At 74.2% G+C, this 42,886-nt stretch carries 41 protein-coding genes and 3 pseudogenes; 14 read left to right on the forward strand and 30 right to left on the reverse strand.

Going from position 1 to position 42,886, the window contains the following annotated elements; translation table 11 throughout:
* The first annotated feature begins 12 nt into the window (after positions 1 to 12).
* Complete coding sequence (locus ABZ478_RS31900) at positions 13 to 363, forward strand: VOC family protein (RefSeq protein WP_359554810.1); 351 nt, start codon at positions 13 to 15, stop codon at positions 361 to 363.
* A 73-nt stretch (positions 364 to 436) separates the two neighbouring features.
* Entirely contained in the window at positions 437 to 835 is a 399-nt protein-coding gene (locus ABZ478_RS31905; RefSeq protein ID WP_359554813.1) for a MarR family transcriptional regulator, read from the forward strand.
* 61 nt (positions 836 to 896) lie between these two features.
* Here ABZ478_RS31905 and ABZ478_RS31910 read toward each other — a convergent pair whose 3' ends face one another.
* From ABZ478_RS31910 to ABZ478_RS31920, 3 genes are all read right to left on the reverse strand, one after another.
* Entirely contained in the window at positions 897 to 1,298 is a 402-nt protein-coding gene (locus ABZ478_RS31910; protein WP_359554816.1) for an SseB family protein, read from the reverse strand.
* 160 nt (positions 1,299 to 1,458) lie between these two features.
* Positions 1,459 to 1,776, reverse strand: coding sequence for a DUF2795 domain-containing protein (locus ABZ478_RS31915; RefSeq protein WP_359554819.1), 318 nt, complete (start codon positions 1,774 to 1,776; stop codon positions 1,459 to 1,461).
* A gap of 108 nt (positions 1,777 to 1,884) precedes the next feature.
* A complete protein-coding gene (locus tag ABZ478_RS31920) occupies positions 1,885 to 2,031 on the reverse strand; it encodes a hypothetical protein (RefSeq protein WP_359554822.1) in 147 nt (48 codons plus the stop codon).
* A gap of 179 nt (positions 2,032 to 2,210) precedes the next feature.
* Here ABZ478_RS31920 and ABZ478_RS31925 point away from each other — a divergent pair, with 179 nt between their 5' ends.
* A complete protein-coding gene (locus ABZ478_RS31925) occupies positions 2,211 to 2,405 on the forward strand; it encodes a DUF2795 domain-containing protein (RefSeq protein WP_359554825.1) in 195 nt (64 codons plus the stop codon).
* Between the two features lie 109 nt (positions 2,406 to 2,514).
* Here ABZ478_RS31925 and ABZ478_RS31930 read toward each other — a convergent pair whose 3' ends face one another.
* Complete coding sequence (locus ABZ478_RS31930; RefSeq protein ID WP_359554828.1) at positions 2,515 to 3,132, reverse strand: AAA family ATPase; 618 nt, start codon at positions 3,130 to 3,132, stop codon at positions 2,515 to 2,517.
* Positions 3,133 to 3,344: 212 nt separating this feature from the next.
* Between ABZ478_RS31930 and ABZ478_RS31935 the strand changes: the two genes are divergently transcribed.
* Positions 3,345 to 3,782, forward strand: coding sequence for a cold shock domain-containing protein (locus ABZ478_RS31935; RefSeq protein ID WP_359554831.1), 438 nt, complete (start codon positions 3,345 to 3,347; stop codon positions 3,780 to 3,782).
* Positions 3,783 to 3,886: 104 nt separating this feature from the next.
* Here the strand turns inward: ABZ478_RS31935 and ABZ478_RS31940 are convergent, their stop codons facing one another.
* From ABZ478_RS31940 to ABZ478_RS31960, 5 genes are all read right to left on the reverse strand, one after another.
* Entirely contained in the window at positions 3,887 to 4,762 is an 876-nt protein-coding gene (locus ABZ478_RS31940) for a universal stress protein (protein ID WP_359554834.1), read from the reverse strand.
* A 96-nt stretch (positions 4,763 to 4,858) separates the two neighbouring features.
* Positions 4,859 to 5,812 (reverse strand): DUF1918 domain-containing protein, encoded by a 954-nt coding sequence (locus tag ABZ478_RS31945; protein WP_359554837.1) that lies wholly within the window; start codon positions 5,810 to 5,812, stop codon positions 4,859 to 4,861.
* Positions 5,813 to 5,828: 16 nt separating this feature from the next.
* Positions 5,829 to 6,116 carry a DUF1876 domain-containing protein gene (locus tag ABZ478_RS31950; protein WP_359554840.1) on the reverse strand — a complete coding sequence of 96 codons (288 nt, stop codon included), beginning with the start codon at positions 6,114 to 6,116 and terminating at the stop codon, positions 5,829 to 5,831.
* A 26-nt stretch (positions 6,117 to 6,142) separates the two neighbouring features.
* On the reverse strand, positions 6,143 to 7,534 hold the full coding sequence (locus ABZ478_RS31955; RefSeq protein ID WP_359554843.1) for a nicotinate phosphoribosyltransferase: 1,392 nt from the start codon (positions 7,532 to 7,534) through the stop codon (positions 6,143 to 6,145).
* 159 nt (positions 7,535 to 7,693) lie between these two features.
* A complete protein-coding gene (locus ABZ478_RS31960) occupies positions 7,694 to 8,512 on the reverse strand; it encodes a universal stress protein (protein ID WP_359554846.1) in 819 nt (272 codons plus the stop codon).
* A 322-nt stretch (positions 8,513 to 8,834) separates the two neighbouring features.
* Between ABZ478_RS31960 and ABZ478_RS31965 the strand changes: the two genes are divergently transcribed.
* Positions 8,835 to 9,716, forward strand: a complete 882-nt coding sequence (locus ABZ478_RS31965) for a universal stress protein (RefSeq protein ID WP_359554849.1) — start codon at positions 8,835 to 8,837, stop codon at positions 9,714 to 9,716.
* Between the two features lie 65 nt (positions 9,717 to 9,781).
* Here ABZ478_RS31965 and ABZ478_RS31970 read toward each other — a convergent pair whose 3' ends face one another.
* Positions 9,782 to 10,066: an SHOCT domain-containing protein gene (locus ABZ478_RS31970; RefSeq protein WP_359554921.1), complete on the reverse strand. Its 285-nt coding sequence runs from the start codon at positions 10,064 to 10,066 to the stop codon at positions 9,782 to 9,784.
* A 309-nt stretch (positions 10,067 to 10,375) separates the two neighbouring features.
* Here ABZ478_RS31970 and ABZ478_RS31975 point away from each other — a divergent pair.
* Positions 10,376 to 10,561: pseudogene (locus ABZ478_RS31975) on the forward strand (putative PEP-binding protein); the annotation flags it as partial.
* 118 nt (positions 10,562 to 10,679) lie between these two features.
* On the opposite strand, the gene ABZ478_RS31980 reads toward ABZ478_RS31975, so the two are convergent.
* The 3 genes from ABZ478_RS31980 to ABZ478_RS31990 all read right to left on the reverse strand — a co-directional run bounded on the left by ABZ478_RS31980 (position 10,680) and on the right by ABZ478_RS31990 (position 13,419).
* Positions 10,680 to 11,552, reverse strand: coding sequence for a universal stress protein (locus ABZ478_RS31980; RefSeq protein ID WP_359554851.1), 873 nt, complete (start codon positions 11,550 to 11,552; stop codon positions 10,680 to 10,682).
* A gap of 22 nt (positions 11,553 to 11,574) precedes the next feature.
* Positions 11,575 to 12,438, reverse strand: a complete 864-nt coding sequence (locus tag ABZ478_RS31985; RefSeq protein ID WP_359554854.1) for a universal stress protein — start codon at positions 12,436 to 12,438, stop codon at positions 11,575 to 11,577.
* Between the two features lie 108 nt (positions 12,439 to 12,546).
* Positions 12,547 to 13,419, reverse strand: coding sequence for a CBS domain-containing protein (locus ABZ478_RS31990; RefSeq protein WP_359554856.1), 873 nt, complete (start codon positions 13,417 to 13,419; stop codon positions 12,547 to 12,549).
* Between the two features lie 84 nt (positions 13,420 to 13,503).
* On the opposite strand from ABZ478_RS31990, the gene ABZ478_RS31995 reads away from it, so the two are divergent.
* Entirely contained in the window at positions 13,504 to 13,935 is a 432-nt protein-coding gene (locus ABZ478_RS31995) for a V-type ATP synthase subunit D (RefSeq protein ID WP_359554859.1), read from the forward strand.
* A gap of 67 nt (positions 13,936 to 14,002) precedes the next feature.
* Here the strand turns inward: ABZ478_RS31995 and ABZ478_RS32000 are convergent, their stop codons facing one another.
* Together ABZ478_RS32000 and ABZ478_RS32005 are read right to left on the reverse strand one after the other, a co-directional pair.
* Positions 14,003 to 14,182 (reverse strand): Hsp20/alpha crystallin family protein, encoded by a 180-nt coding sequence (locus ABZ478_RS32000; protein ID WP_359554862.1) that lies wholly within the window; start codon positions 14,180 to 14,182, stop codon positions 14,003 to 14,005.
* Between the two features lie 29 nt (positions 14,183 to 14,211).
* Positions 14,212 to 14,382, reverse strand: coding sequence for a hypothetical protein (locus ABZ478_RS32005; protein ID WP_359554864.1), 171 nt, complete (start codon positions 14,380 to 14,382; stop codon positions 14,212 to 14,214).
* A gap of 276 nt (positions 14,383 to 14,658) precedes the next feature.
* Here ABZ478_RS32005 and ABZ478_RS32010 point away from each other — a divergent pair, with 276 nt between their 5' ends.
* From ABZ478_RS32010 to ABZ478_RS32020, 3 genes are all read left to right on the forward strand, one after another.
* On the forward strand, positions 14,659 to 15,540 hold the full coding sequence (locus ABZ478_RS32010) for a universal stress protein (protein WP_359554867.1): 882 nt from the start codon (positions 14,659 to 14,661) through the stop codon (positions 15,538 to 15,540).
* Between the two features lie 123 nt (positions 15,541 to 15,663).
* Positions 15,664 to 15,876 (forward strand): hypothetical protein, encoded by a 213-nt coding sequence (locus ABZ478_RS32015; RefSeq protein WP_359554870.1) that lies wholly within the window; start codon positions 15,664 to 15,666, stop codon positions 15,874 to 15,876.
* Positions 15,877 to 15,973: 97 nt separating this feature from the next.
* A complete protein-coding gene (locus ABZ478_RS32020) occupies positions 15,974 to 17,710 on the forward strand; it encodes a GAF domain-containing sensor histidine kinase (protein ID WP_359554872.1) in 1,737 nt (578 codons plus the stop codon).
* 13 nt (positions 17,711 to 17,723) lie between these two features.
* On the opposite strand, the gene ABZ478_RS32025 is transcribed toward ABZ478_RS32020, so the two are convergent.
* The 7 genes and pseudogenes from ABZ478_RS32025 to ABZ478_RS32055 all read right to left on the reverse strand — a co-directional run bounded on the left by ABZ478_RS32025 (position 17,724) and on the right by ABZ478_RS32055 (position 28,899).
* The gene (locus ABZ478_RS32025) at positions 17,724 to 20,108 is read right to left on the reverse strand and encodes a phosphoketolase family protein (RefSeq protein WP_359554874.1); all 2,385 of its coding nucleotides are present in this window, start codon (positions 20,106 to 20,108) and stop codon (positions 17,724 to 17,726) included.
* Positions 20,109 to 20,162: 54 nt separating this feature from the next.
* Positions 20,163 to 20,942 (reverse strand): respiratory nitrate reductase subunit gamma, encoded by a 780-nt coding sequence (gene narI, locus ABZ478_RS32030; protein WP_359554876.1) that lies wholly within the window; start codon positions 20,940 to 20,942, stop codon positions 20,163 to 20,165.
* Complete coding sequence (gene narJ / locus ABZ478_RS32035; protein ID WP_359554878.1) at positions 20,939 to 21,598, reverse strand: nitrate reductase molybdenum cofactor assembly chaperone; 660 nt, start codon at positions 21,596 to 21,598, stop codon at positions 20,939 to 20,941. Before narJ ends, narI begins: the two co-directional genes overlap by 4 nt.
* Positions 21,595 to 23,324 (reverse strand): annotated as a pseudogene (gene narH, locus ABZ478_RS32040) (nitrate reductase subunit beta). The gene narJ and the pseudogene narH overlap by 4 nt, the downstream one beginning before the upstream one ends.
* Position 23,325: 1 nt before the next feature.
* Entirely contained in the window at positions 23,326 to 27,006 is a 3,681-nt protein-coding gene (locus ABZ478_RS32045; protein ID WP_359554923.1) for a nitrate reductase subunit alpha, read from the reverse strand.
* 211 nt (positions 27,007 to 27,217) lie between these two features.
* Positions 27,218 to 27,478 (reverse strand): hypothetical protein, encoded by a 261-nt coding sequence (locus ABZ478_RS32050; RefSeq protein ID WP_359554881.1) that lies wholly within the window; start codon positions 27,476 to 27,478, stop codon positions 27,218 to 27,220.
* Positions 27,479 to 27,651: 173 nt separating this feature from the next.
* Positions 27,652 to 28,899 carry a NarK/NasA family nitrate transporter gene (locus tag ABZ478_RS32055; protein WP_359554882.1) on the reverse strand — a complete coding sequence of 416 codons (1,248 nt, stop codon included), beginning with the start codon at positions 28,897 to 28,899 and terminating at the stop codon, positions 27,652 to 27,654.
* 302 nt (positions 28,900 to 29,201) lie between these two features.
* Between ABZ478_RS32055 and ABZ478_RS32060 the strand changes: the two genes are divergently transcribed.
* Positions 29,202 to 29,624: a pyridoxamine 5'-phosphate oxidase family protein gene (locus ABZ478_RS32060; RefSeq protein ID WP_359554885.1), complete on the forward strand. Its 423-nt coding sequence runs from the start codon at positions 29,202 to 29,204 to the stop codon at positions 29,622 to 29,624.
* A 45-nt stretch (positions 29,625 to 29,669) separates the two neighbouring features.
* Here ABZ478_RS32060 and ABZ478_RS32065 read toward each other — a convergent pair whose 3' ends face one another.
* The 5 genes and pseudogenes from ABZ478_RS32065 to ABZ478_RS32085 form a co-directional block, all read right to left on the reverse strand.
* Positions 29,670 to 30,875 (reverse strand): globin domain-containing protein, encoded by a 1,206-nt coding sequence (locus ABZ478_RS32065; protein WP_359554888.1) that lies wholly within the window; start codon positions 30,873 to 30,875, stop codon positions 29,670 to 29,672.
* 628 nt (positions 30,876 to 31,503) lie between these two features.
* Complete coding sequence (locus tag ABZ478_RS32070) at positions 31,504 to 32,511, reverse strand: nitroreductase (RefSeq protein ID WP_359554890.1); 1,008 nt, start codon at positions 32,509 to 32,511, stop codon at positions 31,504 to 31,506.
* Positions 32,512 to 32,602: 91 nt separating this feature from the next.
* Positions 32,603 to 33,616: pseudogene (locus tag ABZ478_RS32075) on the reverse strand (2-hydroxyacid dehydrogenase).
* A gap of 144 nt (positions 33,617 to 33,760) precedes the next feature.
* Positions 33,761 to 34,258, reverse strand: coding sequence for a flavodoxin domain-containing protein (locus tag ABZ478_RS32080; protein ID WP_359554893.1), 498 nt, complete (start codon positions 34,256 to 34,258; stop codon positions 33,761 to 33,763).
* Between the two features lie 71 nt (positions 34,259 to 34,329).
* Positions 34,330 to 37,023: a GNAT family N-acetyltransferase gene (locus ABZ478_RS32085; protein ID WP_359554896.1), complete on the reverse strand. Its 2,694-nt coding sequence runs from the start codon at positions 37,021 to 37,023 to the stop codon at positions 34,330 to 34,332.
* Positions 37,024 to 37,306: 283 nt separating this feature from the next.
* Between ABZ478_RS32085 and ppk2 the strand changes: the two genes are divergently transcribed.
* Positions 37,307 to 38,110, forward strand: a complete 804-nt coding sequence (gene ppk2 / locus ABZ478_RS32090) for a polyphosphate kinase 2 (protein ID WP_359554899.1) — start codon at positions 37,307 to 37,309, stop codon at positions 38,108 to 38,110.
* A 95-nt stretch (positions 38,111 to 38,205) separates the two neighbouring features.
* Here the strand turns inward: ppk2 and ABZ478_RS32095 are convergent, their stop codons facing one another.
* From ABZ478_RS32095 to ABZ478_RS32105, 3 genes are all read right to left on the reverse strand, one after another.
* Entirely contained in the window at positions 38,206 to 39,087 is an 882-nt protein-coding gene (locus ABZ478_RS32095; protein ID WP_359554901.1) for a universal stress protein, read from the reverse strand.
* A gap of 276 nt (positions 39,088 to 39,363) precedes the next feature.
* Positions 39,364 to 40,047, reverse strand: a complete 684-nt coding sequence (locus ABZ478_RS32100; protein ID WP_359554904.1) for a response regulator transcription factor — start codon at positions 40,045 to 40,047, stop codon at positions 39,364 to 39,366.
* Positions 40,048 to 40,275: 228 nt separating this feature from the next.
* Complete coding sequence (locus ABZ478_RS32105; protein ID WP_359554906.1) at positions 40,276 to 40,716, reverse strand: pyridoxamine 5'-phosphate oxidase family protein; 441 nt, start codon at positions 40,714 to 40,716, stop codon at positions 40,276 to 40,278.
* Positions 40,717 to 40,991: 275 nt separating this feature from the next.
* Between ABZ478_RS32105 and ABZ478_RS32110 the strand changes: the two genes are divergently transcribed.
* Together ABZ478_RS32110 and ABZ478_RS32115 are read left to right on the forward strand one after the other, a co-directional pair.
* Positions 40,992 to 41,591: a hypothetical protein gene (locus ABZ478_RS32110; protein WP_359554909.1), complete on the forward strand. Its 600-nt coding sequence runs from the start codon at positions 40,992 to 40,994 to the stop codon at positions 41,589 to 41,591.
* Positions 41,592 to 41,727: 136 nt separating this feature from the next.
* Positions 41,728 to 42,795, forward strand: coding sequence for a glucose-1-phosphate thymidylyltransferase (locus ABZ478_RS32115; RefSeq protein ID WP_359554911.1), 1,068 nt, complete (start codon positions 41,728 to 41,730; stop codon positions 42,793 to 42,795).
* Positions 42,796 to 42,886 lie beyond the last annotated feature (91 nt).

Below are 42,886 nucleotides of genomic sequence, written 5' to 3' on the forward strand. Positions count from 1 at the left end.
GGAGTGAGTTCCATGACCGCCGGCCTGCAGACGATCATCTACCCCGTCAAGGACCTGGAGAAGGCCAAGCCGCTGTTCGCGGCGCTGCTGGGGGTCGAGCCGTACGCGGACGAGCCGTACTACGTCGGCTTCAAGGCCGCCGGGCAGGACGTCGGTCTCGATCCGAACGGGCACGCCAAGGGCATGACCGGACCGGTCCCCTACTGGCACGTCACCGATCTGCGGGAACGGCTGGCCGCGCTGGTGGGGGCCGGCGCCGAGCTGCTGCAGGACGCGCAGGACGTCGGCGGCGGCCGGCTGATCGCGTTCGTCCGGGACGCCGACGGCAACCTGGTGGGCCTGCTCCAGGACCCGGCCGCCTGAACCGCCGCCGGCCCCCGGCACCCGCACTAGTTGCACACTCAACGATTGGCCGGAACGGTGCTACGGTGCGGGTATGGCAGTCAAGACGGCCGATGCCCGGCTCGAGGAACGGTGGCGGGACATCCTCACCGTGCACGCGCGCACGATGTGCGAGATCGACCGCGCCCTGCATCCGCACGGGCTCGGCGCCAGCGACTTCGAGGTGCTGGACATCCTCGCCGCCGAGTCGCCCGCGGAGGGCGACCAGTGCCGGGTGCAGAACCTGGTCGGACGGGTTCATCTCAGTCAGAGCGCGCTGTCCCGGCTGATCGGCCGGCTGGAGAAGGACGGCCTGGTCGAGCGCTCGGTGTGCGCGGAGGACCGGCGCGGGGTGTGGGTCGCGCTGACCCGCAGGGGCCGCGATCTGCACGCCGAGGTACTTCCGCTGCAGCGGGCCGTGCTGGAGCGGATGCTGGCCGAACGGGCCCGATGACCTCACCCGGACCGCGGGGCACCGTCGCGTGCCCCGCGGCTCCGGCGTACGCACCGGCCGCTCAGCGGGCCAGCAGGGTGCGCACCCCCTGCGAGGTGAGCGTCAGCCCGTGGGCGGAGCTGCCGTCGATGGCGAGGGAGAGGTCCTCCTCGGGCCACTGGGAGGCCAGGGCGCCGAGCGGTATCAGGCGGTAGCGGGAGATGAACGGCAGCAGCTCGGCCATCATCCCCTCCGAGGTGAAGACCGGGACGACCGGATCGCCACCGCTCTGTTCGAGGACGGGCAGTGCGACGGTCGAGGCGTCGGCACCCTCCCCGTCCACCGCCTCGTCCGGCACCGGGACGAGCACCTCGCTGTGCGCGAGGGTGTCCAGGGCGATCTGGTCCTCGGCGTTCACGGCCAGCGCGTCGAGCGCCTGCTGGGCCGGCGTGGGCAGTTGGTCGTCGTGCGCGGGTGTCTCCATGGCAGATCCCCAGGTAGCGGCGGTACGGGCACACGGCCGGGACGGGCCCGGGCGTGCTCCCGCCTCGCGTACCCGGTTCGGATTCGAGCCATGCGTGCGGATTCCGGGGAGGTGCCGCGGCCGGCCGGTGAGGGCCGGCCGGCGGGGCGGGCCGCGCGGCTCAGCGGCCGAACTCCTCCTGGATCGGCGTCCTCGGCTCCTCGCGCAGATGCCGGGCCAGTCCGGGCCTGCCGCCTTCGCGCGCCCGTGCGATCCGCTGCGCGGCCTCGGGGTCGAGGTCCGCGGCGGGGTCCACCCGGACCGACCCGGCGACCTCCTCGCGGTCGGCGTACTGCTCGGGCGGCATGCCGCGCAGGGCCCTGACCACCTCTTCCGGCGCGCTCGCGGCACGGGCCGCCGTCACCAGCCGGTCCTTCCCGGCGGGGAAGTCGACGCCCCTGATCGCGGCCAGCACGTCGGGAACTCCGGTGCGTTCCATGGGGTCTCCTCCTTCAGGTCTCCTCCGCTCGTTCCGAGTTCCGCCGGCCGGTCCGTTCCGCTCGTCGGTGCCGGTGAGTTCCGGCTCGTCGGTGCGTTCCGATCGTCGTCACTCGTCGCCGTCGGAGCCGTCGCGGTCGTTGTCGTCGTCGTCCCGCTCGCCCTCGGCCTGTGAGGGAGTGGTGCGCGGCGGTCCGGCCGCCGTCGTGTCGTCGTCGCGTTCGCCCTCGGCCTGCGAGGGGGTCTGCTCGGCCATCCCGGTGCCTCCACACCTCTCGTGTGCCTGTGCGGACATCCCGAGTACCCGCCCGCATCGGATCCCATGACGGGAGGAACCAGGATGAATCCGGCACCACGGGTCGGGGTACCTGGGCGGTCCGGCACGATGCGCGCGCCGGACGACCGCAGAACCCTTCCCACCGCTCTGGAGGAACCATGGCGGGTGTCAGCCCCACCGATCTGCAGAAGGCCCTGTCCGGAGCGGAGTACCCGTGCGACTCCGCCCGCCTCCGGAAGGTCGCCGAGGACAACCACGCGCCGAAGGAGGTCACCGAGCGCATCGCGCATCTCGGGAAGAAGGAGTTCCAGAATCCCGCCGAGGTGAGCAAGGCCGTCTTCCGCGGCGAGTAGCCGATCGAGTGCGCGCGGCGCCCGGACCCTCCGCTCCGGCCGCCGCGTGGTGCGCCGTCCCGGACGGCCCGCGGCCGGGGCGCGGTACGCCTCGGCCCGCCGATCGGGGTCACTCCCCGTCGCGCGATGCCGCCCGGAGCCTCTCGAAGGCGGTGGGGCGCGGCCGGTCCCCCATGAAGTCGCTGATGCGCAGGGCGCATTCACGCGGGGACAGGACGCTGCTGTCCACCTCGACGTCGTGCGGCCCGTGCGCGTGGACGTGCTCGTACTGCAGGGCGGCCAGCCCCGGCTGCCGGTCGCCCCGGGCGCGCTCCCGGCGCTCCAGCTCGGGCAGGGGGCAGCGGACCGCGACCAGGACGGTGTCTTCGGGCACCAAGAGGCCCAGCAGGTCGAGCAACCGCCAGCGGCGGCTGAGCGGATGGTCCACGACGAGGTTGTTGCCGCCCGCCGCCATCCCCGCGACGGCGCGGTGGAAGCCCTTGACGGTGCGGTCGATCTCGGCCGGGAGGTCCGCGCCGGCGACCGGTCGGCCGCCGCGCATGGCGTGGAAGGTGTCGACGGGCATGTGGAACCAGGTGCCGTCGAGCACCTCCAGAAGCGCCCGGGCGATGCTCGACTTGCCCGAGCTGGACGTGCCGTTGAGCAGGACGACCGTACCCCCGGCCGGTGTGCCGGGGATGCGCGCGTGGTCCGGGTCGGCCGGGTGCGGAGCCGCTTCGGTCGCCATGGGTCGTCCTTCCGTCGGCGAGGGCCCTGAGCCGGGCGAGGCGCCGTGATCATCGCACCCCGGCGTGTACGGCGACGCGCGCGGCGGCTCGTGCGACGGCCCGCACGGGCGGGCGGGGCCGGGTGCGGCTCGCCCCGGCGGCGCGCGGTGGCCTAGTCTTCTGCGCTGGTGACGGCCCGGGCAAGGGGGCCGGTTCTTTGGGGGTTGGTGGCATGGTCGCTGGTCGGGTGGTGCGGTTCGACGGTTCCCGGGGGTACGGGTTCATCGCTCCGGAGGACGGCACCGAGGACGTCTTCCTGCACGTGAACGATCTGCTCATTCCCGAGCAGCAGTTGCGTCCGGGGCTCGTGGTGGAGTTCGAGGTCGAGGAGGGCGACCGGGGCCCGAAGGCCTCGGCGGTGAAGCTGGCCCCTGCGTCCGTCGGCGGGCCGGCGCTGGTCAGGGGCGGGGGCGGGGTTCCCTTCCCGGGCGCAGCCAGGCAGCCGGACGGCGACGACTCGCTGTGCGACGTCCTCACCCCGGACGAGTACCTCCACGAGGTCACCGAGATCCTGCTGGCCACCGCGCCGTCCCTGACCGGGGAGCAGATCCTTCAGGTCCGGCTCGGGCTGCTGCGGTTCGGCAGGAACCACGGGTGGACCGAGGACTGAGACGCCACGGTGGCGCCAGGGATGTTCCCCCTGGTCAGGCCTTGCCCTTGCTGACCATCCACGTGACCTTCGCGGCCTGAGAACGCCAGATGCCGCGGTGGGCCTCAGACGCGGTGCGGGACGACGGCGACCGGACACCGCGCGTGGTGCAGCAGGGCGTGGGCGACCCTGCCGAGCTGCAGACCGAGATGGCCCTGGTGCCGCACGGCGCCGACGACGATCAGATCGGCCCCGGCCGACGCCTCCAGCAGCACCCGGTGGGCGGGGCCCTCGGCCGGCCGGCGTTCGATCTCCAGCCCGGGGTGCTCCCGTTCGGTCTCGCGCAACGCCTCGTCGAGGCCGGCCAGGGCCCGGTCCTCGCGGGACCGGGCGGCGGCGTCGGCGATCAGCATGTGGTCCACGGGTTGCTGGGCCGGAGTGCGCCAGGCCCGTACGGCCGTCAGGCCACAGCCGCGCACCTCCGCCTCGCGGGCGGCGAACCGCAGGGCACCCGCGCTGCCGGCCGACTCGCCCACTCCGGCCACGATCCGGCCCCGGGACCCCGCGATGTTCCGCTCGGTTCCCCGGACCACGACGACCGGGCACACGGCGCGCGCCGCCACCGCGAGGCTCACCGACCCCAGCAGCAGACCGGCGATCTCGCCCCGCCCGCGCACTCCGGTGACCAGGGCGGAGGCCGTGGGCGCCGCCGCCAGCAGCACGGCCACCGGATCGGCGGGCAGCACCTCGCCGGACACCTTCACCTCCGGCTCGCGTGCCCGGACACGTTCGGCGCAGGAGGCGACGATGTGCTGCGCCATGACCTCCTCGGCGGGACGGCCGGTGCCGAAGGACGGCCGGGCACCCTCGTAGCGCTCCCACAGCGACGCGTGGACCAGGCGCAGCGGCAGCCCGCGCCGCCGCGCCTCGGCCGCCGCCCAGTCGACCGCGAGCAGACTGCAGTCCGAGCCGTCCACGCCCACGACCAGCGGGAGTTCCATCGCCGCCACCGCCTTCTCCGTCCGGTTGCCCCCCCCTTGCCGTGGTCCCCCGTCCTCTCCCCTGCCGTACCGTCGCCCGGTCGCCGCGCCGCCCGGTCAGGGGCCGGGGGTGATGCGGCGGCCGGTGAGCCGCGTGGGCCGGATCGACACCCACAGCTCGCGTTCACCGCCCGCCCACGGCTCGCCGTACGCGCCCCCGGCGAGACGCCGTGCGGCGTCCGGGTTCGTGACGGCGCGCGCGGGGCCCACCGCGAGCACGCTCCAGCCCTGGCTGAGCGCCTCGTCCAGGTGGTCCACCTCGAAGGCGACGTCCGTGCCCACGGCCGCCGCGGGCACCGAGCCCGGGGTGGTCCGGAAGGCGATCGCGTCGTCGACGATCTCGTAGTTGACCGGGACGACCGCGGGCCGGCCGTCGGGCGCCGTCACCGCGACGCGGCCGACGCCGTGGGTGGCCAGCAGGGCGCGGCACTCCTGTGGGCCGAGGTCCCGCAGGTGCGGATGGAGCAGCGCGTGGCCCTGGCCGGGTGGCAGATCGGCGCCTCGGCCGCGCAGTACGGCGACGGTGGTGCCGAGCGCGTCGGCCAGCCTGACGAGGGTGGCGAGCGTCGGGTCGGCGGGATGTTCCTCCAGGTAGGCCAGGTAGTCGGGGGACATGCGGGCGCGGCCCGCCGTCTCCTCCCGGCTGAGCCCCCGGCGCCGGCGTTCGACCGCCACGCGCCGGCCGATGTCGCCGGCCGCTGGGGCGGCGAACTCCGGGGCGCCGAATGCCGGGGCGGCACCGGACACGGCACCGGACGCCTGCGAGGCCTCGTGGCCGGACGGTGGTGTGCCGTGCCCGATGTGGTCGGACGGTGGTGTGCCGTGCCCGATGTGGTGGATGTGCGCGTCGGGTCCGGGGAACACCAGCGACACCTGTTCCGTGTCCGACCAGCGCACGTCGTAGGGCGGTGTGCCGTCCTCGTGGTGGAGTCCGACGATCTCGCCGTCGCGCCGGGCGATGCCGGTCGCCGGGCTTTCCACGACGAGCTGGTCGCCGAGGTGAGCTCGCATGGTCGCCGCCCTCTCCTCAGAGTGATGCCGTCTTCAGGGTTCCGGGGCCGGACCCGGGTGCCCCGATGCCCTGGATGTCCCGTTCGGCGGTGGTCAGCAGCTGCTTGGCGAGGTCGACCATGGCCCGGCCCGCCGCCAGTTCGTCACCGATCTCCGGTACGTTCGCGTCCGCCGGGTGGCAGTGCGCCGCCCCTTCGCCGGTGAGCGCCGCGGTGCCGGTGTCCAGCACCACGTGCGCCTTCGTCGTCCCCTCGTCGTCCTCGAAGAGGTGGAGGCGGACCTTCCACTCAGCCGTGTGCGACATCGTTTCTCTCCTCACCTGGATGCCGGTCAATGGGCCGCGGGCCGGAGCGCTCCGCGGGCGGCGGGCCCCGCGCCGGGCGGCCGGGGGCCGGCCGCGGACATCCGCTCCTCGATGCGCCGCCGGACATCGGCGGCGAGCGCGGCGAGCCGGCCGGACACCGTCGCGCGGGGCGCGACCGGGGCGCGGACGTGGCGGGCGGCGGGCGGCAGCCCGTCCAGATCCGCGGCGAAGCGCGCCCGGCCGTCGTCGAGCGTGGGCCGCCCGCCGGTGCGCCGCCCGCCGGCCATCACGGTCTCCAGCAGCGGTGTGCCGTCGCCCGGCGGCCGCTCGTCGGCGAGGGCGATCACATCGGCGTATCCGGGGCGGCGGAACACCTGCTTGGGGCCGGGCGCCGTCACCTTCGCCGACGACAGCTTCATCACCGGCCGGCCGTCGTACTCCACCATCTTGTAGGCGGAGTCCAGATACGGTGCGTCGGCCGAGACGCCGACGCGGGTGCCCACGGCGAAGACGTCGATCGGGGCCCGGGAGCGCACCAGGTCGTCCACGGCGTACTCGTCGAGCCCGCCGCTGGCGATGATCCGTACGTCCGGCAGCCCCGCGTCGTCCAGCAGGGCCCGGGCGCGTACCGCCAGGGCCCCGAGGTCGCCGCTGTCGAGCCGTACGGCCGAACCGGTCCCGCGGTCCAGGTCGCGCAGGACGCGGGCGGCGACGCGCACGCCGGCCTCGGTGTCGTAGGTGTCCACCAGCAGGGTCAGCGGCCCCGGGTGGGTCCGGGCGAAGGCGCGGAACGCCTCCTCCTCGCCGGGGAACGCCTCCACGTAGGAGTGGGCCATGGTGCCCACGGCGGGTGTGCCGGTGGCCGTGGCGGCGGCCACGTTGCTGGTCCCGGCGAAACCGACCAGCGCGCCGAGCCGGGCGGCCTGGAACCCGGCCTGCGGGCCGTGGGTGCGCCGCAGGGAGAAGTCCACGACCGGGTGTCCGTCCGCCGCGAGCGCGCAGCGCGCGGCCTTCGAGGCGATGAGCGTCTGATGGCTGATCCGGTTCAGCACGTACGTCTCGACGAGCTGTGCCTCGGGCAGGGGCGCGGTCACCTCCAGCAGGGGCTCGCCCGCGAGCACGATCCGCCCCTCCGGCACGGCCCGCACCCGGCCGGTGAACTCCAGTCCCAGCAGGGGCCGCAGATCGTCCGCCGGCCGGTGCAGCGCGGCGGCGAAGTCCTCGACGTCCTCGGGGCCGACGTGCAGGCCGGCGAGGTACTCCAGGGCCGACTCGAGACCCGCGGCGACCAGGAAGCCGCGCTCGGGGGGCAGGTCGCGGACGAACAGGCTGAACGTCGCGGGGCCCGCCATGCCCTCCCGCAGGTAGGACAGGGCCATGGTGACCTCGTACAGGTCGGTGGTCGTCGCCTCCGACATCGGCGTCGCCTCCTCGGCTCCCCCTGTCGTCCCACGATCGGACGGCGGCGGGCCTCGCTCACAGGGCCGAACGGCCCTGCCGTGCCGACGTCCGGCCCCCGGCGGCCGGACGTCGGGGCAACTCCCGGCCGACGGATCCGGTCAGGTCACCGGCCCCGGTCAGGTCCGGGGCACGACCGCGACCGGGCACGGCGCGTGGTGGAGCATCGCGTGGCCGGTCAGGCCCAGTTGGAGACCGGGGTGCCCGTGCCGCCGCGGAGCACCGACGATCAGCAGGTCCGCGCCGGACGCGGCGTCGAGCAGTTCCCGGCGGGCCGGCCCCTCGATCACCCTGCGGGTCACCGGGACGTCGCCGTAACGGTCCGTCAGTCCGCGCAGTGCGTCGTCGAGCACCTGGGGCGGCGGGCGCCGGTGGGCCTCCAGGGCCCATGAGGGAGCCTGCGCCGTGGCGTGCGCGTCGAGCGGCGCGGTCCAGGCGTGCACCGCCACCAGCCCGCACCGCCGCACCTGCGCCTCACGGAAGGCGAACGCCACCGCCGTGGCGCTGCCCTCCCCGTTCTCGACGCCGACGACGACGCTGCCGAACCTGGCCTCCCGGTTTTCGGCGGCTTCGCGCACCACGACGACCGGGCACTCCGCCCGGGCCGCCACGGCCAGGCCGACGGACCCCAGGAGCATCGCGTCGAGGTCCCCGAGTCCCCTGGAGCCGAGGACCAGAGCGAAGGCGTCGTGTCCCTTGCCGACCAGCGCGGTCGCCGGGTCGGCGTGCAGCACCTCGCTGGTCAGCGGCACCGTGGGGGCGTCCCGCCGGACACGCTCCGTGGCGGCGCCGATCAGACCGGCGGCGTCCCGGTCCCCCGCCGTCACGTGCACCAGGTGCAGCGGCACGCCGTGCCGGGCCGCCTCGCCGGCGGCCCAGTCCACCGCCGCCAGGCTCGCCTCGGAGCCGTCGAGGCCGACCACCAGGGGAATCGTCACCGCCGTCGTCTCCTCTCGGGCCGGGCCCGTCCGAGCCGGCGGACCCGGCCACCCGGGTCTCCAGCTTCGTACCTGACGGGTGCGGCCGCCACGCGGCCGCACGAGGGGGCCGAAGCCGGTCCCCCGGCGGGGGTCTCACGGCCCTGGTCGTCACGGGCGGGACGCGGTGTCCTGGAGTTGAGCCGAGGGCCACGAGGAGACACGGTGAAGCGGAGCGAAACCGCGCACCGTGCAATCAGGGCCCGCGAGAAGCGGGCGGCCCCCGGCTCCACGCGCCGGGGGCAGTGCCGGGGGGGGACACCGAGCTACCCGGAGGTGTGTCATGACGAACCCGGTCGTCGTCGGAGTGGACGGATCGCCGTCGAGCCTGGACGCGGTCGAGGCCGCGGCCCGGGAGGCGGGGCTGCGAGGCGCGGAGCTGCGTCTCGTGCACGCCTTCGGCTGGCCGTCGATGCATCTGCCGCCCGGCGGGCCCCCGTGGAATCCCGCGGCGGCGGGCCTGCGCGAGATGGTGGACGGCACCCTGGTGAAGGCCGAGGAGCGGGCCCGTGAGGCCGTACCGGAGCTGGCGGTCACCCGCGAAGTGGCCGTCGGTGAGCCGCTGATGGTGCTGGAGATCGAGTCGCACACCGCCTCGCTCGTCGTGGTCGGCAGCCGCGGGCTGGGCGGGTTCGGCGGTCTGCTGCTCGGCTCCACCGGCGTGCACCTGGCCGCGCACGGCCGCTGCCCGGTGCTGGTGGTCCGCGGCAGGCCCGATCCGGACGGTCCCGTGCTGCTCGCGTCCGACGGCTCACCGGCGGGCGAGGCCGCCGCCGGACTCGCCTTCGCGGAGGCGTCGCTGCGCGGCGCGGACCTGCTGGCGCTGCGGGTGTGGAACTCCTGGAGCGAGGGCGCCGACGAGCCCGCCGTCCATCCGCTGGACGTGGTGGTGGACGCCGAGCGGCTCCAGGCCACGGAGGAGCGGGCGCTGGAGGAGACTCTGCGCCCGTGGCGGGAGCGTCATCCGGAGGTCGCGGTGGAGCGGCGCGTGGTGCGGTCCCGGGTGCGTCCGGCGCTGATCGAGGCCAGCGGCGAGGCGCGGCTGCTCGTCGCCGGTGCCCGCGGCCGCGGCGGCTTCACGGGCCTGCTCCTGGGCTCGGTGAGCCAGGCCCTGCTGCACCACGCGCACTGTCCGGTCGCCGTGGTGCGGGGCACGGTGTCCTGACCCCCGGCCGGCGCGCCGGACCCTGGAGGTTCCAGCAGCCGCGCGAGGGCCGGCGCCGGCGCGGGTCAGCGCCTGGCGGCCCTGGGGGCGTCGCCGGTGTCCTCGCGCAGGACGGCGAGCCGGCGGCGGTACTCCTCCTCGTCGATCTCGCCGCGGGCGAAGCGCTCGGCGAGGAGATGCTCGGCCGCGGGGCCCACGGACCGGGTTCCGGTCGGGGCACCGCCCCCGCCCGGCCGGGCCAGGGCACGGTACAGCAGCACGCCGAGGGCGATGATCAGGGCCCAGAAGAGCAGCATGCCGACGGACATGGCGAACCAGCCCCACCCGGCATTGTGGTCGTACCAGAACATCACGGCGACTCACTTCCTGGAGGGCACCGGCACAGGTGCTCCGGTGCGTGGGGTCCGACCTGTCTGTGTCCACCGTCCCGCGCGCCCGGCAGTACGTCATGAGCCGATGAGGCCCGTCCGCAGGGCCGTTGGACCCTCATCGGGCCGCGTGCCCGTCCCGGCCGCGCGCCTGGGGCCGGTCGGCCGCGGTCCGCGGGCCGGAGGGCACCTCCCCGGCCGCCGCGCCGCGACGGACGATGGACAGGTATCGGGACCCGGACCACCGAGCCGAGAAGAGTCGTCAAGAGCCGCTTCGTGTACGACTTCCGGGGCCGGCTGGTCCGGATCGCCGTCGAGGAGGGCCGTGCCACCCGGCCGGGGCTGCGGACCGGTGTGCGCGGCGAGCACGGCGGCGACCCGGAGCCGATCCGCTTCTTCCACTCCGTGGGCCTGGACTACGCCTCCTGCTCGCCGTTCCGGGTCCCGGTGGCCCGGCTGGAGGCGGGGCGGGCGGCCGGGCGGCGCTGGACGGCGTCGACACCGGCGACACAAGGTGAGCACGCCGCCCTGGTGGCACCGGACGGGCCGGCCCGTCCGGTGCCGTCTGGTTGCGTCCGGTACGCCGCGGTTCGGTTCAGGAGGCCTCGGGTACGACGGCCACCGGGCAGGCCGCGTGGTGCAGGACGCCGTGGACGACCCGGCCGAGGTGGAGCCCGAACGGGCCGTGGCGGTGCCGGGCGCCGACGACCAGCAGACCGGCCTCGTGCGAGGCGGCGACCAGGACGTCCCGGGCGTGCCCCTCGACGGCCCTGCGGGTCACCTCCAGGCCGGCCGGGACGTCCGCCAGGGCCTCCTCGACCGCCTCGGCGGCCCGCTGCTCCTCGAACCGGGCGGGCTCACCGGCGAACAGCGAGTGCGCGGTGGTCGCGTGCGCGGGGTGCCGCCACGCCCGTACGGCCTCCAGGGGCACCCGGCGCAGTACCGCCTCCTCGGCCGCGAAACGGGCGGCGGCCGAGACCGTCGGCTTCTCACCGACGCCGAGGACGACGGGGCCGCGCGGCGCCGCACCGGCCCGGTTGTCGTGGCTGCCGCGCAGCACGATCACCGGGCAGTGCGCCCGCCCGGCGACCGTGAGGCTCACGGAGCCGAGGAGCGCCTCGGTCACACCGCCGCGGCCGCGGCAGCCCAGCACCACCGCGAGGGCGCCGCGGCTCTCCCGCACCAGTGCCTCCTCCGGCTCCTCGCCCACTACGTCGGTACCGACCGGCACTCCGGGACGGCGGCGCTCGGCACGGAGCCGCGCGGTGCCGACCACGTCCTGCGCCATCACCTCCTCCTTCGGTCTGTCCAGCTCCTGGGCGAGCAGGGCGCCCTCGTACCGGTCCCAGAGCGAGGCGTACACCAGCCGCAGCTGCGCGCCGCGCAGGGCCGCCTCGTCGGCCGCCCAGTCGACGGCCCGCAGGCTCGGCCCGGATCCGTCGACGCCGACGACGATCGGCAGGTCCATGGGGCTCTCCTTCGGTCGAGGGTCAGGTGTGCGGGACGACGGCCACGGGGGCCTCGACGTGGTGCAGCACGGCGTGGGTGACGTGGCCGATACGAGCGCCGAGGGGGCCGGTGCGGACCCGGCGGCCGACGACGACCAGGGCGGCGTCGCGGGCGGCCCCGACGAGGACCCGCGCGGCGCTGCCGCACCGGCTCGCCTCGATCACCTGGACGTCCGGGAACTTCTGCCGCCAGGGACGCAGCAGCTCGGTCAGGACGGTGGCCTGCCCGCGCGCGTGCGAGGCGTGCGTGCCGGCGTCGCCCTGGAGGGGGTGCACGGAGCCGTGCGGCTCGTAATAGCCGTGCACGACCCGCAGGGCGGTGTCCCGGCACGCGGCGGCGTCGAAGGCGAACTCGAGCAGCGTGTCGTCCGGCGCGCCGGTGTCGAGACCGAGGACGACCGGCCGGAAGGGCCCGCCGGCCGACGGTACGCCCGCCGGGTCCGGCCGGTGCTCGTCGGCGGCCTGCTCACCGGCCCGGACCAGCACCACCGGACGCTCGGCGCGGGCGATGACGGCCAGGCTGACCGAGCCGAGCAGGAACCCGCCGACGGTGCCGAGCCCGTGGGAGCCCAGCACCATCAGCTCGGCGGTGTCGGCCGCCTCGGTCAGGGCTTCGGCCGGGTTGCCGGTGAGCTGGTCGGTGACCACCTCGGCACCGGGGTGGCGCAGCCGGATGCCCTCGGCCGCCTCGCGCGGGATGCCGCCGGTGCCTTCGGCGGGGCCGGGCCCCCGGACGTTGACGATCTTCAGCGGCAGCCGGCGCAGCAGGGCTTCGCGGGCCGCCCATTCGACGGCGGCCCGGCTCTCGGGCGAGCCGTCGAGACCCGCGGTGATGGTTCGGGTCATGGTCTCCACCTCCGGGGACGGGGGGCGGTTCGGGCGGTGAGTGTGGGCCCCGCGGCGGGACCGGCGGGCTCCGCGTCCGGGGCCCGGCACCCGTGAGCGGGCGCTGTGTCAGTCCGCGCGGAGGAGGTTCTTCACCTCGACCACGTCGGTGATCCGTTCGACCTCGGCCAGCAGCCGGGCCCCGGTCGCCGGTGACACCTGCCCCGCCAGTTCGACGATGCCGTCGTGGACGGTCACGTCCACGGCTCCGCGGTCGTGCGGGGAGCAGACGGCCCGGACCCTGGTCTCCACCTCGGCCTGGATTCCGGCGTCGTCCCTGATCAGGATCTGCAGCAGGGCGTCCCGGCCGACCGCGCCGACCAGCCGGCCCTCATGGTCGGCGACCGGCAGCCGCTTCAGCCGGGACAGCGCGGCGAGCCAGGCGGCCTCGGCGACGGTGGTACCCGGCAGCACCGTGATCGCGGGGCTGGTCATCAGGTCGGCCGCCGTCTCGCCGCGGGCCTTGCCGTGCAGGCGCCGTTCCCGGAGCCTGCCGATGGGGCCGGGGCGGTGGCCGGAGGCCTCGAACGCGACCTTGGCCAGCAGGTCCGACTCCGAGACGACGCCCAGCACACGGTCCTCCCCGTCCACGACCGGGAGGGCGCCGACCTGTTCGCGCGCGAGCAGCCGGGCGATCTCCCGGTAGGGCAGGTCGTCCCGCAGGGACGCGGAGGGCACGTCCATCACGTCCCGCACCAGCGCCGGACCGGCGCCGTGCGGCGGCACGGGCGGCCGCGTGGGCGGGGCGGCCCGGGAAGCCGGCCGGGTGGTCTCACCCGGCGGGGGCTCCTCGCCGCCGGCGTGCCAGGCCGCGGCGGCGGCCACGGCGCCCAGGTACCGGACGAGCATGTCCTGCCGGGCGCTCTCACCGGGGCTCCAGGAACGGCCGGGCTGGGTGCGCCGGGCCTCCGCCCCCGTGGAGAAGTTCTCGTGCCTGTTCACGGTGGCCTCCGCGCTCCGTCGGGTTGCCTGTTGTCCCAGTGTCACCGCGCACCTGTGCTCGCCGCCTAGAGCCGAACGGCCCTGGTGGAGCGGCGTGACGGCCCTATCCGGGCCGAGGCGGCGCCGGCGGACCGGGCACGGGTCGGCGTCCGGTGGGACGCGCTGATGGGCGTACGGCACCCGGCGGCCCTGTCCTGGACGGACCCGGTGCGCGCCCCGGAGGAGCCGGCGCCACCGAACACGGCGCTGGCGCACGCCGAGACGGCGTACCGGGCCGCGGTGCGGGCGGCCGCCGAGCACACCGTCCACGGGGCCGCCGAACTGCTCGCCGCGGAGGCCGCCCGGACCCGGCAGCGGGTCCGCGCCCTGCGCCGGCACTGGATCCCCCGGCTCCGGCGGGAGCTGGCGGCGGTGGAGCCGGCGCTGGAGGAGGCGGCGGTGGAGCCGGCGCTGGAGGAGGCGGAGCACGAGGAGGCGGTACGGCGCCGCTGGGCCGCGGCGCGCGCCGTCCGGTGACCGCCCCGGGAGCGGGCGGGCGCCCGCGGGCCCGCGCGGGGCCCGCCGGCCGGGGACGGATCGCCGGTCAGCGCTTGTGCTGGATCTCGACGTGCCTGGCCTCCGTCTTCTCGGCGCCCAGGCCCACGCTGACGGTGAGCACGCCGTCGGTGTAGTCGGCCTTGATGTCGTCCTCGTCGGCGCCGCGCGGCAGCGTCACGCTGCGGCTCATGGCGCCGTACCGGAACTCGCTGTGGTTCTTGTCCACGTCCCGTTCGGTGCGCTCGGCCTGGACCGTCAGGACGCCTTCGCCGACGACGACGTCGATTCGGCGCGCATGACGTAGCGGCCGCTCTCCGTGTAGTCCTCGATGCGCACGGCGGGCATCGTGAAATTGCTGGGGATGGTCTCGAACCAGTCGGGCATGTCCGGGAACGGGAATTTCTGCCTGCGTGTCAGTGTGGCCATCGCCGTGACCTCCTCGGCGGTCGTCGGGTCTGCCGGCACCTCTAGTGCAGCGCGCGCGGGCCCGTCGCGCGTAGGCCGAACGGCCCTTCTTGCGGGTCCCCGGGTGCTTTCCGCCGGCTGCGCCGGAAGCCGGGGCCCCTGGCACTGGCAGTCCGGCCGTACCGGGACTTCCATGGAAGGAGCGGTGGTTCTCCCCGTGCCACCGCGGCGAGGAGGCGAGGACGATGAACGTGCTGCCCCGGCCCCCGGTCCCGGCCACCACGGAGGGAGGCGGCCATGGCGGGCGCCGCTGACCGCAGGCCGGTCGTGGTGGGCGTCGATCCGGACCCGGGCCGGCGGATGGCGCTGGCGTGGGCGGCCGACGAGGCGGTCCGGCGACGGGTCCCGCTGCGCCCGGTCCACGTGGAGGGCGTGCCGACCAGGGGTACCCGGGAGCCGGATGTCCCGTCGTCCTGGGAGCAGTGGAACGACACGCTGCACCGGGCCGGCAAGCAGGTGCTCGACGACGCCGTGGACTTCGTCACCGCGCGCTGCCCGGACGCCGTCGTCGATCCGCTGCTCGCGGAGGGCGACCCGGTGTGGGTGCTGCGCGAACAGAGCCGCGACGCCACGTCGGTGGTCCTGGGCTCGCGGCATCTGAACCGGACTCGGGAGGTCTTCGGCTCGGCGGCCGTCGCCCTGCCGGTGGCGGCTCACGCGCACTGCCCGGTGGTCGTCGTGCCCGAGCCGGAGCACGTCACGCAGGAGCCCGCGTACTTCGTCGTCGGCGTCGACGGCAGCGAGCGTTCCGCCGTCGCCGTCGACCTGGCGTTCGAGGAGGCCGCGCTGCGCGGGGCCCAGTTGCGGGCGCTGTACGTCTGGCAGCCGGGGCCGCTGCGGATCTTCGACGAATACGCGGCGCAGCAGGAGTGCCGTCGGCTGCTCTCCGAGACGGTGGCCGGCCGCCGGGCCCGCTACCCGGAGGTGGACCTGCGTCACGAACTGCTCACCGGGCATCCCGTGCGGGCGCTCGCCGACGCCTCGGCGCACGCGCTGGGCCTGGTGGTGGGTACCCGGGGGCATGGCGGTTTCACGGGCATGATGCTGGGCTCGGTCAGTCAGGGTCTGCTGCGCCACGCCCGCTGCCCCGTCCTGGTGGTTCCGTCGCCGCCGGCGTGAACCGGGGCGTACCGGGCCGCGGAGGAGCGCGGTCCCCGACGTCCCGCCGGCCGGCACGGCACAGCGGCCCGCGAAGGAGCGCGGGCGGGTGACACGGTCCGCCGCACACTCCCGGGAGGAACAGTGAGCAAGCGTGCCCGAAACCTGCCGCGGATCGAGTCCGAGCGCTGCGGCGCCCGGCTGCCGTCCCGCAAAACCGTACGTTCCAAGGCCGTGCGCGCCAAGGACGGCCGCGTCACCCGGGCGCCCCGGGGCGCGGCGGGTGAGTGGATGCTGCTGCCCGGCGGCACGTGGCGGCACGTCCGGACGATCCGCGTACCGAGCCTGTTCGGCTGAGGGCGCCGGCCGCCCGCGGGAACCCCGGGCTGCCGTGCGGCGACCCCGGCCCGTCGGGCATCCTGGGGGGTGAGTCGGCGAGACGGTGAGGGGAGCCGTGGTGGACGAGCGCGCGCAGGACGGGCGTGAGTCGCAGGCGTCGGGAATGTCCCCGCAGTTGCGCCTGGACGCGCTGCTGGACGATCTCCAGACCCAGGTGGCGCAGGTAAGGGGAGCGCGGGACCGGGTGCACACCCTGCTCGAAGCCGTCCTGGCCGTCGGTTCGGACCTGGACCTGGAAGTGGTGCTGCGCCGCATCGTGGAGTCGGCCGTCACCCTGGTCGACGCCCAGTACGGCGCGCTGGGCGTGGTGGGTGACGAGGGCACGATCAAGCAGTTCGTCACGGTCGGCATGGACGAGGAGACCATCGCCCGGATCGGGCACTATCCGCGCGGCGAGGGCATCCTGGGCCTGCTCATCCGGCACCCGGAGCCGCTGCGGCTGGCGGACCTGCACCGGCACGCGGCGTCCGTGGGCTTCCCGGCCGGGCACCCGCCGATGAGCAGCTTCCTCGGCGCCCCCGTCCGGGTCCGGGAGCAGATCTTCGGCAATCTGTACCTGACCAACAAGCGCAGCGGGGCGGAGTTCGACACCGACGACGAGGCGGTGCTGCGCACCCTGGCGGCGGCGGCCGGCGTGGCGATCGACAACGCCCGGCTGTACGAGGACGCGCAGCGCCGGCAGCGGTGGCTGGCGGCCAGCAACGACCTGACCCGCAGCCTGCTGTCCGGCGCCGAGCCGGGGGCGGTGCTGGAGTCCTTCACCGAGAAGGTGCGGGAGGTGGCCGGCGCGGCGCTGGTCACCCTCGCGGTGCCGGTCGGCGACCGCGGTGAGCTGGTCGTCGAGGCGGCCTCGGGCGCGGGGGCCGACAAGGTCCGCGGCCTGGTGCTGCCCCCTTCGGCACTGGCCGCCAAGGTCTTCACCTCGGGCGAGACGATCACCAGTGACGCGCTGAGCGCCGACCCGCGCGCGGAGGGCGGCAGCGCCTCGGTGGTGGAACTCGGGCCGGCCTTCTTCGTGCCGCTCGGCACCCCGGAGCACATCCGCGGGGTGCTGCAGGTGGCGAACCTGCCCGGCGGTGCCCTCTTCGCCGACGCCGTGAGCGACATGGTCACCGGGTTCGGCAGCCAGGCCGCGCTGGCCCTGGACGTCGCCGAGCACCGGCGCGACACCGAGCGCATGGTGGTCCTCGACGACCGCGACCGGATCGCCCGGGACCTGCACGACCTCGTCATCCAGCGGCTGTTCGCGGGGGCGCTGTCGCTGCAGTCGACCCTGGGGCGGGTCTCCGACCGGCCGCGGGTGAGCGAGCGGATCCAGCGGGTGGTGGACGACCTGGACGACACCATCAAGATAATCCGCTCCACCATCTACGCCCTGCGCGAGGGCGACCAGGCGCGACGCGGCAGCGGGCTGCGCGCCCAGCTCGTCGCGGCCACCGAACGGGCCACCGAATCGCTCGGCTTCGCGCCCGCGCTGCGCATGACCGGGCTGCTGGACACCGTCGTCTCCGCCGAGCAGGGCGAGCAGTTGCTCGCCGTGCTCGGCGAGGCGCTGTCCAACGCGGCCCGGCACGCGCACGCCACGTCGGTCGACGTCGGGGTCGAGGTCACGGACGCCGCCCTGCGGCTGCGGGTGGCCGACAACGGCCGCGGCATCGATCCGGCGGTCACCCGGCGCAGCGGTCTGGCGAATCTGCGCCGGCGCGCCGAGGAGATGAACGGCACGTGCGCCCTGTCCGCGAACGAGCCGAGCGGCACGGTCGTCGAGTGGACCGTGCCGCCGGCTCCCTGACCGTCCGGGCCGCTCAGCCGTCCCAGGTCCAGTCGGCCACCTCGGGCATGTCCGTCCCGTGCTCGCGGATCCACACGTGGTGGCGCTGGCGGGCGTCCTCCATGTGCTGGCGTACGGCCGCCGCGCGCACCGCCAGGCCGGGGACGCGGTCGATGACGTCCATGACCAGGCGGTAGCGGTCCAGGTCGTTGCTGACCACCATGTCGAACGGCGTGGTCGTGGTGCCGATCTCCTTGTAGCCGCGCACGTGCAGGTTGCGGTGACCGGTGCGCCGGTAGGCCAGGCGGTGGATCAGCCACGGGTAGCCGTGGTAGGCGAAGACGACCGGCTTGTCCGGGGTGAACAGCCCGTCGTACTCGAAGTCGGTCATCCCGTGAGGGTGTTCCTCCTTGGGCAGCAGCCGCGCGATGTCCACCACGTTGACCACGCGCACGGCCAGCTCGGGCAGGTGCCGGCGCAGCAACTGGGCGGCGGCCAGCACCTCCTGGGTGGGCACGTCGCCGGCGCAGGCCAGCACCACGTCCGGGTCCCGTGACCCGTCCTCGGTGCCCGCCCACTCCCAGACGCCGGCGCCGCGCGCGCAGTGCACGCGCGCCTGCTCCATCGGCAGCCAGTCGAAGCAGGGCTGCTTGCCGGCGACGATGACGTTGACGTAGTCGCGGCTGCGCAGGGCGTGGTCGGCCACGGACAGCAGGGTGTTGGCGTCCGGCGGGAAGTAGACCCGGACCGCCTCGGGGCTCTTGTTGAGGATGTGGTCGACGAAGCCGGGGTCCTGGTGCGAGAACCCGTTGTGGTCCTGGCGCCACACGTGTGAGGTCAGCAGGTAGTTGAGGGAGGCGATGGGGGCCCGCCAGGGCAGCCGGCGGGTGGTGCGCAGCCACTTGATGTGCTGGTTGACCATCGAGTCGACGATGTGGACGAAGGCCTCGTAGCAGGAGAACAGTCCGTGCCGGCCGGTGAGGAGGTAGCCCTCCAGCCAGCCCTGGCAGGTGTGTTCGGACAGGATCTCCATCACCCGGCCGTGCCGGTCGAGGTGTTCGTCCACGTCGAGGGTCTCGGCCTGCCAGGCCTTGCCGCTGGCCGCGTACACCGCCTGCAGGCGGTTGGAGGCGGTCTCGTCCGGGCCGACGAGGCGGAAGTCGCGGCGCTCGGTGGTGGCCCGCATGACGTCCTCGAGCAGGTCGCCGAGGACACGGGTCGGTTCGTGCAGCGTGGCGCCGGGCTTGTCGACGGCGACGGCGTACCGCTCCAGCGGCGGCAGCGGCAGCTCACGCGCCAGCAGGCCGCCGTTGGCGTGCGGGGTGGCCCCGAGCCGGCGGGTTCCCGCGGGCACGCAGGCCAGGACCTCGGGCCGCGGGGCGCCCCGCTCGTCGAAGAGCTCCTCGGGCCGGTAGGAGCGCAGCCACCGCTCCAGTTGCCGCAGGTGCTCGGGGTTGTCCCGGACGGCTGCCAGCGGAACCTGGTGGGCGCGCCAGGTGCCCTCCACGGGCACTCCGTCGACCTCGGCCGGACCGGTCCAGCCCTTCGGGGTGCGCAGCACGATCACCGGCCAGCGGGGCCGTTCGGTGGCGCCGTCCTCGCGGGCGGCGCGCTGGGCGCCGGCGATGCGGTCGAGGGCGGTGTCCATGGCGGCGGCCATGGCGCGGTGCACGGCGGCCGGCTCGTCACCGGTGACATGGATCGGGTCGTGGCCGTAGCCCCTCAGCAGGTCGTCGAGTTCGGCCTCGGGGAGCCGGGCGAGCACGGTCGGGTTGGCGATCTTGTAGCCGTTGAGGTGCAGGACCGGCAGGACGGCGCCGTCGTGGACCGGGTCGAGGAACTTGTTGGAGTGCCAGGAGGCGGCGAGCGGTCCGGTCTCCGCCTCGCCGTCCCCGATGACACAGGCGACGACGAGGTCGGGGTTGTCGAGCGCTGCGCCGTAGGCGTGGGAGAGCGCGTAGCCGAGTTCGCCGCCCTCGTGGATCGAGCCGGGGGTCTCCGGGGCCACGTGGCTGGGCACTCCGCCGGGGAACGAGAACTGCTTGAAGAGCCGCGCCATGCCGGCCGCGTCCCGGGTGATGTCGGGGTACGTCTCGGAGTAGGAGCCCTCCAGCCAGGAGTTGGCGAGCACGGCCGGTCCGCCGTGGCCGGGGCCCCAGACGCACAGGGCGTTCAGGTCGCGGGCCCTGATGACGCGGTTGAGGTGGGTGTGCACCAGGTTGAGGCCGGGTGACGTGCCCCAGTGGCCGAGCAGCCGGGGCTTGACGTGCTCCGGGCGCAGCGGTTCGGTCAGCAGCGGGTTGGCCATGAGGTAGATCTGGCCGGCGGACAGGTAGTTCGCGGCGCGCCAGTGGGCGTCCAGCGACCGCAGCTCCTCCTGCCCGAGGCGGTCGGACGCCTGCTGGGTGTCGACGGACATCGGAGTTCCTTTCCGTACTGGCGGTTCAGGGACCTGGGTTCTCGGGACGGGTCGTCATCCGATGCGTTCCCAGTTGCGGCGGGGCGCACGGGTGCCGAGGCGGGTGTCGCGGCTGCGGTAGACGATGTAGGGGCGGGTGAGATAGCCGACCGGCGCGGTGAGCACGTGGACCAGGCGGGTGAAGGGCCAGAACGCGAACAGCAGCAGCGCGCTGATCGCGTGCAGCTTGTACAGCAGGGGCGCGCCGGCCATGAGGTCGCCGTCCGGTCGCAGGTAGAAGACCGAGCGGAACCAGACGGAGATGGTCTCGCGGTAGTTGTAGCCGCCGCCGGCGATGTTGGCGTCGACGGTGGCGGACAGGCCCAGCACGATGGTCGCGGCGAGCGAGACGTACATGGCCTTGTCGTTGCGGGTGGTGGCGGAGAACACCGGGCCGACCGTGCGGCGCCGGTAGATCAGGATGGCCAGTCCGCCCAGTGTGCACACCCCGGCGACGGTGCCGAGGGCGACCGCCATCACGTGGTACGAGGTCTCCGAGACGCCGGCGGCCGCCGTCCAGCTCTCCGGCAGGACCAGGCCGATGACGTGACCGACGAGCACGATCAGGATGCCGAAGTGGAAGAGCGGGCTGCCGATGCGCAGCAGCCGGTTCTCGTACAGCTCCGAGGAGCGGGTCGTCCAGCCGAACTTGTCGTAGCGGTAGCGCCAGACGTGGCCGAGCACGAAGAAGGCCAGGGCGACGTAGGGCAGGATCACCCAGAGCACGATGCCGCCGGGTCCGGCCCCGGCGGCCGTGGTGAGGGACGGCGTGCCGGACGGCACGGCTGCGGTCATCGCGGGCCTCCTGCGGGGTCGGGCATGAACGGCGCGGGCGTGTAGGGGGCGAGCCCGACCTCCTCCTCGGGCGGCCCCTCTGCGGCGAGCCGGGCGACCGCGTCCCTGTCGTCGCCCTTGAGCGGCGGCAGGGTGGCGGAGACGGATTCCAGCACCCACGCCCAGGGCGAGTCCTCGGAGCGCAGGGCCAGGCGGAGCAGTTCGAGTCCGGCGCGGTGCTCGGTGAGCAGCCGGTGCCCGGCGGCCGGGTCGGTGCCGGCGAACTCCAGTACGACGGCGAGATGGTCGGGCAGTTCGTCCTCGGCCAGGCGCAGGCCGGCGGCGGCGTAGGCCTGTTTGAGGCGGAGCAGGGCGATACCGCGCTTGCGGGTGTCGCCGTGGGCGTAGTAGGTGAGGTACGGGCAGCAGCGCTTGCGGTGGTCGAAGGTGGCGACGTAGGCGGTGGCCAGATCGGCGGCCGGGGTGCGTCCGGCGTACCCGGCGAACGCGAGGAGCGGGTCACGGACCCGGCCGGGCAGGGCGGCGGCGGCCCGGCGGGCCAGGTCCAGGCGCTGCTCCTGCTGCTCGTCGGGGTAGGCCAGGAGCAGGGACTGCGCCTGCCAGGCGTACGGGTGCCAGGGCTGGGTGCGGGCCGCCGGCCTGAGATTCCGCTTCATGGCCTGGGCTCGGCCTCCCCACCGGTGTCGTCGCTGTCGCCACTGGTGCCTTCTGAGCCCGGTGGCGGGAACAGGCCGGGCGGGGAGCCTTTGCCGTCCCAGTTGAGGAGGTTGACGCGGGTGTCCTTGCCGACGGGGGCGGCCGGGGTGTCGGAGGTCTGCCGGTCGCGCAGGGCCCGGTAGTTCTCCACGGCGATGGGTGCCGCGCCTCCGGAGGTCTCGCCGAAGGGGCCGCTGCCTCCCATGCCGGGGCCGCCCTCGTAGTCCAGGCTGCACTCGGTGGCCAGTTCCTCCAGCTTGTGCGCCTGTTCGGCGTGGGCGGGCGGGATGACGTACCGCTCGTCGTACTTGGCCAGCGCCAGCAGCCGGTACATGTCGTACATCTGCTCCTCGCCCATGCCGACCCCTTCGGGGATGGCGGCGTCCGGTTCCCGGCCGAGGTTGATGTCGCGCATGTAGGAGCGCATGGCGGCGAGCCGGCGCAGTACGGCGTCGACGGGGGCCGGGTCGCCGGCGGTGAAGAGCTGCGCGAGGTAGTCGACGGGGATGCGCAGCGCCTCGACGGCGGCGAACAGGTTGCGGTGGTCCTCGGCGTCGTGTCCGGTCTCGCGGACGGCGTCGACGACCGGGGAGAGCGGGGGCACGTACCAGACCATGGGCAGGGTGCGGTACTCCGGGTGCAGCGGGAGGGCCACCTTGTACTTGTTGATCAGGGCGTGCACCGGGGAGCGCTGGGCGGCCTCGATCCAGTCCCGGGGGATGCCCGACCGCTCCGCGGCGGCGACGACCCGGGGGTCCTCCGGGTCGAGGAAGACGGAGCGCTGCGCCTCGTAGAGGTCGGTGTCGTCCGGGGCGGAGGCGGCCTCCAGGACCCGGTCGGCGTCGTAGAGGACCAGGCCGATGTAGCGGAGCCGGCCGACGCAGGTCTCGGAGCAGACGGTGGGCAGTCCGACCTCGACGCGCGGGAAGCAGAAGGTGCACTTCTCGGCCTTGCCGGTGCGGTGGTTGAAGTAGACCTTCTTGTACGGGCATCCGGTCACGCACATCCGCCAGCCCCGGCAGCGGTCCTGGTCGACGAGGACGATGCCGTCCTCCTCGCGCTTGTAGATCGCGCCGGAGGGGCAGGAGGCCGCGCAGGAGGGGTTGAGGCAGTGCTCGCAGATGCGCGGCAGATAGAACATGAAGGTCTGCTCGAACTCCAGCTTGATCTTCTCGGCGACCTCGCCCAGCAGGACGTCCTTCTCGCCGTGCTGGGCCGAACCGCCGAGGTCGTCGTCCCAGTTGGCCGACCAGGAGATCTTCATGTCCTTGCCGGTGATCAGGGACTTGGGGCGGGCCACGGGGTGTGGTCCTGCAGCGGGGCGTTGGTCAGCGTCTCGTAGTCGTAGGTCCAGGGCTGGTAGTAGTCGTCCAGGGACGGCAGCACGGGGTTGGAGAAGATGGTGATCAGCTTCTTGAACCGGCCGCCCGCCTTCAGCGACAGCCGGCCGCGCTTGTTCAGCTCCCAGCCGCCGCGCCACCGCTCCTGGTCCTCGTAGCGCCGGGGGTAGCCCTGGCCGGGGCGGGTCTCGACGTTGTTGAACCACACGTACTCGACGCCGGTGCGGTTGGTCCACGCCTGTTTGCAGGTGACCGAGCAGGTGTGGCAGCCGATGCACTTGTCGAGGTTCATCACCATCGCCATCTGGCCCATGACGCGTCCGATGGTGGCTTCGCCGCGGGGCATGTCAGTACTCCACCTCCTGGTCGGCGCGGCGGCGGACGACCGTCACCTCGTCGCGTTGGTTGCCGGTGGGGCCCAGGTAGTTGAAGGCGTAGGAGAGCTGGGCGTAGCCGCCGATCAGATGGCTGGGCTTGACCAGCAGGCGGGTGAGGGAGTTGTGGATGCCGCCGCGGCGGCCGGTGGTCTCGGTGCGGGGCACGTCGATCAGGCGGTCCTGCGCGTGGTGCATGTAGACGGTGCCCTCGGGCATCCGGTGGGAGACGACGGCGCGGGCGGCGACGACGCCGTTGCGGTTGACCGCCTCGATCCAGTCGTTGTCCTGTACGCCGATCTTCTCGGCGTCCCGCGTGCTCATCCAGATGGTGGGGCCGCCGCGGGACAGCGACAGCATGAACAGGTTGTCCTGGTACTCGGAGTGGATGGACCACTTGTTGTGCGGGGTGAGGTAGCGCACCGTCACGCCGAGTTCTCCGGTGTCCCCGATCCGCGGCTCCCCGAACAGCGTGTGCATGTTCAACGGGGGACGGTATACGGGGAGTTGTTCACCGAGTGCGGTCATCCAGTCGTGGTCGAGGAAGAAGTGCTGGCGGCCGGTGAGGGTGTGCCAGGGCTTGCCGCGCTCGACGTTCACGGTGAACGCGGAGTAGCGGCGCCCGCCGCTCTCGGAGCCGGACCACTCGGGGCTGGTGATGACGGGCACGGGGGCCGCCTGGGTGTCGGCGAAGGTGATCTGCTTGCCCTCGTGCTCGGCGGCCAGGTCGGCGAGCCGGGCGCCGGTGCGGGCCTCCAGGGTGTGGAAACCCTGGGTGGCCAGATGCCCGTTGGTGGTGCCGGACAGGGCGAGGATCGCCTCGCAGGCGTGCACGTCCCGGGCGAGCGCGGGCCGGCCGTCCGCCACTCCCCCGCGCACGGTGCCGTTCTTGTGCCGCAAATAGTCGAGTTCGCGCTCCACCTTGAAGGTCACGCCCTTGGTGGTGGCGCCGAGGGAGTCGAGGAGGGGGCCGATCGCGGTCATCTTCTCGGCGACGGCGCCGTAGTCCCGTTCCACGGTGACGAGTCTCGGCATGGTGCGGCCGGGCACGGGCTCGCACTCGCCGGCCCTCCAGTCCCGGACCCGGCCGTGCGGGTTGGCGAGTTCGTCCGGGGTGTCGTGCAGCAGCGGGGCGGCGATCACGTCCTTGCGCACGCCGAGGTGGGTCGCGGCGAGCCGGCTGAAGGCGCGGGCGAGGGTGTTGAAGGCGTCCCAGTCGGTGCGGGTCTGCCAGGGCGGGGCGATCGCCGGGTTGAAGGCGTGCACGTAGGGGTGCATGTCGGTGCTGGACAGGTCGTGCTTCTCGTACCAGGTGGCGGCCGGGAGCACCACGTCGGAGAAGACGGTGGTGCTGGTCATCCGGAAGTCCAGGGTGAGCAGCAGGTCCAGCTTGCCGGTGGGGGCCTCCTCCCGCCACACCACGTCCCGGGGGCGGGCGCCGGGCGGCGCCTCGGTGGCGTTCACCGAGGAGTCGGTGCCCAGCAGGTACTTGAGGAAGTACTCGTTGCCCTTGGCGGAGGAGCCGAGCAGGTTGGCCCGCCAGATCGTCAGCACGCGCGGGTAGTTCTCCGGCGCGTCGGGATCCTCGCCGGCGAACGTGAGCCGTCCGGCCCTGAGTTCGTCCACCACGTGGTCGGCGACCGGGCGGCCGGCCGCCTCCGCCTCGTCGGCGAGGTCGAGCGGGTTGCGGCCGAAGGTCGGGTACGAGGGCATCCAGCCCATCCGGGCCGAGGCGGCGATCACGTCCGCGGTGGTCATCCCGGCGAAGGGGCCGCCGGCGCCGGCCGCGGCGAGGGTGTCGGCGGAGAACGGGTCGTAGCGGTACTGGTCGCTGTGCAGGTACCAGTACGCCGTCTGGATCATCGTCCGCGCGGGCCGGTTCCAGTCGGCGGCGGTGGCCAGCGCCGAGTAGCCGGTGATGGGGCGGACCTTCTCCTGACCGACGTAGTGCGCCCAGCCGCCGCCGTTGACGCCCTGGCATCCGGTGAGGGTGGTCAGGGTGAGGAAGGCGCGGTAGATGGTGTCGGAATGGAACCAGTGGTTGGTGCCCGCCCCCATGATGATCATCGAACGGCCGCGTGACTCCTCGGCGTTGGCGGCGAACTCCCGGGCGATGCGGGCCGCCCGCGCGGCGTCCACACCGGTGATCGCGGCCTGCCAGGCGGGGGTGTACGGCTCGGTGGCGTCGTCGTACGAGGCGGGCCAGCGGCCGGGCAGGCCCGGGCGGGACACCCCGTACTGGGCGAGCAGCAGGTCGTACACCGTGGTCACCAGCCGGCCGGCGATCCGCCGGACCGGGACGCCGCGCGTGAGCACGCCGGCGCTGCCGTCGGGGGCGTCGAAGCGGGGCAGTTCGACCGCGACCGGCGGCTCGTCGCCGCCGTCGGCCGTCAGGAGGGGATCGACGTCGCCGAGGTCCAGGTTCCACCGGCCGGTCCCGCTCTCGCCGAACCGGTCGCCCAGGGTGCCGTTGGGGACGACGGGGACGCCGTCGGCGTCCAGCAGCACCGTGCGGAACTCGGCGTGCTCCGCGGCCGCGTGCGCTCCGCCGAGATCGGCGGCGGTCAGGAACTTCCCCGGCGTGTAGCTGCCGCTGCCCGGCTCGCGCTCGTCGAGGGCGACCAGGAACGGCAGGTCGGTGAACCGCTTGACGTAGCCGTCGAAGTACGGGGTGCGGCGGTCGGCGAAGAACTCCTTGAGCACCACATGGCCCATGGCCATCGCCAGGGCGCCGTCGGTGCCGGGCTGGGCGGCCAGCCACTCGTCGGCGAACTTCACGTTGTCGGCGTAGTCCGGGGAGACGGCGACGACCTTCTGGCCCCGGTATCGGGCCTCGGCCATCCAGTGCGCGTCGGGGGTCCGGGTCACCGGCAGGTTGGAGCCCCACATGATCAGGTAGCCGGCGTCCCACCAGTCCCCCGACTCGGGCACGTCCGTCTGGTCGCCGAAGACCTGCGGGGAGGCGACCGGCAGGTCGGCGTACCAGTCGTAGAAGGAGAGCATCACGCCGCCGAGCAGCGAGTAGAAGCGGGCCCCGGCGGCGTGCGAGACCATCGACATCGCCGGGATCGGCGAGAACCCGGCCAGCCGGTCGGGGCCGTACTCCTTGATGGTGTGCACGTGCGCGGCGGCGACCATCTCCACCGCCTCGTCCCAACTCGCCCGCACCAGGCCGCCCTTGCCGCGCACGGACTTGTAGCGGCGGGAGCGCTCGGGGTCGCAGACGATGTCCGCCCAGGCCGCGACGGGGTCACCGAGCCGGGCCTTGGCCTCGCGGTACATCTGCAGCAGCACACCGCGCACGTACGGGTAGCGGACCCGGGTCGGCGAGTAGGTGTACCAGGAGAAGGCGGCCCCGCGCGGGCAGCCCCGCGGCTCGTACTCCGGGCGGTCGGGACCGACCGAGGGGTAGTCGGTCTGCTGGGCCTCCCAGGTGATGATGCCGTCCTTGACGTACACCTTCCAGGAGCAGGAGCCGGTGCAGTTCACACCGTGGGTGGAGCGGACCACCTTGTCGTGCGACCAGCGGTCGCGGTAGAAGTCGTCGGCCTGCCGGCCGCCCTCGCGGTGCAGGGTGCGCAGGTCCTCGGAGACCTCCGCCCGGGTGAAGTACCGCCGGGAGCGCACCAGCGCCTCCGACAGCCCGCCGTCCAGGCCCGGGAGCCCCGGCCCGCGCCTTCCGTCCGGTGCCGGCTCCGTCTCCGTGGCCACCGCTGCGCCCCTTCCCGGGCCTGACGGCCCTTCGGATGCTCGTCTCGGTCCCTGCCCCAGGGAACGCCCTCGCACGTGTTGCCACAATTCCCGGCACCCACACGTCACGCCAATACCCTTGCGCGGCCCGGACCGGCCCGGTGCGGACGCCGGGTCAGGTGGACGGCTGCGGCTGCGGCACACGGGTGCCGGCCCGGGCGCGTACCGCCTCGACGGCCTCCCACTGCTCGGTGTCCAGGCAGGCCGGTGCGGCCGGGAAGACACCGTCCTGCTCCTTGAGGATGTGGTCGCGCAGCAGGTTCAGCACCTCGGTCAGCCGTTCCGGCCAGGCGGGGTCGGCCGGTGCTCCCCCGGCGGCCTCGCGCAGTACGGTCTCGACGCCGTGTTCCTCGACCTCGGTGTGCGGGCCCAGCACATCGGCGATCGTCCGGGCGGGCCTGCGCCATCCGCGTGACGTCCCCGTCCCGGTGGGCGTCGCGCACCCGGCTGATCAGGCCGACCACCGTCTCGTGCTCCAGGGTCAGCTCGTCGATGGACTCCAGCGCCTGGCAGCCGCAGTACTCGCACATCTCGCGGTTCTCCTCGTCGTCAGTGGGCCCGGGCGGCCGGGGCGCGCCGGCCGAGGGCGTGGCTCACACCGGTGCCGGTGAAGGTGAGAGCGGCGGCGGCCACGACCGCCAGCAGGACCAGGCCGATGGCGTACGAGCCGTAGGCGCCGTACAGCGAGCCCATGACCAGCGGCGGAATGAATCCTCCGAGGCCGCCGGCGGCGCCGACGACACCGGTGACCGAGCCGACCTTGTTCGCCGGGGCCAGCAGGGCGACCAGGGCGAACACGGCGCCGCTGGCGGCGCCGAGCGCGGCGGCCATCGCGAGGAACGCGATCGTGCCGGCCGGCGCCAGGGCCGGGGTGAACGACTGGGCGAGCGCTCCGGCGAGCACCACGGCCAAGGCCACGGCCAGCACCCGCACCGGGCCGACGCGGTCGGACAGCCAGCCGCCCACCGGGCGCATCGCGACCGCCAGCAGCACGAAGCCCGCCATCCGGTTGGCCGCGTCCGCCTGGGTCAGGCCGTAGCCGGTCCTCAGGTAGGTGGGCAGGTAGACGGAGAAGGCGACGTAGCCGCCGAAGGCCACCGCGTACAGCGCGGAGGCCTGCCAGGTGACCGGCAGCTTCAGGGTGGCGGCCAGGCGGCGGGCCAGCGGCTCGGTGGGCACCGGGCGCCCGGGGGCGTCGCGGAGCACCAGGGCGGCCACCACCGCGTAGAGGGCCAGCACACCGGCGGTGATCAGGAACGGGTTCGCCATGCCGTGCGCCTTGACCAGGTTGACCGTGGTCAGCGCGCTGATCGCGGTGCCGCCCATGCCGGATCCGAAGATCCCGATGGCCAGGCCGCGCCGCTCCGGCGGGAACCAGGCGTTCACGAACGGCACGCCCACGGCGAACGCGGTGCCGCCGATACCGAGGAAGAATCCTCCGGCCAGCAGCGCGGCCAGCGAGGAGTGCCCGGCCAGACCCAGGTAGAGCACCGGCAGGATGGTGGCCGCCGAGACCAGCGGGAACATCACGCGCCCGCCGAACCGGTCGGTCAGCGCGCCCACCGGGATCCGTCCCAGCGAGCCGACCACCACCGGCACCGCCACCAGCAGCGACTGCTGGAACGAGCTGAGGTCCAGGCTGTCCTTGAACCGCGGGCCGAGCGGGCTCAGCAGGGCCCAGGCCCAGAAGTTGACGGCGAAGCCCACCGTGGCCAGTGCCAGCATCAGCCACGCCCGGCCGGAAACGGTCGCGGTCCGCTCCGGCCGCTCGCTCTGCTTCCTCGACGGCTGAAGCATGCCGTCCCCCTTCGTGTGCGCAGTCGTACGGCCGGCTGATCGCACCGGCCTCCGGTCTCTCGGCCGCGCGGTGCGCGCAAGTGGCCCGCTCCCAACTATCCGCGCCCGGCTTCCCCGGAAGAGGGGGCCGAACGGCCCCTGCGGCCGGCCCGTCGGTCCCCCGCCGCCGGCCGTCCGGCGGGCGGCTCCGGTGGGGGTGGCCCGGGGGGCCCGGCGAGAACACCCGGTGGTGCTCCATGGGCCCGTCGTCAAGGGCCGTCCGGCCCTAACGATGTCCGGCACCCCGGAGGGACCATGGACGGATGTTCCCCACCGACGGCTTCCGCGTTCTCGGCCGGCAGGAGTGCCTGCGCCTGCTGGCCAAGGTGCCGGTCGGCCGTGTCGTGTACACCCGACGGGCGCTGCCCACGGCGCTGCCGGTCAACTTCTCCGTGGACACGGACTCCGCCGTCGTGCTGCGCACCTCGGCGGGCTCGGACCTCGTCCGGGCGATCGACGGGGTCGTGGTGGCCTTCGAGGCCGACGACTTCGACGCCGGGGCCCGGTCCGGGTGGAGTGTGGTCGTCACGGGTCGCGCGTCGGTGGTGACCGGGCCAGCCGAGCTGGAACGGCTGTCACGCACCGGTCCGCGCTCCTGGGTGGTCACGCACGACGGGGTCTTCGTCCGCATCGAGGCCGAGCTGGTCACCGGCCGGGAGCTGACGGGCGGCCCGGGCGCCCACTGAGGCGGGGCGGTCCCGGCGGCGGGCCGCCGGGACCTGGGCCTGGGGTCAGTCCTCGCCGTGGGCCAGCCACAGGTCGGGGCCGAAGACCTCGTAGCGGATACGGCGGGCCGCGACGCCGGCGCGGAGCAGCTGGGCGCGTACGGCGCGCATGAAGGGGAGCGAGCCGCACAGGTAGACGTCGGCGTCGGCGGGCAGGCCCAGACCGCCGAGATCCATGAGCCCCGGGCGCGCCCCGGGTTCCGTCCGCGCGTCGTGCTCGTACCAGAAGTCCGCGCGTGCGTCCGGCAGTCGGTCCACCAGGCGCCGGGTGTCGGCCCGCAGGGCGTGGTCGGCCGGGCTGCGGTCGGCGTGCAGGACCCTGACCGGGCGCGTCGAACCGGTGGCGGCGAGGTGTTCGAGCATGCCGACCATCGGGGTGCAGCCGATGCCGGCGGAGACCAGCACGAGCGGGGTGCCGGCGTCGTCGAGGACCACGTCACCGAACGGGGCCGACAGGGTGAGTTCGTCGCCTGCCCGCACGGTGCGGTGGAGCCGGCCGGAGACCTCGCCCTCGGGGGCGTCGGCGAGGCCCGCCACCCGCTTGACGGTGATGCGCCGCAGCCGGTCGCCGGGGGCGCCCGACAGGCTGTACTGGCGGGTCTGGCGGACGCCGTCGGGCATCCGCACCCGGACGCTGACGTACTGGCCGGCCCGGGCCGCGGGCAGCGGGCCGTCGTCGGCCGGGCGCAGCAGGAAGGAGGCCACGTCGTGGGTCTCCTCCCGTCGCTCCACCACGGTCCACTGCCGCCACGGATCGCACGGGTCCACCTGCGCCTTCTGGTAGAGCCTGGCCTCCTGGGCGATGAGCGCGCCGGCCATCAGCCAGTACACCTCGTCCCAGGCGCCGGACACCTCCGGGGTGACCGCCTCGCCGAGGACGTCGCCGATGGCGCCGAACAGGTACTTGTGCACGATCGTGTACTGATCGGCCGTCACACCGAGCGCGGCGTGCTTGTGGGCGATGCGCGCCAGCATCGCGTCGGGCCGGGTGTCGGGGGCGGCCAGCAGAGCCTGGGCGAAGGCCGCGATGGATCCGGCGAGCGCCTTGCGCTGTTCGCCGTTGGCCTGGTTCCCGCGGTTGAACAGGCCGTCCAGCAGCTCGGGTTGCTCGGCGAACATGGTGCCGTAGAACCGGGCCGTGATCTCGTCCAGGGCACCGCCGACAGCGGGCAGGGTGGCACGGACGATGGCGGCCGACTCGGGCGAAAGCATGGAAATCCTCCAGGGATGGGGCCCCTGTGCGGGCACTTGGGGACGGCGCTCACCGTCTCGGCCGGGATCCGGGTTGGCGGATCGGACCGGCGTGCCGATCATCTCGGCGGGGCCATCACGGCGCATGGGGCCGAACCGCCCTGTGCGCAGGGCCGGTAGGTCCGGTTCGGGCGGCCGGACGGCACTCGGTGGCGAGTGGAGGGGCGACACGGGCGGCGCGGCGCCGCCGTGCAAGGGGCGTGACGGGCAGGGGGCTCGGCCGTCCGGGGGGGCCCGGCCGTCGCGGGGCTCCGCTGTCACGGGGGTACGGCAGTCACGGGACTTGTGCGGCTCGCGGCGCGGCTGTCGCGGGAGTTCACGGTCACGCGGCCCCGCCACAACGGGACTTCGGCGTCCTGCGGCCCCGCCATCACGGGACTTCGCCGCCCTGCGGCCCGGCCGCCGGGGCGTCGCCGTCACGTGGCGCTTTGCCGTCAGGCCGACCCGGCCGTCGCGGGGCTTCACCGGCACACGGCCCGACCGACAAGGGACTTCACCGTCACGCGGGACTACACCGTCACCCCGCCCAGCCATACCCCGGCGTCGCCGTCACGCGGCCCAGCCGTCACGCTGTCAAGCCGGCACGGGGTCAAGCCGTCCGGACGACGTCCAGCACCTCTCGTACGGGACGCCGGGGAGTCGCCGGGCCGAAGGGGCCGTAGCCCAGCCGCAGCACCATCTGGACGTGGCCCCGGCCGACGACCGGATCGCGGACCAGCAGACGCAGGTCCGGGCTCTCCAGCGCGTGGGAGGTCAGGGAGGTGGCGAGGCCCGCGAGGGTGGCCTCCAGCAGGACGCGTTCCAGCGCCTGGCCCGCGCGCAGCCAGTCGGCGGGGGCGTCACCGGGGGTGCTCAGCAGGGCGAGATGCGGGTTGTGCTCGAAGGCGGTGGTGCCGCGGTCGGCCACCGGCCGGCGTCCGGCGAAGTCCCGCAGCGGGGCGCGGCCGTCCCGCATCCGGGGCCCGAAGGCGTACTCGGGCACGCCGTCGGTGGCGACGTCCGCCTCGGGTCCGAGCCGGGTCCAGCGCCGCAGGTCCTCCATGCCCTCGGGGCGCACGGCGTCCCGGCTCTCCGCGTCGTGCACCAGGTCGAGCACGGTGTCCACGTGCCAGGGGCCGGGAAAGAGCAGCTCGGCCCCCTCGCGCGCGGCCGCGGTCCGTAGGGCGGCCCGGGCGTCCTCGGGGAGATCCTTCTCGTCGAAGGGGTGCCGGCTGGTGTGCCGGCGGCGGATCGCCGGGTGCAGCCGTGCCAGGTCGTCCTCCTCCGGTACGGCACGGCCCGGCGCCGGGACCGGCCGGACGGCGGCGAGCAGCAGCGGCTCCGCCGGATCGGGCATCAGCCGTACCTCCGGGGCCAGTCCGGCGCACGCGGCGGCGACGCGCAGGTTGAACAGCGCGGCACCGCAGCCGATGTACAGCGCCCGGTTGCCGGGGTCCGAGCGGGGCATGGCCCGGTCGAGGTCGGGGCGCAGCTCGAGCACGCCCTCGTCCTCCAGCAGGCGGAAACGCCAGGGCTGCGCGTTGTGCATGGACGGGGCGAGCGCGGCTTCCGCGACCAGTGCGGCCGCGGCCTTCGCGTCGAGCTGCTGCGGATCCATCACGCCCTCCTCGCCGATCGGGCCGTCCCGGCTCCCCCGTCTCCAGTATCCGGCCGGACACCGCCGCGGGCCCTGCGGTGCCCGGCGTGTCTCAGTCCGTACCGGGACGGACGAGCACGTTCTCGCCGGAGCGGCCGGCGACGTAGTCCTCGATGTTGGTCACGGTGGTCCGGGCGATCTGGCCGACGGCGTCCCTGGTGAAGTACGCCTAATGGGAGGTGACCAGGACGTTGCTGAAGGTCATCAGCCTGGCCAGGCGTTCGTCGGTCATCACCTCCAGCGACTTGTCCAGGAAGAACACGCCGGCCTCCTCCTCGTACACGTCGAGGCCGACGCCGCTCAGCCGGCCGGCGCGCAGTGTCTCCAGCAGGGCGTCGGTGTCCACCAGGCCGCCACGGCTGGAGTTGACCAGAATGGCGTCGTCCTTCATCAGTGCCAGGGACTTGGCGTCGACGAGGTGGTGGGTGGCGGGCAGCAGCGGGACGTGCAGGCTGACGAGGTCCGCCTCGGTGAACAGCCGCTCGCGCGAGACGTACTCCATGCCGAGGGCGAGGCAGTCGGGGTTCTCGGCGACGTCCCAGCCCAGCAGCCGCATGCCGAACCCGTGGGCGATCCGGGCGAACGCGGCGCCGATCTTCCCGGTGCCCACCACGCCGGCCGTGCGGCCGCGCAGGTCGCGGCCCATGAGCCCGTCGAGCCGGAAGTCGAAGTCCCGGGTGCGCTGGGCGGCCCGGACGATCCGGCGGTCGACCGCCAGGGCCAGGGTCCAGGCGAACTCGGCGACCGCGTACGGCGAGTAGTACGAGACCCGGGCCACGGTCAGCCCGAGTTCCCTCGCGGCGGTCAGGTCTATGTTGTTGAACCCGGTGGAGCGCTGCGCGATCATCCGGGTGCCGCCCTCGGCGAGGGAGCGCAGCACCCCGGCGTCCAGGGTGTCGTTGACGCCGCTGAGCACGATCTCGTGCCCGACGGCGGTCGGCGCCGTGTCCCGGTCCAGGAACAGCCGCAGGCAGCGCAGCTCGTGACGGCCGGTGAACGCGCTGTCGAACGCCTCCCTCAGCAGCGGCTCCTCGTCGGCCAGGACGCCATACGCAACGATCTCCACGTGTTCTCCTCGGTCGCATCCGGCGATCACCCCTCCACCGTAGGACGGCACCGCCCCGGACGAGAGGGCCGACCGGGCCGGGAGGCGGGGCCCATCGTCCCCTGACGCTGCGTCACCTTGCCTGCCACGGCGCCCCGTCGCCGGTCAGCGGGCCGTCAGCTCGGCCGCGATTCCGGCCGCCCAGGTCTCGATCGCGGGGAAGTCACGGAAGTCGCCGCCCTTGCCGTCGCGGAGGATCAACCCGGCGATCCTGCCCTTGGCGCCCTCCTCCAGGCAGCCGCCGAACGTGATGTGCTCCCTGGCGTCGACCCGGTCCATGGCACGCCGCACTCCGGCCTCGGGCGGGATGTCGCGCTCCGAGGCGGAGGGGTCGAGCGGCCCGCTGCTGAAGAACCACACCGGGCGCCCGGTCAGGGCCCGGCGGTGACGGCGCACGAACCGGCGCGCGTCCTTCTGCCAGCGCCCGGCGTACAGGGCGCCGCCGACCACCACGGCGTCGTACGGGGTGACGCCCGGCACCGACCCGGCGGGCCGCGCCTCGGCCGCGAGCCCCGCCTCGCGCAGCACCCCGGCGACGGTCTCGGCGATCCGCGCCGTCGATCCGTTGGTCGAACCGTAGGCCACCAGAACCCTGCCGGTCATGGCGGTCCACCTCCTCTCACCGAAGGTGCGGCCGGTCTCCGGCCCCACCGTGGTCCGTGCGCGGTTCCGCCTCAGCGGAGCCGGCGCAGATAGGGGTCCTGGGCTTCGCGCGGGACCAGGCGCACCCGCGCGTCGAGCACGCAGACCCGGTCGGGGGTCGCGAGCACGGGGTTGAAGTCGGCCTCGGCGAGCTGCGGCAGGTCGGCCGCCATACGGGACAGCCGGTGCAGCACCTGCTCCAGGCCTTCCAGGTCCGCCGGGCCGCTGCCGTGCGCGCCGAACAGCAGCGGGGCGCAGCGCGGCGCGGTGATCAGGTCGTGCACGTCGTGGTCGGTGAGCGGGGCCAGCCGGGCGGCGTGGTCGCCGAGCACCTCGGTCGCGGTGCCGCCGAGCCCGAACAGCACGAGCGGTCCGAAGACCTCGTCCTGGACGACGCCGGCGAACAGTTCGGTGCCGCGCGCCGCCAGCGGCTGCACGACCGCTCCGGTGAGCAGTCCAGCGAACCTGTTCTCGAAGTCCCGGAAGGCGGCCCGTACTTCGGAGTCGCCCTGGAGGTCGAGGTGCACGGCGCGCTGTTCGCTCTTGTGGACCAGGCCCGGCCAGTGCGCCTTCATGACCACCCGGCCGTCCGGGCCGCGCAGCCGTTCGGCGGCCATGACGGCCTCGTCCTCGGTCTCCGCCCAGGCCCAGGGGAGCTGCGGGATGCCGTAGCAGGCCAGCAGGTCGGCGCAGGTGCGCGGGTCGAGCCGGCCGCCGTCGGGGTGCGCGGCCAGGAAGGTCCGCACCACCTCCCGGGCGCGTGCCGTCTCGACGCCGTCCAGGTCCGGGACGGTGCCCGCGGGGCGGGCGAGCCAGGAGGAGCGGCGGGTGGCGTGGGCCAGCGCCCGGGCGGCCGCCTGCGGCTCGGCGTAGGAGGGGACGGCGCCGCCGCCGGCGGCGGGCAGCAGCCGGACCGGCAGGTCCTGTTCGAGGCGTACCGCCGCCACCGGCTTGGCCCCGTGCCCGGGCGCGCCGGTGAGGGCGCGGACCAGGTCGTCGCCGGTCGCGGCGGCGACCGCGGTGGGCACGAGCGCGACCAGTACGGCGTCGACGCCCGGGTGCTTCGTCAGCCGCTCCAGGCAGTCGGTGAGCTGCTCCTCGGTGACGGCGGCGGTGGCGTCGACCGGGTTGCCGGCGGCGGCGCCCTCGGGGAGCAGGGCGAGCAGGTCGCCGGCCAGTTCCGGGGTGAGCGGTGGCAGGGCGAGCCCCGTCTCGGCGCAGGCGTCGGCCGCGAGCACGCCGGCGCCGCCCGCGTTGGTGACGATCGCGACGCGGGGGCCGGCGGGGAGCGGCTGGGAGTGCAGCAGCGCGGCGGTGCCGAGGAGTTCGCCCACCGAGCGGGTCGCGGTGATGCCCGCCTGGTCGAACAGGGCCTGCCGGGTCATGGTGCGGGTGGCGGCGGCCGCGGTGTGCGAGGCGGCGGCGCGGCGGCCCGCGGCGGTGCGGCCGGCGTCCACGGTGAGCACCGGCATGCGGCGGGTGACCCGGCGGGCGGTACGGGAGAAGGCGCGCGGGCCGCCGAAGGACTCCAGGTGCAGCAGGGCGAGGTCGGTGCGGCCGTCGCTCTCCCACCACTGGAGCATGTCGTTGCCGCTGACGTCGTACTTGTCGCCGAGGGACGCGAAGGAGGAGACGCCGATGCCCAGCCGGGACAGGCCGTCGAGCAGGGCGATGCCTACGCCGCCGGACTGCACGGCGACACCGGCGGTGCCGGGGCGCGGATGCCCGGCGGCGAAGGTGGCGTCCAGGCGCAGGCCGGCCTCGGTGTTGGCGATGCCGAGACAGTTCGGGCCGACGAGCCGCATGCCGTGGGTGCGGCAGGCGGCCAGCAGCGTCCGCGCCTGGCCGGCGTCGAGGCCGGCGGTCACGACGACCAGGGCCCGCACGCCGGCCTTGCCGCACTCCTCGGCGACGGCCGGGACCGCCGCGGCGGGCACGGCGACGACCACCAGGTCCGGGGTGAGCGGCAGGTCGCCGACGGCCGGATAGGAGGGCACGCCGAGGATGTGGTCGACGCCCGGATTCACGGCGAACAGGCGGCGGGTGTATCCGCCGGCCTTCAGATGGTGCAGGAGGGCCCGGCCCACCGAGCCGGGGGTGCGTCCGGCGCCGACGACGGCGACCGCGTCGGGGCGCAGCAGCGGCACGAGACTGGCGACGTCGGCGGCCCGGCCCCGGGCCTCCACGGCCGCCAGGTAGGTGTCGTCCTGGTCGAGCCGGATGGTGCACCGGACCTCGGGCCCCTCGAAGTGGCGGGTGACGCGCAGGCCGAGGTCGGAGAAGAGCCGGAGCACCTCCCGGTTCTCGCTGAGCGCGTCGGCGGTGAAGGTGGTGACGCCGTCGGCGCGGGCCGCCGAGACCAGGTGCTCCACGAGCAGGGTGCCCACGCCCAGGTGGTGCAGCGTGTCGCCGACGGCGATCGAGATCTCGGCCGTGTCCTCCTCCCCCGCCGTGTCGTACTCCCCGAGCCCGAGCACCCGGTCCTGGGTGCGGGCCAGCAGGGCCCGGTGTCCGGGCCGGGCCGGGGCACAGGCCCGGTCGGCGGCCAGGGCCGCGGACCGGCGGCTGACGGAGAAGAACCGCAGCCGCAGGTTCTCCGGGGACATCTCGTCGTAGAACCGCCGCAGGCCGTCGTGGTCGGCCGGGGCCACGGGACGGATGCACACGGTGGTGCCGTCCGTGAGCAGTGCGTGGACCGGGGGGCGGTTGAGCACGTCGTCCGACATCACGGATCTCCTCCAGGCGTCTCGATGTCTCGAGCATCCAGCGGTTCGGGCGCCGCTCCCATGGGCTGTCCGGGCATGGCACGGGGCCGTACGTCCCCGGTCCGCCGGCCGGGACGAGGCGGCGGCCGGGCGCCGGGGGCGGCAGGCGATGGCGGACGGCCGCCGGTGAGCCGTCGGCGATGAGCGGTGGCGGACGGTCTCCGGCGGAAAGTACGGTGGCGTCCTGGTGTCCGGCCCCCGGCGTGTGCGACCGGGCGGGCCGGCGGGCGGTGGTGGAGGCGGCATGGCCGGTAAGAAGGCGGCGAAGCTGACGCGCGAGGTGTACGAGCGGGAACTGCTGCGTCTGCAGACCGAGTTGGTGAAACTGCAGGAGTGGGTGCGGGCCGAGGGCGCCCGGCTGGTCGTGGTCTTCGAGGGCCGGGACGCGGCGGGCAAGGGCGGCACCATCAAGCGGGTCGCCGAGCACCTCAATCCCCGGGTCGCCCGGATCGCGGCGCTGCCGACGCCGACCGAGCGCGAGCGCACGCAGTGGTACTTCCAGCGGTACGTGGAGCATCTGCCGGCGGCCGGGGAGATCGTGCTGTTCGACCGGTCCTGGTACAACCGGGCCGGGGTCGAGCATGTGATGGGCTTCTGCACCAAGGAGGAGCACCAGCTCTTCCTGCGCCAGTGCCCGATCTTCGAGCGGATGCTGGTGGAGGACGGGATCCTGCTGCGCAAGTACTGGTTCTCGGTGAGCGACACGGAGCAGCAGGAGCGTTTCCGGCGCCGGCTGGAGGATCCGCTGCGGCAGTGGAAGCTGTCCCCGATGGACCTGGAGTCGATCACGCGCTGGGAGGCCTACTCCCGGGCCAAGGACGAGATGCTCGTCCACACCGACATCACCGAGGCGCCGTGGTTCGTCGTGGAGAGCGACGACAAGCGGCGGGCGCGGCTGAACATGATCGCCCACCTGCTCGGCTCCGTCCCCTACCACGAGGTGCCGCCGCAGGTGCTGCGGCTGCCGCCGCGGCCGCCGTCGACCGGCTACGAGCGTCCGCCGCGCGATCTGCAGACCTACGTGCCCGATCACACCGCCGGCCTCTGAAGCGGCCGTACGCGCCGCCGTGGGCCCGCCCCGCACGACGGCCGCCGCCGCTCCCTCGCGGGGTGCGGCGGCGGCCGGCTGGGCGGAGCGTTGCGTCAGTCGTGCGCCACGACGGCGACGGGGGCGGCGGCGTGGTGCAGGACGGCGTGGGCGACGGTGCCGATGTGGGCGCCGAACGGAGAGCGGCGGACGCGCCGGCCGATCACGACCAGGGAGGCGTCCCGCGAGGCCTCGGCCAGCAGGAGCGAGGGGCTGATCCAGCGGGACTCCGTGACGACCTCGACGCCGGGGTGCTTCCGCCGCCAGGGCCGCAGGGCCTCGTCCAGCGCGGCGGCGTGGCTCCGCGCCACCGTCGTGGTGACCTCGGGGTCCATGGCCATGCCGTAGGAGTAGTAGTACGCCGGCGGGTTCCAGGCGTGCACCACCCGCAGCGGCACCGAGCCGCGCTCGGCGGCCTCGAACGCGAACTCGATCGGGGCCGCGTCCGGCGTCCTGACGTCCAGTCCCAGCACGACGGGGCCCGCCGCGCCCGTGCCGTGCCCGCCGGCGGCCTGCTCACCGGAGCGGACCAGGACCACGGGCCGCTCGCTGTGCGCCACGACGGACTGTCCCACCGAGCCGACCAGGAAGCCGCCGAGTCCGCCGAGGCCGCGCGTGCCGAGCACGAGCAGTTCGGCCTCGCCGGCCGCGGCGGTCAGGAGTTCGGCCGGCTGTCCGGTGAGCTGCTCGGTGCTCACCTCGAGGCCGGGGTGGCCCGACCGCAGGGCGTCGGCGGCCTCACGGAGGATCCGCTCGGTCCAGTGCTGATGGGTGCCGGCGCCCAGCAGCGGGGCCTCGGCCATGGGCTCCGGCACCGGCTGCCAGACCTGGACCAGCTTCACCGCCAGGCCGCGCGACAGCGCCTCACGGGCGGCCCACTCCGCGGCGGCACGGCTCTCGGCCGAACCGTCGATGCCTACGGTGATGGTGCGGGACATGGTCTCCACCTCTCGGGGATGGGGGGGGACGCCGTCGCGGCGTCGTCTTCAAGGGTCGTGCGGCGCGGGAGCCGCTGGTGTGCGGGGGGCTTGCGTGCGGGAGCCGGCCGGTGGCCGAGCGGCAGCGTGCACGGCCATGGTGGTGGTCCCTTCGGGGATGTCCGGGTCGCCGTTTCCCGACGGCACTCACTCTGGCCGGGTGCGTGGTACCGCGCCGGATGCCGAAGGTCTCCCTCTCTGGGCCGAACGTCCCTGTCCTCGGGGGACGTTGTGCGGTCAGCGCCCCTCCCGCTCCCGTTTGTCCTGGATCTGGGTGGCGATGACGGCGGCCTGGATGCGGCGTTCCACGCCGAGTTTGGCGAGCAGCCGGGAGATGTGGTTCTTCACCGTCTTCTCGGCGAGGTACAGCCGCTGGCCGATCTGACGGTTCGTCAGTCCTTCGCCGATGAGGGCCAGGATCTCCCGTTCGCGGTCGGTCAGGCCGGGCAGCTCGTCCGGCTCCTCCTGCTGTCGCGGGCCGCCGCGCAGCCGGGCCATCAGCCTGGCGGTGGCGCTCGGGTCGAGCAGGGACTGGCCGCGGGCCACGGTGCGTACGGCGGACACCAGGTCCGAGCCCTGGATCTGCTTGAGGACGTAGCCGGAGGCGCCCGCCATGATCGAGTCGAGCAGGGCTTCCTCGTCGTCGAACGAGGTCAGCATGAGACAGGCCAGCTCGGGCATGCGCGAGCGCAGCTCCCGGCACACGCTCACGCCGTCACCGTCGGGCAGCCGGACGTCCAGCACCGCCACCCGGGGGCGCAGCGCGGGGACGCGTACCAGTGCCTGCTCCGCGGTGCCGGCCTCACCGATCACCTCGATGTCCGGCTCGTCGTTCAGCAGGTCGCGCACACCGCGCCGTACCACCTCGTGGTCGTCCAGCAGGAAGACCCGGATCGGGCTGCCCTGCTCGCCGTCCGCCATTGACCGCTCCTCGTCCGTGCTCTCCCCGGCCGCCGGCGGGTACCGGCGGCCTCCTACCGGATCCTTGCCCCGTCCGGGCCGGTCGGCCAGGGCCGAACGGCCCTGGTGTGGGCGACGCCGGGCCATCGCGGTGACGGGCCCGTGCCCGGCGTGGCCTCCCGCCGGGTACCCAGGACGGGCGGCCGGCCACGTGCCGGAGGAGAGCGATCACGGCCCGTGCGCCGTGTGTCAGGCGGAGAGATGCACGCCGTACATCGTGCGGCCGCCGACCAGCTCCCGGCCGGTGACCAGTTCCGGCTCGATGCGCACGAAGACCTCCACGGGCGAGGGAGCCCAGGAGCGCGGGCCGATCCGGTCCAGGCGCTCCACCTCGGCCGGGTCCGTGACGACCCCGGCCCGCCCGGTGACGACGACGCTCCACCCGGACTGCTCGTCCGCGTCGACCGCGTCCGCCTCGAAGGCCACGACGGAGCCGTCGACCGCGCGGGCCATCTCCGATGCGGCCGAGGTGCGCAGCAGCACCGCCCCGTCGTCGTCGAGGCGGAAGTTCACCGGTACGACGGCGGGCAGGGCCTGGCGGGTGTGCACGATCCGGCCGACGGGCGCCGTGGCCAGCAGACGCATGCACTCGTGACGGCCGAGTTCGCGGAAACCATCGTTCGGGTACATCGGACCGCCCGTCTTTCGCCTGGTGGACCGGTTTCGTCTGGTGGACCGGATCACGCTCCATGCTCGGCCGGGTCCCGGCCCAGGTGCGAGGGACCACCGGTCCCTCCGGCCCCGGAGAACGGCCCGTGACCGCACGGCTCGCCGGGAGGGCCGGGCGGCCCAACGGCGCCGCCCTGAAGTGGCCCGGTCGGCCCAGCGGCCGCGCCTGGCCGGCCCATGCCACGGCACCGCCCGGGCTGCGACCTTCTGAGTGCGACGACGGGAGGCGGGGACAGATGCGCGAGGGCGGCCTCATGAGCGGCGGGCGTGGGCGGACGAGGGTCCTGCTGTGGCGGTGGCGGAGCAATTCGCTCCGACGCCGCGACGACGTGGTCGAGGCGTGGTTCCTGCTCGCCGTGTGGGCGCTCGTCGTGGTGGGCGGCACGCTCGTCGGCCTGGTGACCGCCCAGGCCGCCGGCCGGTCCTTCGACCGGCAGCGGGCCGAGCGGACACCGGTGCGGGCCGTGCTGCTCGCCGACGCCCCGCGCACGGCGATCGCGGGCACGGGCGACGACCTGACCTCGGCGCGGGTCCGCTGGACGGCCCCGGACGGCACCCCGCACAGCGGCAGCACGCTGGTGTCCGGCGGGCAGCGGGCCGGTGCCGCGGTGCGGATCTGGCTCGACGCCCGGGGCGAGCCGAGCAGCGCGCCGCTGACCTCCGGCGAGGCGTCCGCCGAGTCGGCGCTGCTGGGCGTCTCGGCCGCGCTCGCTTCGACCGGCGCGGCGTTCGGCGTCCGGTGCGCCGGACGGTGGTGGCTCGACCGGCGGCGCATCGAGGAGTGGGACCGGGAGTGGGCCCTGCTCGGTCCGCGGTGGGGCCACAGGGCCGGCTGACCGGCGGCATCACCTGCTCACCCGCGCTCGTACCGCAGGGTCGCGCGGCCTTGGCGGCATGACGGTCCGTGAGGACGGGATCTTCCGTACCCGGAATCCCTCCGTCAGCAAGTCCGCTGTAAGTAGGCTGATATGCATGAAGGCACTTTTGTTGTCTGGTGGCTCAGGTACCCGTTTGCGCCCCATAACCCATACCTCGGCGAAGCAGCTCGTACCCGTCGCGAACAAACCGGTGCTGTTCTACGGCCTGGAGGCGATCGCCGGAGCCGGCATCACCGAGGTCGGGATCATCGTCGGGGACACGGCGGAGGAGATCCGGGAGGCGGTCGGCGACGGTTCCGCGTTCGGGCTCGCCGTCACCTACATCCCGCAGGAGGCTCCGCTGGGCCTGGCCCACGCGGTGCTGATCGCCCGTGAGTTCCTGGGCGACGACGACTTCGTGATGTACCTCGGCGACAACTTCGTCGTCGGCGGCATCACGGACCTGGTCGCCGCCTTCCGCGCCGAGCGGCCACAGGCCCAGATCCTGCTGACGCGGGTACCGGACCCGACCGCGTTCGGCGTGGCCGAACTCGACGCGGCGGGGCGGGTGATCGGCCTGGAGGAGAAGCCGAAGCATCCCAAGAGCGAACTGGCCCTGGTGGGTGTGTATCTGTTCACCCCGGCGATCCATGAGGCCGTGCGCTCCATCGAGCCGTCCTGGCGCGGCGAGCTGGAGATCACGCACGCCATCCAGTGGCTGATCGACGCCGGACGCGACGTGCGCTCCACGACGATCTCCGGGTACTGGAAGGACACCGGGAACGTCACCGACATGCTCGAGGTCAACCGCTCGGTGCTGGAGACCCTGGAGCGCCGGATCGACGGCACCGTCGACGACGACAGCGAGATCATCGGGCGGGTTCGGATCGAGCCCGGGGCGAAGGTGACCGGCAGCCGGATCGTGGGCCCGGTGGCCATCGGCGCCGACACCGTGATCACCGACTCCTACATCGGCCCCTTCACCTCGATCGCCGGGGACTGCCGGATCGAGGACAGCGAGATCGAGTACTCGATCGTGCTGCGCGACTCCTCGGTGAGCGGCGTCCGGCGGGTGGAGGCCTCGCTCATCGGCCGCAACGTCGAAGTGACCCCCTCCCCCCGCAAGCCCGCCGCCCACCGGTTCGTCCTCGGCGACCACAGCAAGGTGCAGATCTCGTCTTGACTTCCTCCCCCGCCTAAAGGCGGGGGATTCCAGCGGTCGCCCGCTGGGGTTCCTGCTTCACCGACGACCGCCCCGTCCGGGAGGACTCCCG

Source organism: Streptomyces sp. NPDC005706 (genome assembly GCF_040631045.1).
Classification (GTDB): domain Bacteria; phylum Actinomycetota; class Actinomycetes; order Streptomycetales; family Streptomycetaceae; genus Streptomyces.

Coding starts and splice junctions, on each gene's coding strand:
- ABZ478_RS31900 (WP_359554810.1), top strand. CDS start 13: ATGACCGCCGGCCTGCAGACGATCATCTACCCCGTCAAGGACCTGGAG.
- ABZ478_RS31905 (WP_359554813.1), top strand. CDS start 437: ATGGCAGTCAAGACGGCCGATGCCCGGCTCGAGGAACGGTGGCGGGAC.
- ABZ478_RS31910 (WP_359554816.1), bottom strand. CDS start 1,298: ATGGAGACACCCGCGCACGACGACCAACTGCCCACGCCGGCCCAGCAG.
- ABZ478_RS31915 (WP_359554819.1), bottom strand. CDS start 1,776: ATGGAACGCACCGGAGTTCCCGACGTGCTGGCCGCGATCAGGGGCGTC.
- ABZ478_RS31920 (WP_359554822.1), bottom strand. CDS start 2,031: ATGGCCGAGCAGACCCCCTCGCAGGCCGAGGGCGAACGCGACGACGAC.
- ABZ478_RS31925 (WP_359554825.1), top strand. CDS start 2,211: ATGGCGGGTGTCAGCCCCACCGATCTGCAGAAGGCCCTGTCCGGAGCG.
- ABZ478_RS31930 (WP_359554828.1), bottom strand. CDS start 3,132: ATGGCGACCGAAGCGGCTCCGCACCCGGCCGACCCGGACCACGCGCGC.
- ABZ478_RS31935 (WP_359554831.1), top strand. CDS start 3,345: ATGGTCGCTGGTCGGGTGGTGCGGTTCGACGGTTCCCGGGGGTACGGG.
- ABZ478_RS31940 (WP_359554834.1), bottom strand. CDS start 4,762: ATGGAACTCCCGCTGGTCGTGGGCGTGGACGGCTCGGACTGCAGTCTG.
- ABZ478_RS31945 (WP_359554837.1), bottom strand. CDS start 5,812: ATGCGAGCTCACCTCGGCGACCAGCTCGTCGTGGAAAGCCCGGCGACC.
- ABZ478_RS31950 (WP_359554840.1), bottom strand. CDS start 6,116: ATGTCGCACACGGCTGAGTGGAAGGTCCGCCTCCACCTCTTCGAGGAC.
- ABZ478_RS31955 (WP_359554843.1), bottom strand. CDS start 7,534: ATGTCGGAGGCGACGACCACCGACCTGTACGAGGTCACCATGGCCCTG.
- ABZ478_RS31965 (WP_359554849.1), top strand. CDS start 8,835: ATGACGAACCCGGTCGTCGTCGGAGTGGACGGATCGCCGTCGAGCCTG.
- ABZ478_RS31970 (WP_359554921.1), bottom strand. CDS start 10,066: ATGTTCTGGTACGACCACAATGCCGGGTGGGGCTGGTTCGCCATGTCC.
- ABZ478_RS31980 (WP_359554851.1), bottom strand. CDS start 11,552: ATGGACCTGCCGATCGTCGTCGGCGTCGACGGATCCGGGCCGAGCCTG.
- ABZ478_RS31985 (WP_359554854.1), bottom strand. CDS start 12,438: ATGACCCGAACCATCACCGCGGGTCTCGACGGCTCGCCCGAGAGCCGG.
- ABZ478_RS32005 (WP_359554864.1), bottom strand. CDS start 14,382: ATGGCCACACTGACACGCAGGCAGAAATTCCCGTTCCCGGACATGCCC.
- ABZ478_RS32010 (WP_359554867.1), top strand. CDS start 14,659: ATGGCGGGCGCCGCTGACCGCAGGCCGGTCGTGGTGGGCGTCGATCCG.
- ABZ478_RS32025 (WP_359554874.1), bottom strand. CDS start 20,108: ATGTCCGTCGACACCCAGCAGGCGTCCGACCGCCTCGGGCAGGAGGAG.
- narI (WP_359554876.1), bottom strand. CDS start 20,942: ATGACCGCAGCCGTGCCGTCCGGCACGCCGTCCCTCACCACGGCCGCC.
- narJ (WP_359554878.1), bottom strand. CDS start 21,598: ATGAAGCGGAATCTCAGGCCGGCGGCCCGCACCCAGCCCTGGCACCCG.
- ABZ478_RS32055 (WP_359554882.1), bottom strand. CDS start 28,899: ATGCTTCAGCCGTCGAGGAAGCAGAGCGAGCGGCCGGAGCGGACCGCG.
- ABZ478_RS32060 (WP_359554885.1), top strand. CDS start 29,202: ATGTTCCCCACCGACGGCTTCCGCGTTCTCGGCCGGCAGGAGTGCCTG.
- ABZ478_RS32065 (WP_359554888.1), bottom strand. CDS start 30,875: ATGCTTTCGCCCGAGTCGGCCGCCATCGTCCGTGCCACCCTGCCCGCT.
- ABZ478_RS32070 (WP_359554890.1), bottom strand. CDS start 32,511: ATGGATCCGCAGCAGCTCGACGCGAAGGCCGCGGCCGCACTGGTCGCG.
- ABZ478_RS32080 (WP_359554893.1), bottom strand. CDS start 34,258: ATGACCGGCAGGGTTCTGGTGGCCTACGGTTCGACCAACGGATCGACG.
- ABZ478_RS32085 (WP_359554896.1), bottom strand. CDS start 37,023: ATGTCGGACGACGTGCTCAACCGCCCCCCGGTCCACGCACTGCTCACG.
- ppk2 (WP_359554899.1), top strand. CDS start 37,307: ATGGCCGGTAAGAAGGCGGCGAAGCTGACGCGCGAGGTGTACGAGCGG.
- ABZ478_RS32095 (WP_359554901.1), bottom strand. CDS start 39,087: ATGTCCCGCACCATCACCGTAGGCATCGACGGTTCGGCCGAGAGCCGT.
- ABZ478_RS32100 (WP_359554904.1), bottom strand. CDS start 40,047: ATGGCGGACGGCGAGCAGGGCAGCCCGATCCGGGTCTTCCTGCTGGAC.
- ABZ478_RS32105 (WP_359554906.1), bottom strand. CDS start 40,716: ATGTACCCGAACGATGGTTTCCGCGAACTCGGCCGTCACGAGTGCATG.
- ABZ478_RS32110 (WP_359554909.1), top strand. CDS start 40,992: ATGCGCGAGGGCGGCCTCATGAGCGGCGGGCGTGGGCGGACGAGGGTC.
- ABZ478_RS32115 (WP_359554911.1), top strand. CDS start 41,728: ATGAAGGCACTTTTGTTGTCTGGTGGCTCAGGTACCCGTTTGCGCCCC.